The 57671-nt window shown below is 48.6% G+C and carries 46 protein-coding genes (2 of these 46 only partly in view); 28 read left to right on the forward strand and 18 right to left on the reverse strand.

Going from position 1 to position 57671, the window contains the following annotated elements; genetic code table 11:
• Positions 1 to 547: the final stretch of a hypothetical protein gene (locus LZG94_RS05225; protein WP_233790876.1), read on the forward strand. 1949 nt of this gene lie to the left of the window's left edge; only the last 547 of its 2496 coding nucleotides appear in the window; its start codon lies beyond the left edge, outside the window; the stop codon is at positions 545 to 547.
• Between the two features lie 53 nt (positions 548 to 600).
• Here LZG94_RS05225 and LZG94_RS05230 read toward each other — a convergent pair whose 3' ends face one another.
• A complete protein-coding gene (locus LZG94_RS05230; protein WP_233790877.1) occupies positions 601 to 774 on the reverse strand; it encodes a hypothetical protein in 174 nt (57 codons plus the stop codon).
• A 109-nt stretch (positions 775 to 883) separates the two neighbouring features.
• On the opposite strand from LZG94_RS05230, the gene LZG94_RS05235 reads away from it, so the two are divergent.
• Positions 884 to 3430, forward strand: coding sequence for an ABC transporter permease (locus tag LZG94_RS05235; protein WP_233790878.1), 2547 nt, complete (start codon positions 884 to 886; stop codon positions 3428 to 3430).
• 2 nt (positions 3431 to 3432) lie between these two features.
• On the opposite strand, the gene LZG94_RS05240 is transcribed toward LZG94_RS05235, so the two are convergent.
• Positions 3433 to 3897 (reverse strand): OsmC family protein, encoded by a 465-nt coding sequence (locus tag LZG94_RS05240; RefSeq protein ID WP_233790879.1) that lies wholly within the window; start codon positions 3895 to 3897, stop codon positions 3433 to 3435.
• A gap of 183 nt (positions 3898 to 4080) precedes the next feature.
• On the opposite strand from LZG94_RS05240, the gene LZG94_RS05245 reads away from it, so the two are divergent.
• The 3 genes from LZG94_RS05245 (at position 4081) to LZG94_RS05255 (ending at position 6182) form a co-directional block, all read left to right on the forward strand.
• Complete coding sequence (locus tag LZG94_RS05245; protein ID WP_215235465.1) at positions 4081 to 4479, forward strand: heme-binding protein; 399 nt, start codon at positions 4081 to 4083, stop codon at positions 4477 to 4479.
• A gap of 132 nt (positions 4480 to 4611) precedes the next feature.
• Positions 4612 to 4962, forward strand: a complete 351-nt coding sequence (locus tag LZG94_RS05250; RefSeq protein ID WP_215235464.1) for a YciI family protein — start codon at positions 4612 to 4614, stop codon at positions 4960 to 4962.
• Positions 4959 to 6182 carry an RNA polymerase sigma factor gene (locus LZG94_RS05255; RefSeq protein ID WP_233790880.1) on the forward strand — a complete coding sequence of 408 codons (1224 nt, stop codon included), beginning with the start codon at positions 4959 to 4961 and terminating at the stop codon, positions 6180 to 6182. Before LZG94_RS05250 ends, LZG94_RS05255 begins: the two co-directional genes overlap by 4 nt.
• On the opposite strand, the gene LZG94_RS05260 is transcribed toward LZG94_RS05255, so the two are convergent.
• Entirely contained in the window at positions 6183 to 6413 is a 231-nt protein-coding gene (locus LZG94_RS05260; protein ID WP_233790881.1) for a hypothetical protein, read from the reverse strand. It abuts the gene before it with no gap.
• Between the two features lie 38 nt (positions 6414 to 6451).
• Positions 6452 to 7960, reverse strand: coding sequence for a glycosyltransferase family 39 protein (locus tag LZG94_RS05265; RefSeq protein WP_233790882.1), 1509 nt, complete (start codon positions 7958 to 7960; stop codon positions 6452 to 6454).
• Between the two features lie 153 nt (positions 7961 to 8113).
• Here LZG94_RS05265 and LZG94_RS05270 point away from each other — a divergent pair, with 153 nt between their 5' ends.
• Positions 8114 to 8638, forward strand: a complete 525-nt coding sequence (locus LZG94_RS05270; protein ID WP_233790883.1) for an antibiotic biosynthesis monooxygenase — start codon at positions 8114 to 8116, stop codon at positions 8636 to 8638.
• Here the strand turns inward: LZG94_RS05270 and LZG94_RS05275 are convergent.
• Positions 8635 to 9126, reverse strand: a complete 492-nt coding sequence (locus LZG94_RS05275) for a virulence RhuM family protein (RefSeq protein ID WP_233790884.1) — start codon at positions 9124 to 9126, stop codon at positions 8635 to 8637. The genes LZG94_RS05270 and LZG94_RS05275 overlap by 4 nt on opposite strands.
• A 196-nt stretch (positions 9127 to 9322) precedes the next feature.
• On the opposite strand from LZG94_RS05275, the gene LZG94_RS05280 reads away from it, so the two are divergent.
• On the forward strand, positions 9323 to 9907 hold the full coding sequence (locus LZG94_RS05280) for a TetR/AcrR family transcriptional regulator (protein ID WP_233790885.1): 585 nt from the start codon (positions 9323 to 9325) through the stop codon (positions 9905 to 9907).
• Between the two features lie 65 nt (positions 9908 to 9972).
• Positions 9973 to 10389 (forward strand): OsmC family peroxiredoxin, encoded by a 417-nt coding sequence (locus tag LZG94_RS05285; RefSeq protein WP_233790886.1) that lies wholly within the window; start codon positions 9973 to 9975, stop codon positions 10387 to 10389.
• Between the two features lie 57 nt (positions 10390 to 10446).
• Here LZG94_RS05285 and LZG94_RS05290 read toward each other — a convergent pair whose 3' ends face one another.
• A complete protein-coding gene (locus LZG94_RS05290) occupies positions 10447 to 11250 on the reverse strand; it encodes an SDR family oxidoreductase (protein ID WP_233790887.1) in 804 nt (267 codons plus the stop codon).
• A gap of 115 nt (positions 11251 to 11365) precedes the next feature.
• On the opposite strand from LZG94_RS05290, the gene LZG94_RS05295 reads away from it, so the two are divergent.
• The 6 genes from LZG94_RS05295 (at position 11366) to LZG94_RS05320 (ending at position 15834) form a co-directional block, all read left to right on the forward strand.
• A complete protein-coding gene (locus LZG94_RS05295) occupies positions 11366 to 11968 on the forward strand; it encodes a hypothetical protein (RefSeq protein WP_233790888.1) in 603 nt (200 codons plus the stop codon).
• Between the two features lie 150 nt (positions 11969 to 12118).
• Positions 12119 to 13093 carry a sugar phosphate isomerase/epimerase gene (locus LZG94_RS05300; RefSeq protein ID WP_233790889.1) on the forward strand — a complete coding sequence of 325 codons (975 nt, stop codon included), beginning with the start codon at positions 12119 to 12121 and terminating at the stop codon, positions 13091 to 13093.
• Positions 13094 to 13196: 103 nt separating this feature from the next.
• Complete coding sequence (locus LZG94_RS05305; protein ID WP_233790890.1) at positions 13197 to 13655, forward strand: hypothetical protein; 459 nt, start codon at positions 13197 to 13199, stop codon at positions 13653 to 13655.
• A 10-nt stretch (positions 13656 to 13665) separates the two neighbouring features.
• On the forward strand, positions 13666 to 13971 hold the full coding sequence (locus LZG94_RS05310) for a hypothetical protein (RefSeq protein ID WP_233790891.1): 306 nt from the start codon (positions 13666 to 13668) through the stop codon (positions 13969 to 13971).
• A gap of 68 nt (positions 13972 to 14039) precedes the next feature.
• Entirely contained in the window at positions 14040 to 14384 is a 345-nt protein-coding gene (locus LZG94_RS05315) for a tRNA-dihydrouridine synthase (RefSeq protein WP_310589850.1), read from the forward strand.
• 61 nt (positions 14385 to 14445) lie between these two features.
• Positions 14446 to 15834, forward strand: a complete 1389-nt coding sequence (locus LZG94_RS05320; RefSeq protein WP_233790892.1) for a sulfatase — start codon at positions 14446 to 14448, stop codon at positions 15832 to 15834.
• A gap of 9 nt (positions 15835 to 15843) precedes the next feature.
• Here LZG94_RS05320 and LZG94_RS05325 read toward each other — a convergent pair whose 3' ends face one another.
• From LZG94_RS05325 to LZG94_RS05355, 7 genes are all read right to left on the reverse strand, one after another.
• A complete protein-coding gene (locus tag LZG94_RS05325; protein ID WP_233790893.1) occupies positions 15844 to 16308 on the reverse strand; it encodes a YdeI/OmpD-associated family protein in 465 nt (154 codons plus the stop codon).
• Between the two features lie 121 nt (positions 16309 to 16429).
• Entirely contained in the window at positions 16430 to 18352 is a 1923-nt protein-coding gene (locus tag LZG94_RS05330) for a heparinase II/III family protein (RefSeq protein WP_233790894.1), read from the reverse strand.
• Positions 18353 to 18453: 101 nt separating this feature from the next.
• On the reverse strand, positions 18454 to 19626 hold the full coding sequence (locus LZG94_RS05335) for an efflux RND transporter periplasmic adaptor subunit (protein ID WP_233790895.1): 1173 nt from the start codon (positions 19624 to 19626) through the stop codon (positions 18454 to 18456).
• Positions 19627 to 19646: 20 nt separating this feature from the next.
• Positions 19647 to 24029 (reverse strand): CusA/CzcA family heavy metal efflux RND transporter, encoded by a 4383-nt coding sequence (locus LZG94_RS05340; RefSeq protein WP_233790896.1) that lies wholly within the window; start codon positions 24027 to 24029, stop codon positions 19647 to 19649.
• A gap of 79 nt (positions 24030 to 24108) precedes the next feature.
• The gene (locus LZG94_RS05345; protein WP_233790897.1) at positions 24109 to 24429 is read right to left on the reverse strand and encodes a DUF6660 family protein; all 321 of its coding nucleotides are present in this window, start codon (positions 24427 to 24429) and stop codon (positions 24109 to 24111) included.
• Between the two features lie 73 nt (positions 24430 to 24502).
• A complete protein-coding gene (locus LZG94_RS05350) occupies positions 24503 to 25315 on the reverse strand; it encodes an MOSC domain-containing protein (RefSeq protein WP_233790898.1) in 813 nt (270 codons plus the stop codon).
• Complete coding sequence (locus tag LZG94_RS05355; RefSeq protein WP_233790899.1) at positions 25312 to 27036, reverse strand: FAD/NAD(P)-binding protein; 1725 nt, start codon at positions 27034 to 27036, stop codon at positions 25312 to 25314. Before LZG94_RS05355 ends, LZG94_RS05350 begins: the two co-directional genes overlap by 4 nt.
• Positions 27037 to 27277: 241 nt before the next feature.
• Between LZG94_RS05355 and LZG94_RS05360 the strand changes: the two genes are divergently transcribed.
• Positions 27278 to 29857 (forward strand): TonB-dependent receptor, encoded by a 2580-nt coding sequence (locus LZG94_RS05360; RefSeq protein ID WP_233791123.1) that lies wholly within the window; start codon positions 27278 to 27280, stop codon positions 29855 to 29857.
• A 57-nt stretch (positions 29858 to 29914) separates the two neighbouring features.
• Here LZG94_RS05360 and LZG94_RS05365 read toward each other — a convergent pair whose 3' ends face one another.
• On the reverse strand, positions 29915 to 30760 hold the full coding sequence (locus tag LZG94_RS05365) for a helix-turn-helix domain-containing protein (protein ID WP_233790900.1): 846 nt from the start codon (positions 30758 to 30760) through the stop codon (positions 29915 to 29917).
• Positions 30761 to 30858: 98 nt separating this feature from the next.
• On the opposite strand from LZG94_RS05365, the gene LZG94_RS05370 reads away from it, so the two are divergent.
• Positions 30859 to 31734 carry an SDR family oxidoreductase gene (locus LZG94_RS05370; RefSeq protein WP_233790901.1) on the forward strand — a complete coding sequence of 292 codons (876 nt, stop codon included), beginning with the start codon at positions 30859 to 30861 and terminating at the stop codon, positions 31732 to 31734.
• Positions 31735 to 31746: 12 nt separating this feature from the next.
• Here LZG94_RS05370 and LZG94_RS05375 read toward each other — a convergent pair whose 3' ends face one another.
• Positions 31747 to 33093, reverse strand: coding sequence for a hypothetical protein (locus LZG94_RS05375; RefSeq protein ID WP_233790902.1), 1347 nt, complete (start codon positions 33091 to 33093; stop codon positions 31747 to 31749).
• A 181-nt stretch (positions 33094 to 33274) separates the two neighbouring features.
• On the opposite strand from LZG94_RS05375, the gene LZG94_RS05380 reads away from it, so the two are divergent.
• The 5 genes from LZG94_RS05380 to LZG94_RS05400 all read left to right on the forward strand — a co-directional run bounded on the left by LZG94_RS05380 (position 33275) and on the right by LZG94_RS05400 (position 45476).
• Positions 33275 to 36337, forward strand: coding sequence for a TonB-dependent receptor (locus LZG94_RS05380; protein ID WP_233790903.1), 3063 nt, complete (start codon positions 33275 to 33277; stop codon positions 36335 to 36337).
• Positions 36338 to 36360: 23 nt separating this feature from the next.
• Positions 36361 to 38037, forward strand: coding sequence for a RagB/SusD family nutrient uptake outer membrane protein (locus LZG94_RS05385; protein ID WP_233790904.1), 1677 nt, complete (start codon positions 36361 to 36363; stop codon positions 38035 to 38037).
• A gap of 58 nt (positions 38038 to 38095) precedes the next feature.
• Positions 38096 to 40570 (forward strand): hypothetical protein, encoded by a 2475-nt coding sequence (locus LZG94_RS05390; protein ID WP_233790905.1) that lies wholly within the window; start codon positions 38096 to 38098, stop codon positions 40568 to 40570.
• 384 nt (positions 40571 to 40954) lie between these two features.
• The gene (locus LZG94_RS05395; RefSeq protein ID WP_233790906.1) at positions 40955 to 43969 is read left to right on the forward strand and encodes a SusC/RagA family TonB-linked outer membrane protein; all 3015 of its coding nucleotides are present in this window, start codon (positions 40955 to 40957) and stop codon (positions 43967 to 43969) included.
• A gap of 13 nt (positions 43970 to 43982) precedes the next feature.
• Positions 43983 to 45476 (forward strand): RagB/SusD family nutrient uptake outer membrane protein, encoded by a 1494-nt coding sequence (locus LZG94_RS05400; RefSeq protein ID WP_233790907.1) that lies wholly within the window; start codon positions 43983 to 43985, stop codon positions 45474 to 45476.
• Between the two features lie 78 nt (positions 45477 to 45554).
• Here LZG94_RS05400 and LZG94_RS05405 read toward each other — a convergent pair whose 3' ends face one another.
• Positions 45555 to 45941: a type II toxin-antitoxin system HigA family antitoxin gene (locus LZG94_RS05405; RefSeq protein WP_233790908.1), complete on the reverse strand. Its 387-nt coding sequence runs from the start codon at positions 45939 to 45941 to the stop codon at positions 45555 to 45557.
• Positions 45942 to 46147: 206 nt separating this feature from the next.
• Between LZG94_RS05405 and LZG94_RS05410 the strand changes: the two genes are divergently transcribed.
• From LZG94_RS05410 to LZG94_RS05420, 3 genes are all read left to right on the forward strand, one after another.
• Positions 46148 to 46600, forward strand: coding sequence for a carboxymuconolactone decarboxylase family protein (locus LZG94_RS05410; protein WP_233790909.1), 453 nt, complete (start codon positions 46148 to 46150; stop codon positions 46598 to 46600).
• A 61-nt stretch (positions 46601 to 46661) separates the two neighbouring features.
• Positions 46662 to 47003, forward strand: a complete 342-nt coding sequence (locus tag LZG94_RS05415) for a YciI family protein (RefSeq protein ID WP_233790910.1) — start codon at positions 46662 to 46664, stop codon at positions 47001 to 47003.
• 1 nt (position 47004) lies between these two features.
• Positions 47005 to 48234, forward strand: a complete 1230-nt coding sequence (locus LZG94_RS05420; RefSeq protein WP_233790911.1) for an RNA polymerase sigma factor — start codon at positions 47005 to 47007, stop codon at positions 48232 to 48234.
• Positions 48235 to 48268: 34 nt separating this feature from the next.
• Here the strand turns inward: LZG94_RS05420 and LZG94_RS05425 are convergent, their stop codons facing one another.
• Complete coding sequence (locus LZG94_RS05425) at positions 48269 to 49543, reverse strand: chloride channel protein (RefSeq protein WP_233790912.1); 1275 nt, start codon at positions 49541 to 49543, stop codon at positions 48269 to 48271.
• Positions 49544 to 49557: 14 nt separating this feature from the next.
• Positions 49558 to 50109: an HPP family protein gene (locus LZG94_RS05430; protein WP_215235587.1), complete on the reverse strand. Its 552-nt coding sequence runs from the start codon at positions 50107 to 50109 to the stop codon at positions 49558 to 49560.
• Positions 50110 to 50289: 180 nt separating this feature from the next.
• On the opposite strand from LZG94_RS05430, the gene LZG94_RS05435 reads away from it, so the two are divergent.
• The 4 genes from LZG94_RS05435 to LZG94_RS05450 form a co-directional block, all read left to right on the forward strand.
• Positions 50290 to 52809, forward strand: a complete 2520-nt coding sequence (locus LZG94_RS05435; protein WP_233790913.1) for a phosphocholine-specific phospholipase C — start codon at positions 50290 to 50292, stop codon at positions 52807 to 52809.
• A 1161-nt stretch (positions 52810 to 53970) separates the two neighbouring features.
• Positions 53971 to 54621, forward strand: a complete 651-nt coding sequence (locus LZG94_RS05440; protein ID WP_233790914.1) for a (2Fe-2S)-binding protein — start codon at positions 53971 to 53973, stop codon at positions 54619 to 54621.
• Entirely contained in the window at positions 54618 to 55616 is a 999-nt protein-coding gene (locus LZG94_RS05445) for a xanthine dehydrogenase family protein subunit M (protein ID WP_233790915.1), read from the forward strand. Before LZG94_RS05440 ends, LZG94_RS05445 begins: the two co-directional genes overlap by 4 nt.
• Positions 55617 to 55620: 4 nt before the next feature.
• On the forward strand, positions 55621 to 57671 hold the 5' portion of the coding sequence (locus LZG94_RS05450; protein WP_233790916.1) for a serine hydrolase. It continues 1756 nt past the right edge of the window; 2051 of the gene's 3807 nt are visible here — the first part of the coding sequence; the start codon lies at positions 55621 to 55623; the stop codon falls past the right edge of the window.

The following is a 57671-nucleotide window of genomic DNA, read 5'->3' on the forward strand; positions in this document are numbered from 1 at the left end:
GGAAAGTGGGAAAAGTGCGGAAGAACTCGTTGCGAAATTGGAACCGGTAGCTGTGACACTGCAAGACAAAAATGTAGAAATGTTCACTTTGGCGAAAGGAGAGCCACTTTTCTCAGACCGTGAATCGGCAATTACCGGCCTGGCCGCCGAGCTTTCAGTGCTGAAAGGGATACGCTTGAATGCAGGCGAATTGGCGGATAAGCAGACTTCGATTTCTTTTTCCAGCAAAACACCTGTGAAAGTGCTGGTAGGCTATTTTCAATCTAAGGATAAACCCTATCTCGCTGTGCCAAATCTGGAAACGGACGCAACTGGTAACGATTTCGGTCAGGCGGAAGCGAAAATTACCGCGGCGCTCACGGTAAAGGGACTTCCAAATATTAACGTGCATTCCTACACCTTCCCGGCCGGAAATAACACGCTGGTTCCTGGGAAAGGGATTTTTACAGTGCTTGGTTTTATCGACGGCGATACCGAGATCAAACCGTACGCTGCCGCAATGGGAAGTGATGGCGGAGCCAGGAATATCGACTGGTTATTTGAATAGGTCCGGCAGCAAAAATCAGGCTCTATTTTAACGCACTTTTAGGATCCCTTTCATCACGAATGAATGTCCCGGAAAGCTGCAAATAAATGAATAGTCTCCTGGTCAAGCTCGATCTCTGTGAATGGAAGGGAAGTGATCTGTGCTTCGGCAGCTGCATTCAGCAAGCAAAACACAGCAATGAACACGATTTGAAGGTATCTTGAATTAAATATCGCAACAGCTGACATAGTCTGAATTCCGGAATTAGTATTGCAATTGTAATATTATATTTTCAATTACTAACTTTTATTTTCCTTTATTTATTAATTCTTTGTTTTGTAAAATAGCGTTTCGGCCATGTCCACCGCCGGACGTAATTTGTCCGATTCTGGACAACCGATATTCTATGATATAGGATATCGTACTGATTATAAGCTGAAAGGCGGGTTTGCTGTCGCTGGCATGTCTATTTTCCTGATAGACCAAACGCATCGTCCGGAAACGGATTTCCTGTCAACTCATTTACTCAATGCGACCATGATCAGTAACTATTTCAAAATTGCCTGGCGTAACCTGTTGAAAAGCAAGTTTTACACGCTCATCAATGGAGCCGGGCTTACACTAGGGCTGGGAGTGGGGATATTGATCTTGCTTTGGGTACAGGATGAACTCAGTTTTGACCGTTTCCATAAAAATTCGGAAGCGATCTATAAGCTAGAAAATTTGGTCGGTACAGGTTCCAGCAAGCAGATCTGGACCAGTACTGTCGCACCAATCGCTGTTTTGGGGACGCGCGAACTGCCTGAGATCAAAGCGGCTGTGCGGATGTCGTATAACCAGTCCTACATTTTATTCCGGTACAAAGACAAGGTTTTCAACGAAGAGAAATCGATGTTTACAGACCCTGGCTTATTTTCAGTTTTTGATTTTAACCTCATAAAAGGAGATCCTGCGAAACCATTTATAGACGATAATTCGATCGTTCTGACCGAAACCACTGCCAGGAAATACTTTGGCGACGAGGATCCGATCGGGAAGGTAATGGGTGCAAACGATCGACGTAATTTCACAGTAACCGGGATAGTGCGGGATCTTCCCAAAAACTCCACGGTACAGGGTGAAATGTTTTTGCCTATCGGAAAGCTTTTTAAGGATATGTACAGCAGCCGGCCCGACGGCAGGAACAGGGACAATGATTTTCATCAATTCAACTACGATACTTATTTTCTGCTGCAACCAAACGTGCAAATTGCCAAGCTGGCCGTTAAGCTCCGGAACATCCATTTGCGCAATAAACCCGACGATACCGACCTTACCTACCTGCTGGTGCCGCTTGTGAAAAAGCACCTTTATCAATCCGACGGATCGAATGGCGGCATCGAAACCGTACGCATGTTTGTCGTGATTGCGCTGCTGATATTGGGCATTGCCTGCATTAACTACGTCAATCTGTCGACAGCGCGCGCGATGTTGCGGGCAAAAGAAGTGAGTATGCGCAAAATTGTCGGTGCGGCACGGCGACAGCTTTTTACGCAATTCATTGTAGAAACTGCACTAATTTTCGGGATTGCCTCCGCAGTTGCGGTATTGTTTATTTACTCATTACTACCCCTTTACAATCAGCTTTCGGGGAAAGACCTCACCTTTGACCTGACCAATATCCAGATCTGGAAAGTGATCGCGCTGACGCTTCTGGGCACATTAGCGGTATCAAGTATTTACCCGGCGGTATTATTATCGTCTTTCGATCCCCTCAGGGCTTTTAAAGGCAAGGCTTCGACGCAAATCAGCGACGTTGCATTGCGTAAGGTGCTCGTTATAACCCAATTTGCAGTTTCTGTGATCCTGATCATCGGCACATTTGTGATCAGCAGCCAGCTCAAATACATTCGTTCCAAAGCATTGGGTTACGACAAAGCGCATGTGCTTTCATTTAATATGCGGGAAATGGGCAAGCACTTCGAGGCGGTGAAAGCGGATCTGCTCAGCCAGCCGGGCATTACCAGTGTGACAAGGGCTAGTTCCTTCATTATCAGCATCGGTAGCCAAACGGGCAGCAACGACTGGGATGGAAAGGAAAAGGGTGAAACCATGATGATAAGGCCAATGGCGATCGAAAAGGATTTCCTGTCATTTTTTAAAATGCAGCTCGCATACGGAGCTGGATTTAAAGGTTCGGTTTCGGACAGCACCCATTTTATACTAAACGAAACAGCCGTGAAAGCAGCCCGGTTGACAGATCCTATCGGAAAGCGGTTTAAGCTCTGGGATAGGGAAGGTACTATTATTGGTGTGGTCAAAGATTTTCACGCTTCCTCGATGCGGCAAACGATAGACCCGGCGGTATTTTACTACGAGCCCGGCGATTCCTATCAGATTTACATTAAAACTACCGGCCAGAATGCGGAAAATGCAATCGCAGCCGCCGGCCTTTCGTGGAAAAAATATAATGGGGATTTCGAGTTCCACTACGCGTTTCTGGATCAGGCATTCAATGATCTTTACAGGTCCGAGCAGCAGAGCGGCACACTTTTCAATTTGTTTGCAGGTATTGCGATCCTGATATCCTGCCTTGGATTATTTGGTCTGGCCGCCTACACAGCGCAGGTGCGCAAGCGTGAAATCGGGGTCCGGAAGGTTTTGGGTTCCAGTGTGGCCGGTATTGTAGGTTTGCTCGCAAAGGATTTTATCCAGCTTATCCTGGTCGCCATCGTGATCGCGGTACCTGTTGCTTGGTATAGTATGAATAGCTGGTTGCAGGATTTTGCGTATAAAATCAGTCTTTCCTGGTGGATGTTCGCGGCTGCGGGAGGAATGGCGCTCGCTGTGGCTATGCTCACGATCAGCTATCAGAGCATTCGGGCGGCTTTGATGAATCCGGTGAAAAGTTTACGCAGCGAATAATCTTAAATTGTCGAAACTGGCTCGTGCCGGATCGGGAAGTTGCAGGAATTGGCGATAAAACAATATTCGTGTGCCTTATGGTGCAGTTCGTTCGCTTTTTGAAGCATACTTTCATCCGAAACTTTTACTACGGGATATAATATAATTTCCGTAAAACGGCCGCTGCCATTGTCAGTTTCTTCCATTGTTCCACTCGCCCGGTCCTGATATTCGAGCACTACCACGCCCGCTTCGGTGCACAAATGCAGGTACCAGAGCATGTGGCAGGAAGCGATCGAGGCTACAAACAATTCTTCCGGATTATGCCTGGTCCGGTCACCGCGGAAAGCTGGATCCGAGGAGAGATCGATCCCGGGCTTGCCTTCAATTTTTGCGATGTGACTTCTTTCATAGGCGCGGTAGTCGGCCGTACCCCGGCCGGTATTGCCGGTCCATTCAATGGTAGTTTTATAATGATGTTGCCGCATTTGCTTCTATTCGGGAAAAGTTTAGCCTGCTTTTTTAATGCAAAATAACCTTTGAAATTGAGAAAAGGAACTGTGTTTCAAAGTGAAACAGAGGATGCTCCCAGTTACGTTTAGTGTGTAGGGTATGGTCTTTTTAGGTTGAGGTAGAAAACTGATTTATCAAAAATTTAAACCGGGGAGATCATGAATATTACATTGGAACAGGCAGAAGCTATTATTGCCGCAGCAAAATCAAAAGCGACGGAAATCAATACAAAAATGAATATCAGCGTAGTAGATACGGGAGCAAATCTGGTAGCGTTCGCACGTATGGACGGAGCCTGGCTCGGATCGGTTGATATTTCGTTAAAAAAGGCGAAAACGGCCGTTTGGTTTACTATGGACACTGCCGCACTCAGCCCGCTGGTACAGCCTGGCGCACCGCTATATAACATTGAGCATTCGAATGGCGGACTTATTACGTTCCCCGGTGGTGTTGTGATTAAAAACTCAGGCGGAGAAATAATCGGCGCGATCGGTGTCAGTGGCAGTACCGTAGACGACGATCATGAAGTGGCTGAAGCCGGCGCGACTTCGCTATAATTGAAAGTCCCGGCCGCAAGATAGGCCGGGACTTTTGACCCCATTTGGTTAGATTGGCAACACGAAATAATTTTATTTCGAAAAACTTGTCCGGAAAACTGCCGTTCAGGTACTATACCAGAAAATCTGACTATGAAAAAATTCTTATTGCTTATCCGTGAAGACCTTGTGCGGCTTTCCGGGATGTCGGAAGAAGAAATGCAGCAGGATATTGCCGAGATGAATAGCTGGGTGGAAGAACTGATCAAGTTCGACAGCTTCATCGCGGGCGAACCGCTTGAAAACGAATCCAGGATCGTAGGAAAGCAGGTCGACACCGACGGATTGTTAATGGACGCGAAAGAAGGAATCAGCGGCTACCTGATCATTCAGGCGGAAACTTTACAGCAGGCCGCTGCGATCGCCGCGCAATGCCCGCAGATAATCCAGGACAAGATCAGCATTGAAGTGCGGCCGATCATGGATACGCAGCAAGAGCCGTGACGAAGAATATTTCGGACTTGATTTCTGAGCTTCACCGCCATCATTTCGGAAAAATGGTGGCGGTTTTGATGTATCATACCGGCATTGAAGAGATCGCGCTTTCGGAGGATATCGTGCAGGAAGCCTTTGCAATCGCCTCGGATAAATGGAGGGAAAATGTACCCGATCAGCCCGAAGCGTGGCTTTACGCTACGATCAGGAATATCGCATACAAGCATTTGAAAAAACAGAAACCTGCCCGATTGGAAACGGATGATTATGTGATTGTTGATGCTCGGTTTACCGATGATCAGGACTTGCTCCGCGTGCTTTTTGGTTGCCTGCAACCGGCTTTTCCTCCCAAGGTGCAGCTGGTGGTGGTATTGAAATATGTGTGCGGATTAAAGACAAAACAAATCGCGGCGCTCCTGGCTTCTGGAGAGGATACCATTCAAAAGATCATTTATCGCTGGCGTGCGGAACAGTCGCGTGATAATTTCTCCGCCGTAGATATGCCGGAAAACATCAGTGCGCAGAAGGTCAGAATGGCGTTGAAAGTGCTTTATGTGATGTTTACCGCAGGATATCAGCTTTCTGATTCCGGCCAATTGTCGGACGAACGGCTTTGCGAAGACGCGCTGAGCCTGTTACAGGAAATGATGAAAATGGGTATTGCTGGAAACGGGGAAGTGAAAGCTTTGTATGCGTTACTCTTGTACAACCTGGCGCGGGCGGAGTCAAGGACCAACCAGCCCGACGAACTGACCACGCTCGCTACACAGGACCGAAGCCGCTGGGATCAGGAAATGATCGCTTTGGCCAACCATTACCTCTTACTTTCTCAAAAGGAATCTGCATTCGCAAGCGCGTGGCAGCTGGAAGCGGCGATTGCCTACAAGCACACGCAGGCCCGCACGTTTGACGAAACCGACTGGCCCGGTATTGCAAAGCTTTACGGGAAACTTGTGTTACTCAATTCCTCTCCGTTCACGAAACTCGGTCAGGCAGCTGCCTTGTATTTCGGCGGAAACGAAGCTGGCGCTATCGAAATTTTAAAGCAACTCAATGCAAACCGCTTTTTTCAGAACTATCACCTCATCCATTGTTTCTGGGCAAAAATATATGCGGACAAAAACGAAATTTCCAACGCATTAGCCAGCTACAAAAAAGCACTAAGCTGCCCGGTCAATGCTTTTGAGAGAAAGTTTGTAGAGCGGGAAATTGGGAGGTTGGAGGTATAATCACTCCTCATCATCTTCAACCCCCTCAAAATAATTCACCACCGTCATTAACGGTAACGTGGTTGTATCCGCTGCATTGGACATTTGAATTACTGCGCGTTCGTTGTTTTTTTCATCAAAGCCCGCAAAGTAGCCTTCAATTACCTCGCCCGGCCGGACTTTGTAAGTAATCGTTTTATCAATGTATTTCGAAGCTCTTTTTTGAAGCCCCGTAAGTTCTAGTTCTGGCATAATATAGATAGCTTAATTGTCCCAAAAAATCAATTTTCTTACCAGCGCATTTCTTCTATTTCTTTGGCCAGTCTGCCATTAATGTCGGATTTAGCATTTAAAAACAAAAAAATAGCCGCGCCGCGCTCTCTGGCATACCGATAGGTGACCGAATCCGTAATTGCTCCGCTGGTAAAAAGCTGCCCTGTTTCCTTCATTTCCGCTTCCGTTTCCCACCCATTTTTGACGCGAACCAGGTGTTTGTATTTCTTGCTAAGGTCAAACCAATTGACATAATCCGCATTGAAAGTCACCGCACGGATTCCCTTTTTTGAATAGTAATTAATCGCGCCAGCCTGCCCGTAGTTGTCGCAGAGTACGAGTGTATTTTCTGGGTCAGGTGATTTGGTATAAGCGGCGTCAACCTTTTCTGCCAGCTCTTTCCAGCCGACCATATCAGCAAAGTCCTGCGGAATCTCATGGTCTTTTCCATCTTCCCAGCGAAGCAAACCGGCCCGTTTGAAACGTTGAGAGTTAGCAACGATTTTTTCAGGTGTCTGATTGGGGAAAGCCACCCGTGCGACCGGGATAAAAATAGTCGCGGGAATGATGATATATGCAGCACGGATCCACTTAGACTTAATTTTCGCCGAAACAAAAACTGCCCCGAAAGCCAGGTAAATGGGGTAAATGCCGATTGCATAATATCCTTTTGCTCTCAAAAAAACGAACACAGCCAGTGTGAAAATGATCGAGAAAAAAAATAGGCGGTATTTTTCAAACGGCTTATAAAAAAGAAGTGCGTACAGGCCGGGGACCAGCACGATTATCCCGCCAACGAAATATATAAATTGCTCTTTGAAAAAATCGGCGGGTGTAACATTTACCAGCTGTGTTTCGGCCAATATCTTCATGTGGTGAAACACTGGAAAATCGTTTTGATACTGCCAGATCAGGTTGGGTGAGATCAATACAAGGCTTATCAGTAATGCGAGAAAGAACGGGCGGGTAACCAGCAGCTGGCGGTGTTTGGTTAGTAAAATGGAAGGAAGTAACCCTATGATCAGAAACGCGACATTGTATTTATTGAGAAAACCGAATGCAAAAACGACTGCAAACCAGTACAGCCACTTTGGTTTGTTGGTTTGAATGTATTTGATCAAAAGAAAATACAGCGTTGCCCAGCAAAGCACGTCCACCGAATTGGGCTGAAAAAGCTGGTTCAATCTCATCAGCGCAGAAAATAAGGTACACGTAGCGGCAAGTGCGCAAGCATATAAGCCGCCTTTCAAAGTTTCGGTTGTTTTCCAGACGACCCAGATTGTCAGTGCGCCACACAGGGCAGGGAAGAACCGGACCCAGAAAACGCCATTTCCAAGCCATTTGATCAGGGTCGCGATCCAGGAAGTGACCGGCGGGACAGATAGGTAGCCCCAGGCTAGATGGTTCGCCTGGTCCAGATGCAGGTATTCATCGCGGTGCAGATCGTATTCAGGAATGATCAGTAAATATTGCAGTACAAACTTCAAAACAATAAAAACACATAAGAGCGTATTCGCTTTTGTCATGAATCCGGAATATTAAGGCTGGGCGCAGCTGGTTGTTTTGCGCAGATTTTAAAGTTAAAGCAGTATCTGGTCAAAAATCTAATTTTTGGAAGAAGAATATTTAACCCGTGTTATATTGTGATCTAAATCGAATCAGACAAAATTACACGAACTATGCCCATTCACGTCGCCATTACGCGCAAGGTTCTTCCGGGAAGAGAAGCGGAATTTAAAGAGGCGCTTCGCCGGTTTCTGGGCGAATCCTTTTTGCACGGGGGCGTGCAGGGCGCGGGTATGATCACGCCGCTGCCCGGAGACGACAGCGGGGAAATCGGTATTCTGCGGACATTCGCCGATGAATCCGAGCGCGATGCATTCTATCATTCACAATTGTTCAAAGACTGGGAAGCATTTGCGTCAACACTGACCGAGGAGCCGAATTACCGCCAGCTTACCGGCCTGGAAGCGTGGTTCCGTGCGCCTGTTCAGCCGCCGCGCTGGAAAATGGCCGTCGCTACCTTGTGCGGTGTTTATCCCACAAGTCTGTTTCTTCAATTTACCGTCGGGCCGCTTATTAAAGAGCTACCTTCGTCACTGCGGACATTGATAATCGCCGCCTGCATGGTAGGAATATTAACCTGGATCGTGATGCCCAACGTCACAAAACTGCTGAGGTCCTGGCTTCGTAGCGGCGACTAGTTCGGCGGTTGGTTTATAATGCTGAGTTTTTTCAGTTCCTGGTCAAAGTCACTTTCGAAGTTATGGTCTTGCCCAAAGTAATCTTTCCCAAATCGCTTACCCTGTTTAAGCCGCTCGTCGTCCAGCACGAATCCTTTGATAATAAATTCCCGTAGCGTCTTTGTAGCCCATATCCTGAATTGTGTAGCCTGGAAGCTACTTACACGGTAGCCCACAGCGATAATCGCGTCTAAATTATAGAATGATGTCAGGTAACGTTTACCGTCTGCGGCAGTTGTTTCCATTTTGGAAATAACTGCATCTTCCTCCAATTCGCCACTTTCGAATATATTTTTCAAGTGTTTGCTTATCGCCGGAACTTCCACAGCAAACAATTCTGCTAACCGTTTCTGGCTCAGCCAAAAAGTTTCGTCATTGAATATAACTTCAACTTTAACGTGGCCCGCGGGGGAGCTGTAAAAAATGATATCCGATTGCTGATTCTCCATAGTTGTTGTGACGTTATAATGTGTCTTAGTTTGATGAATAGCTGATTTTCCTATGCGGACAAGGTAAACTCTTTTCCGGAAAATAGCGATTGGAATGAACGAACGGGTTCCGTTGAGTTATCCTGGAAAATATTTTCAGAATAGTATTGTACTAATCGGTACAATATACTACCTTTGATTCATCAACGAAAAAGAAATGGCTGGCAGACCTAAAATATATGACGAATCGGAGGCGCTGGATCAGGCGGTGAAGGTGTTTTGGGAACGGGGGTATTCGAATGCTTCGGCGGATGAATTACTGAAAGCAATGGGTATCGGGAAAGGCAGTTTTTACCTGGCGTTTAAAGGGGGGAAGCAGGAGCTTTTTGAAAAAACAATGAAGCGTGTAGTCGACCAGAATTTCAGGGAATTCAGAAATGCAGTGGCGACTTGCGATAATCCGGTGCAGCTCGTGCGTGACTTTTTTATGTCACTGGCGGGTGCAGAGTCACCGATCGGTAATAAAGGCTGCTATTTCGGAAATGCATTGGTGCAGATCAGCGGGCAGGATTCAGGATTAAAGATCATGGCGGCAGAGAACCTGCAATTGCTGGAAACCATTTTTGAGGAAGCGATGCAGCGGGGAAAACAAATGGGATTACTCCGGACGGCAATATCCCCTCAAATGCTCGCCGCTTACCTGATCAACTTGTGGAACGGGTTCAACCTGACCAGAAGAATGGAAGACAACCCGGAGAAGCTGCTGAACCTGATCCGGCTGAACCTGGAAATAATTGAGTAAATATTTTTTTAGCCTAATTTGTACCGAACAGTACAGTATTAATTTTAACCATAAACAAAAAAACGATGAAACGTAACGCAACAGCGGTTTGGCAGGGAGACATTAAATCAGGCGCCGGACATTTAACCACGCAGAGCACAACCTTGAACCAAACACAATATTCATTCAACAGCCGTTTTGCGGATGGAGTAGGTACAAATCCCGAAGAATTGCTGGCCGCCGCCCACGCAGGTTGTTTTACAATGAAACTGGATCTGGACCTCACACAGGCCGGTTATAAGGTAGATACGCTGGAAACGAAGTCGGTGATTACGCTGGATAACGGTAAGATCACCCTTTCAGAATTGACCTTACAGGCGAAGGTACCCGGCATTAGTGAAGAGGAATTTCAGCGGATCGCGAAGGGAGCAGAGGAAACCTGCCCGGTAAGTGGTGCATTCAGTTTTGAGATCACTCTTAATGCAACTCTGGTTACTGAATAAGGAAGATCTTACTAAAAAAGTGAGGCTGATTTAATAAAATCAGCCTCACTTTTTTTGCTATAAATCGTCTTTATCGACGGGTTTTTGCTGCTCATTCATCTGTTTCGCAGCAATGCTGTCCGGCGTCACAGCAGACATTGCCATTTGCAGTTTGTTTTTCAGCCCCGAGATGACCTTATCATCGCCTGCCATTAATGCCTTGTAACCGTCCAGAGCCACGTCAGCGGGATCAGCTTTGGCGCTTTCGTCTTGGATCGCTTTGCTGTCCTGCATGTCCGCTTTGTTGAAAAAGTCGGTATCAGTAACGCCCGGCAACAATGCGGTGACCGTCACTCCGGTATCTTTTAATTCTTCGCGTATCCCTTCCGAAAAGGAAAGCACAAACGCTTTGGTACCGTGATAAACGGCCTGCCAAGGTCCCGGCACCTTACTTGCAATGGACGCCAGGTTCAGGATTTTACCCGAATTTCTCGCAACCATATCCGTCAGGAAGCATTTGGTAAGGATAACCAGTGAGCCGATATTCAGGTCGATGATCTGCAATTCACGGTCGATGTCGGTCTGGTCAAACTTTCCGTAAACTCCCTGGCCGGCATTATTGACCAGCACATCAATCTCAATATCACGCTGCTTGATTTCCGCATACAGTGAAAATGCCTGCTCGCGGTCGAAAAGGTCTTTTGGAATGATAACAATGTCAATACCCGGCTTTTGCAGTAGGCTCGCAGTTTCGTGCAGTTCCGTCAAATCCCTTGCAGTAATGACCAGATTGTATCCGTCTTTCACAAACAACTTCGCCAGTTCTAATCCAATGCCGCTTGTAGCGCCGGTGATAAGTGCGTATTTTCCTGTATTTTCCATAATTCTAAGGATAGTTTGTTGATCTGAAATGTGTGTTCGATCTAAAACCGTGCCAAAATCCGGCTGGCATATTTCTTTTCAGATCCGGCCAACTTCACAATAATAAATTTGAAAAATGGACGAGAAAAACTACACAGGCGCCGTGCCCGAAAATACAGACGGCAGCGTCGTCAACGCAGCGAGTAAAAAGGATCTGTCAACCATCGAAGAAGCGCGTAACCTTTATCAGGTTGCCAGAGAAAGGTTGCTGGACGTAAATAACTGGGACAAATCAGGTAGCGCCGGGGAGTTTGCATTGATGGACCGCGCCGGAAATCCGTTGCAGCAGAATGCGGAAGAAGGGTTACTGATCCGTATTGATATACCCGGCCCGGGCACGAAAGCGGCCGACGGTTTCGACTGGGTAAGGATCGAAAAGGTTAAGAATTTCGAGTCCGAGGACGTGCAAAGTCTGGCGATTCGCGTGCGTCCTGTGGCTGCGCCTACATCAGATGAAGAAGCACCTGCTCATTTCTATTCGGAGAAATCAACAAGTACATTTACGATAACAAGAGAATTTCAAACGGTTACCGCGGGCATTTACGACCGGAATCTGGAAGAAAATGTTGAGGCAGAAAATCTGATAGACAAGGTCAGGAACGCGGTGACAGGCTTTTTTGGGAAAGAAATATTCTCAAAAATACAGTGGCAGTCATTTGCCGAAGGCCTAATCCGATAGAAAATGGCATTTGGTGAAGGGGTTTTTGTATAAAAAAGGCAAGGGTAGGATGGGGTAGTGTCTTTGGAAATATGCTTTGTATATTAAGCTGTTTTGCAAGACCGCACATCGGTCAAAGCTATTCCATTCAACCACCATTTACCTTTTCTTATGAAAAATTTTGACGCATCTGAAAGCGCTGATTCACGACGTTCCTGGTTTAAGAAAACGGCTGTGCTGGGCTCTGCTCTATTAACTGGCTCACTTGCGGAAGCAGCCCCCGAAGCCAAACCGGCGGCCACAAGACGCTTGCCGATCGCCGTTTCAACCTATTCGTACTGGCCGCTTTCCGGCCCTAAGTACCCGATCAAAAATGTGATCGAAGATGCGGCCCGCCTCGGTTTCGACGGAGTGGAAATCCTGCACAGATCCATGGAAGAAGATACGGTGGCCTACCAGAACAAACTGAAGCGCATCGCCTTCGATAACGGCATGGCGCTCCCGCTGCTTTCTATCCACCAGAATTTCCTGCAACCCGACGTCGCCAAGCGGAAAGCGGATATCGAGCATACCTATAAATGCATTGATATGGCGTCGCAAATGGGCATTCCCTGCGTGCGGATGAATACGGGTTCCTGGGGTACGGTTAAAAATAAGCGGCAAACCGACTATTATACGCACGGCGTAGAACCGCCGATTGAAGGATATACAGACGAAGATGGTATCAAATGGACGATTGACGGAATGGGGGAATGTTTGCAATATGCTGAAAAGCAAGGTATTGTGCTCGCGCTGGAAAATCACTGGGGACTTTCTTCCAATATTGAATATCTGCTGAGAATGTACAATGCGCTAAAAAGCTCACCTTCCATGGGTCTGAACGTAGATACCGGCAATTTTGTAGGTGAACCTTACGCCGGGCTGGAAAAACTGGCCCCCTACGCCACGATCGTGCAGGCAAAAACGTATTTCGGCGGAGGTACATTTTATGATAAAGCAATGGATTACGACCGGATCGGGAAGATATTCCAGAAAGCGAATTATAAAGGTTTTGTTTCACTTGAAATGGAGGGCAAAGAAGACCCGAAAACGTCGGTCCCGAAAAGTCTCGAAATGCTGAGAAAAGCATTCACATTCACAGTTTGATATAAACTGTTCAGCGGCTGTCTCACGAATCTGAGGCAGCCGTTTTTTGTTGTATCGGTTACTATATTGCGCAGCAAATGAATCGTAAACCTTTCACTACGCTATGCTTGAAGCTCTCGTTGTTATCACGTTACTCGGTTATATCCTTTACCTGCGCAACTACGCCGATCTTCGCTCCAAATCAAAAAAAGAGCAGGCTGATATTCCGCAAAGCCGCCGGTCGCCCTTTTTCGACAAAAAACTGATCGCCGGTCTCGTGATGGTGGTTTTTACAAGTGTTCTGGTTGTGGCTGTGGTAAAACGGGCCGAAAGTGTGCATCTGCCTTATCTCGTCGCAGTTTGTGCGGCTATTGCAATTGGATTTGCGGAACCCAAAAAGGGTTGGTTTCTGGCATTGGTGCAGTCTGTGCTGGTAATAAGCGGCTACTTTTTGTTTACCAAACTACCTGAAACAACCAGTGCCACAGAGCTAGAAAATTTCAGTCTCTACGGATCGATTATCCTCACATTTGTAGCCAGTTTTTTGGGAGGATTTATGAAAAGGGCGCTCAGTATGAACTAGCAATTAGTCAATGCAAAACGACGATTTCAAAACCATTATCAATTATTTTCAGAAACGCATTCCGCTTATGCCGGAAGAGCAGGAATACGTGTGTTCGCTAATCAAAATCCGCCATTTATTACCACGACAATACCTGGTGCAGCTGGATAAAGTGTCCATTGAAATGCTCTACCGGCAGGTTCCGGTTTTCGAACGGTTCTGGCGGATTATGAATGAAAGCGCCTGTCTGGCCCAGGACGAGCGGATATTGAATGCGATTATGATGAGCGGAGCAGCGCGTTATGAGGCACTTTTAAGTAAATATCCCGGAAGGTAAATGACCTATCTTATCGCTGGGCCGGAAGTGCCGAAACTGCCCGTGAGATATTTAGGGAGGTAGCCAAAATCAACCCAGACTATATTCACATTGCCGCGGAAGGCGGAAAATGGGCGAGGGAATGCCAGTATCCCGACGGAAGCTCGTCCAACTCCATTGCCAGAGCGTTAACCGGCGTTCCTGTGATTGCAAATGGCGGCATGCACGATCAGGACCTCGCGCAAAAGTTGCTGTCAACCGGCCACGCCGATCTGATCTCAATCGGGCGCGCAGCTATCGCAAACCCGGATTTTCCAAACAAGATATTATACGGAAGGGAGACGCAAAGGTTTGTTCCTGAAATGATCAAGCCCGAACTGACTTTGACGAATACGATGGAATATTTTAACAAAAGTTTATTTTTCTCTACTTAACAAATAGATTTATAGCTGGCAGGCTTAATTTGCAGCCTTCAATTCTGAAAGATCGTTTAATATGAGAAAGGCTTTGATGATGAAGTATCTGGGTCTGTTTTTCCTGTCGGCGCTGTTGATCGCCCAAGGCCACGCCCAAACTGCCAAACCTAATATCATCATCATCATGGCTGATGATCTGGATAGCAGGCAGTTAAGTTGTTATGGTGGTAAAAATCTCAAAACGACACACATCGATGCCCTGGCGAAGGAAGGCTTGAAGTTCACGAACCTGATCGCATCGGAAGCGATGTGTGTACCCACGCGGGCGTCTCTTTTTACAGGGTTGTACCCGGTGAAACATGGTTCTTTTCAAAATCACAAGCCCGTTTATGATCACCTGAAAAGCGTTGGGCATTACCTGGGAGACTTGGGTTACAGGGTGGGATTAACCGGCAAAGACCACGTTACCAAGCCGAAAAGCGTATTTCCTTTCGATATCATAACCGGCTTCGAGCCGAATTGCGTCGCCCGGACGGACGAGTATCAATTGAGTGATATAAAAAAATACATTACCACTTCTGACAAACCGTATTGCCTTTTCATAATGAGCATTAACCCGCACACGCCCTGGACGGATGGGGATACTACGGAATTTAATGCAGCAAATTTGATCTTGCCAAAGGATTGGGTAGATACGCCGGTGACGCGCAGGCAGTATGTAAAGTACCTCGCAGAAATCAGGCGGCTCGACGATCAGGTGGGCGATATCAGGGGGCTGCTCAAAGAAACGGGTCAGGATCAGAATACGATCGTGATCTTTTTAGGAGAACAGGGCGCGCAAATTCCGGGGGCAAAATGGAATTTATACGATTCCGGCCAGCGAAGCTCGATGATCGTGAAGTGGCCCGGCAAGGTTAAGGCAGCTACTGTAACGGCGGCGATAGCTCAATATGAGGACATTACGCCGACGCTCGTTGATATTGCCGGCGGGAAAGTGATTTCAGAGCTGGATGGAAAAAGCTTTCTGCCTGTCGTTTTGGGAAAAAGTAGAGGTGACCGCAAATACGCATTTGGCATTCATAACAACATTCCCGAAGGCGATCCTTACCCGATCCGCAGCATTCGCGATAACCGCTATAAGCTGATTCTGAACCTGACAGCGGAAAAACCTTATTATAACAAGTTTATGATGAACCGCGAGCGTCAGGACCGAAATACCGTTTGGTTTTCGTGGGTTGCCGAAGCAGAGACGAACCCAGCTGCAAAAAAGCTGACAGACCGTTTCGAAAATCGTCCGCCCATTGAATTTTTTGATACAGAAAAAGATCCGTTTGAACTCAATAACCTCGCCGCTGATCCGACCTACCAGAAAAAGATCGCCGAGCTCAAAAACGAGCTGCAAAAATGGATGAAAGAGCAGGGAGACGCGGGCGCGGAGATTGACAAGGTTTATGCTAAAAAGCCTTGAATTGACTTACTACACCTTTTTTTGCTGTTCCAAATCCGCAATAGCCTTTTTAATTCGCTTATTTCTGGTCTCGTCGGTTTTAGCCTGTTCGATCGGGATTACGAAGCGTTTTTTGTTGCTGTTGGAAAGTGTTTGAAAAAATGCTTTTGCTGCCTGGTTTGCTTCCAATAACTGCTCGAAATCGGCTGGTAATGCAACCTCGCGAGGCTCAGTGTCAAGCTGCAAAGTCACTTCGATCGTTTCTCCGGCCTGCACTTTGGCTTTTTCGCGAACGTCGGCACTGACGGGCAGCATAAACACACCGTCCATCACCGCAATCGTGCTCGGATAAGTATAATCGTTAATCATTACCTTCACCGGCGGTTTCTTGCCAACGCCAAGTTTCTCGACAATTTCATCAGGTACCTGCACTCCGGTTGCTGTTTTCTTGGCCAGCAAAAGGGTTGTTTTAAATGTCAGTTTTTCGGCGCTCATGATTTTCTTGTTTTTACAAATATCGTTGGGCTCAAAGTTTTGTAACGGTGCTGTTTACGACATTATGAAGGTGTATTTGCGACGTTTTCTCGCGAGGTTGGCAGACAAAACGCGCTACCTATTATTTCGTATCAAACACCATCAAATACTTCCCTTTCTGTTTCAACTGCTTGCTGGCCAGTACAATGCGCGTGACCGGCCGGCTGTCCCATTTGGTTTTGAAACTTTCATATTCCATTCCGTCCGTCGATGGTTTCTCTGTTGAAACAGTCCATGCTTTTGGGTCGTAAGAAAGTGTCAGGTTCGTGTCTGCCGCGCCTTTTAGTTTGACTTTGCCCGGCTCGGAAGTATCCACGTCGCAGACAGTCATAAATATCTGCTGCACAGATTCTGGCTGGGTTTTGAGGTTGTAATCGTCTGAAACCTCCACCTGATTTTTAACCCTGTTGAGCCGCACCAGCCGGTTCCAGGAAGTAATGCCAGCCTCGGGCGGATACGCGGCCGCAATGTCCATTTGCAGACTTGCTTCCTTCGCATTCACAGTACTTTTGACCGATTTTGCTTCAAATTTCCGCCCCGCTTTTTGACCTATCCCATTCACAATCGGCAGATTATGGTATTCTGATTGCGTAAACCACAGCTCGTAACGTTTGTTCGAAAATGTCCGTGCAGTATAATTTCCCCGGCCCGCATCCACGATCATCGGTTGACCTTTCACATAAATAATAAAATCGCCCACATCGTTATGATTGTGACTTTCGGCATTGTGTCCGCCGTGGGTCGCCAGAAAAAGTCCGTTACCTGCGCGGGCCGTGAGCACCTGAATATCGCTGATCCACGCATCATGAACTGGTTTTAAAGTAACCTTTTCAGTGCTCATTTTATTGATTGTCAGCAAATTTTCGATTTTTCTCGGGCGATGGAATCCTTCTGGTGAAGTAGATACACCAGGAAAGTCCTGAAATGCCCACTGTCCCATTTCGACCAGCTTTTCGTCTTTTACAGCTTTTCCGAGCCGGTACAGCAGCAGCCCATCGGGCCGAAGTTTGGGGTCGGCGTCGGCGAAATTCACAAAGTAGTGACCGTCAATATGCGTTTTGTAAACGTAGGAGGCCATTTTCTTGATGATATCCTCCTGGTAAATATCGATTTTCGCATTCGTAGCACCAGCAAGCAGTTCAAGACAATCGTACACACTCGCACCAGCCGCAAACCAGTAGCTCGGACCTTCGTCGCAGCCGCCGTCTACACCGAGGCTATTAATATACCGATCCAAACCGACCATGGAACCGCGGAGCATTTCGGCCCGCCGTTTTTCGTCTTTTTCAAGCAACAGGGTAGCCGCGATCCAGTTGGACATAATCCATGGATTCCAGTTGTTCACCTCCTTCGTTTTGCTCATCCACGCGAATTCGTCGCCGTAGGTCAGCATTGGAATGAATATCCTTTTATTCGTTTCAAAATAAATACGTTTTCTGATGAGCGGGTTGATCTTGTCCAGCTTCCCGCCCGTAAAATGGTCTGCGTATCCCAAAACCGCCGCTGTTTCTGCTGCAAATAGGTCGACGATCGGCTTCTCCGGATCCGGCAAACCGGCTTTCCCGATATGCGCCGGCACGCCCCAAAAACTCTCTTCACAAATTGACCAGACCCCATTCATGATCGCCTCGGTAAACCTGCCTTTGTTCTCCATACTCTCTGCGAGGATCAGTTTCATCAGCACATTTCTTTTATCAAAAGAAATAGCAGAATGCCGCAGTCGGTCGCCGGAGCGCACAAAATCGAGGGAGATACTGGCAGAAACGGGTTCGAATTTATATTCAAGAAGCTTCTCTGCTTCGTTGATGATGCGCGTTAGTACCGAATCCGGAACCGCCGCTTTCCAGGCAGCCGGGTCGGTCGGGTAGGGTTTCCACTGGTCACGCGGCACGAGCATTTGCTGCACAAATTCAACTGAATAAGCCTTTTCCAGGATGTTGCGTGGGGTAACCTGCGCTGTGGCGCTCCATGCGCCCAGCAAGAGGAGGAACAGAATTTTCTTCATATTAAGAGTTTTAGGTTGGCGTCTGCACAAAGGCTTTCGGCAGACGCCCCTATAAGTCTTTTTCAGCGCCCGTTCTACTCCCGGTTTGCGCCGCCGGCCGCCTAGTGCGCGTGACCTTCTTCCTCCGAGTTTTTGAGTTTTGAAAGCAATGCGTAGGCTCCATCAATCACGATCGCGGCCTTTTGCATGTCTCGATTTTCGGGTGCTGTGATCTGTGTAAAGCCGTTTTCCGAAATACCTTTTGTTACTTCCGTCATCTCAAAATGCGTCTTGTTACCCTCTTTTTCTTTTTGGATAAAAACATAAGACTTACCTTCAAAATCGACGATTGCCTGATCGGGCAATGCGGGTAGCGGCCTGGCGCCAGTTTCAATCGTTGCTTTTACAAAATTTTGAGGTAAAAGGCCGGGATCATCTTTTTCAAGGTGACAATGCACGCGCACAGTGCGGTCTTCATTTATTTTCTGGTTGATCAGATACACCTTGGCCAGATGCTCTTTTTGCGGATTGTTGCTGACCGTAAACCGCACTAGCTGGCCTAGTTTCAGTCTGGGAATATCCTGCTCAAAAACAGACAGTTCCACGTGCAAATGGTCGGTATCGACGATCTCGAACATCACGTCGGTCGGGTTTACATACTTCCCTATATTCACGTTCACCGTCGTCACCGAGCCGCTGATCGGCGCGTAAATGGCCGCATGATTGGTGATCTTACCTTTTTCAAGCGCAGTCAGATCGATACCGGCTGTTTTCAATCGTTCGCGCAGACCAGCCAGTCTGGATTTCTGAATTTTTACTTCGGAAGCCGCCTGTTGCAGGATTTTTTGCGCATTGATATTCTCTTTACTTAACTCCGTCTGCCTCGCCAGATCCAGCTGTGCGTATTCCAGCTTGCTTTCCGTTTCAAGATAATCCTGTTGAATCTGAATAAAATCAGGATTTTCAATCGTCGCGATCAATTGTCCTTTTTTGACATTCATACCCTGCAAAAGATCCGTTTTACGAACAAAACCACCCAGCGGAGCCGAGATACTGACCAGGTTCTGGGGTGGAATATCGATCACACCATTTGCACTGATCACATCGCTGAGACTGCGCATACTGACCGCGCCTGTCCGGATTTTAGCGCTTTCGTATTGCGCCTGCGTCAGTTCTACCACATTGGTTTCTTCTTCATGGTGCTCGTGTTCAGCACTTTCGGGTTCTTTTTCTTCTTTTTTGGTACAAAAAGTTAGTGTTGCCAGCAGGCAGAAAAGCATTAATATATTTTTCATAAAAAAGTCATTTAGCGGATTCATTGTTTGTCGAGCAGGAACTCAATTTCGATCACGGACTGGTTCAGTGAGTTTATCAATTCCAGGTAGCTGGCCCTGATCTCAAATGCGCGCGAAAATGCCTGGGCATATTCCACATAACCGATTTCGCCGGCCTCGTAAGCTTTCGTCGCGCTGTTCTGGATTACAGCGGCAAGCGTCAGCGATTGCTGCTCATAGCGTTCCATGTTCTGTTGGTCAGTTGAATAGGAGTTAAATGCCTGCGCCAGCCTGCTTTCAAGCTGCAACCGGGCCACTTCCGCCTGGTTCCGTGCCAATTGTTCACTCAATGCGCCCGCCTTTATCTTCGCTTTGGAAGCTCTATTAAAAACCGGGATCGCAATACCGGCCTGAACACCCTGAAAGCGCCTTCCCGCTCCATAAAAAACGTCCCCGCCGCCTGTATTCTGAAAACCGATCAGCGATTGATTGAAATAGCCCAGTGAAAAATCGGGCAGCAAATTGGCGCGCTGTAATGCAGTTGATTTGTTCTCAATAATGATCTGCTGTCGCAAAAGACGCAGGTAAGGCGAGTTGCCCAGCGCCGCGGTGTCGGGAGAAGTGATCGTCAGGCTGCGTTTCGTCAGCGTATCGTCTGTTGCTTCAATGGGCTGGGCGCTATTAAGTAATTGTTGCAATTCCCTTTGCAGGTTTCGCAGTTCAGCCTCGTTTTGCATAACACGCATTTGGATTTCACCCTCGCTGCTTTTAGCCACCGCCTGTTCTAGCTGATTAGCCTCGCCGCTCTTGAACCGGAGCGCCGCTGCCTGGGCAAAACGCTCAGCGCGCCGACTTTCCTGAACAAGCAATTGTTGATTACTTTTTGTGAATAACTGCTGGTAATACACACTTTTAATGCGCCGGATCAGCTCTGCTTTCGTAATTTCCTGCCGCACCTGCGCCCCGTCTACCTGCGCCGAAAGCAGCTCCCGTCGCCTTTTTGCCACGCCCGGCGCGGGTAGCGACTGGGAAAGGGCGAAGTGATTATCGAACTTCCTGCTATTGTACTGCCCGCCCATCCACGATACCTCCGTTTTAGCAATTTCGGTCGCAGTACTTTGCAAAGCTTTTTGATATTCAATTAAATAAGTACCCGAGCGGATCTCCGGATTTTGGGAAGTACCCAGCTGAATAGCGTCGGCGAGTGAAAGTATTTTGGTATTTGTAACCTTATCCTGAGCACTAGCCTGGGTAAATGATGCGCCCGTGATGATCAGTGCTAAAATCAATGCATTACCAGTCCATTTTTTACTGAATCGCGTTTCGATCAACCAATATAAAACGGGTAAAACCAGCAATGTCAGCAACGTTGCCGAAACCAGCCCGCCGATCACGACAGTAGCAAGCGGCCGCTGCACTTCCGCGCCGGAACTGCCCGATAATGCCATTGGTAAAAACCCAAGTGAAGCCACCAGCGCCGTCATCAAAACCGGCCGCAGCCGCGTTTCGGTACCTTGGAAAATGATCGTTTTTAGGTCGGTAACCCCCTGTTTTCGAATAAAATTAAACTCCGCGATCAGTACGATTCCATTCAGAACCGCGACACCGAACAATGCGATAAAACCAATCCCAGCTGAAATACTGAAAGGCATTCCGCGCAGCCAGAGCGCAAAAACGCCGCCAATTGCTGAAAGGGGAATCGCCGACAGGATCAGGAAACTTTGCCGTAATGAATGGAAACTAAAATACAATAGCGCGAAAATTAGCAAAAGCGCGATTGGTACTGCGATCGCCAGCCGCGTATTCGCCTCTTTCAGATTCTCAAATTGTCCGCCGTAAGTAATGTAATAGCCCGCAGGCAGTTTAACCTGTTCGTCAATTTTGGATTGCAGCTCGGTTACCAAACTTTCCACATCGCGGCCGCGCACATTGAATGCAACTATAATCCGCCGCTTCGCATCCTCGCGCTGGATCTGGTTTGCGCCGGTTACCATTGCGATTTCGGCGATCTGTCCGAGGGGCACATGCTGCCCGTGGTTGGTTGTCACAAAAAGTCCCCGCACATTATCCAGCGTTTGCCTGCTCGCCTGATCGAGGCGCACCACCAGGTCAAACCGCTTCTCTCCCTCGTAAACCAAACCCGCGCTGCTGCCTGCAAATGCAGTATTAATGGTCCGGTTCGCGTCTTCAATGTCAATACCGAAAGTCGCCATTTTACTTCGATCGAAGTTAACCACAATCTGCGGCAGGCCGCTCACTGCCTCCACATACAGATCTTCTGCGCCTTCAACGGTACCAGCCAGTTTGCCAATCTTCTTAGCCTGCTCGGCAAGTATATTCAGATCTTCCCCGAAAATCTTAATAGCAACATCCTGTTTGACACCGGATATCAGCTCATTAAAACGCATTTGAATAGGTTGCTGAAAACCGAACGTGACGCCTGCGATCGATTGGGAAAGGTATTCCTGCATTTTCTCCGCCAGCTCCACGCGACCTTTCGCCTGCGTCCATTCCGATTTTTCCTTTAAAATTACCATCACATCTGCCGCTTCCACGGGCATCGGATCAGTAGGGATTTCGGAAGAGCCGATTTTTCCTACTACTTCAATTACTTCATCGGGAAATTGCTTTTTGAGCAGCCCGGCTGCTTTTTGGGTTGCTTCAACGGTTTCGGATAAAGAGCTGCCCGTCAACACGCGCATTTCAATAGCAAAATCGCCTTCGTCCAGCTGCGGGATAAATTCTCCTCCCATATTTAAAAATATGATCAGTCCGGCTGCAAAAAGCAAGATTGCACTAGCTACTACCACCAGTTTTTGACGCAATGCAAATGCAAGCGCGGGCAGGTACAGTCTGTGAAAAAAGGCGATGATCTTGTCGGAAATATTCGGCTTGTGCTCATTGAGTTTGCTCAAAAACAGCGCCGACGCCATTGGTACATAAGTAATGGATAAAATGAATGCACCGAGAATCGCAAAACCGACAGTCTGCGCCATCGGGCGGAACATTTTCCCTTCAATACCGACCAATGCAAGAATGGGGAGGTAAACGATCAGAATAATAATTTCACCAAAAGCGGCCGAATTGCGGATTTTGGAAGCTGATTCGTAAACCTCCGTGTCCATTTCCTGCTGTGAAAGCCGGTGGGTAAATTTCCTGCCCGCTATGTGATGCAAAGTTGCTTCCACGATAATTACTGCCCCGTCGACGATCAGCCCGAAATCAATCGCGCCGAGGCTCATCAGGTTGCCCGAAACGCCGAAGATATGCATCATCGTGACTGCAAAAAGCATCGATAGCGGGATTACAGAAGCTACGACCAGGCCCGCACGCAAATTTCCCAGCAACAAAATCAATACAAAAATAACAATCAGCGCGCCTTCGATCAGGTTGCGGGAAACGGTCGTAATTGCTTTGTCGACCAGTTTGGTCCGGTCCAGAAAAGGCTCGATCACCACACCTTCTGGCAGCGTTTTGCTGATCTGCGCGACCCGCTCCTTCACGTGGCCGATCACTTTGGAAGCATTGGCTCCTTTCAGCATCAATACAAGTCCGCCCACCACCTCGCCTTCATCATTACGCGTCATTGCGCCATATCTCACAGCGGACCCAAACTGCACTTTGGCAATATCTCTGATCAGTACCGGGAGTCCGTTTGCAGTTTCTTTCACCCGAATACTTTCAATATCCTTTATACTTCCTATTAAACCTTCGCTCCGGATCGAATAGGCATTCGGTTTTTTGTCAATGTAAGCGCCGCCGGTGTTCTGGTTGTTTTTTTCCAATGCAGAAAAAACCTCAGACATCGAAATCTGCGCACTTCTCAACTTAAATGGATCTATCGCAATCTCATATTGTTTCAAAAAGCCGCCAAAACTGCTCACATCGGCCACACCTTCTGTTCCAAGCAATTGCCTGCGCACGATCCAGTCCTGAATACTGCGCAGTTCCATCGGCGGATATTTGTTCTCAAATCCCTTTTTAGTATGCAGCACATATTGGTAAATCTCGCCCAACCCCGTAGTCACAGGCGCCAGTTCGGGAGTGCCTATTCCCGCAGGAATATGCTGTGTCACACCTTGCAGCCGCTCCGAAACCTGCTGACGCGCCCAGTAAACGTCGATTTGATCCTGAAAAACAATGGTAACAACCGACAATCCGAACCTGGAAATCGACCGGATTTCTTCGGTATAGGGAATTGTCGCCATCGCCGTCTCGACAGGGAAAGTGACCAGCCGCTCCACTTCCTGGGCCGCAAGCGACGGGCTGGTTGTAATGATCTGCACTTGGTTATTGGTAATATCCGGCACCGCATCAATCGGTAGTTGCGTAAAGGAATAAACTCCCCCGGCGATCAATGCGAGCGTAAACAAACCGATTATCAGCTTGTTATGTATTGAAAAATAAATGATTTTATCTAACATCTGCGTGTAGATTGCGTGTAAAATATGTTACAGCCGGCGAGAATTCCGGCAGTCAACAAACCCAAAAAAAGAGGATACACTATGCCCTGGGCGGTTGCCAGATCGCACTCAGATTTTCGCCTATACCCGGTGCCAGGTACGCGTAAGATCTGTCGTTAAAAAAAGGAGAAGAAGCAGCTTCGGGCAGCGAGGCCGGTACCTGCTGTAATGTAATGCCCGCACAGCAAGCGCAAATGCAGAATGGGGAACACAAATCAACAACTTCCTGGCCGTCGTCGTGCGTATTGCTGCTGACCGTTACAGACTGATTTTCATGAAGCGCCGCAATAGCCTCGTCCTGGCAGGGAATGCAGGAAAGCAGAACCGTGTAAAGTGCTAATATGTAATGCGCTAGCTTCATGTGGCGCAAATATAGTGTGAGAACTCATGCAACAGGGAGTCAAAACCTCTGCGAACTTGGATTAATGCGGCTGTCAGCTGATTATTTGCACCGCGTCGCCAACCCGTATTTGGCCGGTGTTGTGCGAAATGAGGTTTTGGCCGAAAAAGATATGTCTGTCTTGCCGGCGGTATTTGGAAAGTGTCCGGAGCGGCTCCAATCCTTTTCTCCCCGTTTCCTGGTCAATCGTAACAACAACGCAGCGTTCGCAGGGCGAGATCAGATCAAATCCGATGCCCGAAATTTGAATAGATTTCCATTGATCTTCTTCAAAGGTAGCGGCTCCGGCTATTACAAAATTAGGCCGGAAGCGGTTCATTGAAACAGGTTCCGGGAGGCGGCTATTCAGGTCGTCGAGTGAAGTTTCGGAAGTTAACAAAAAGGGAAAATCATCCGCGAAACTGACCAGTGTGCGGGCGTTTCCTGCAATTTCGGGCGATTTTCTTTCTGCATTTCCGGCTAGCTCTACAATGCGGACCTGCTTTTGGAGCTGGCCGCTCAACCAGGAATCGGCGGCTTTTGAAACCGTCCGCGCCGATACCATATCTTTCCAAATCCTGACCGTAAGTTCCGCTGACGAGTCTGGCGAAAAAGGCACGGTTACCGCATTCGTCTCATAAATCCGGTGCGACAGAACCAGATTATCTTCTCCGATCGCAACATCGATGAGCGCCATTTCCGGGTATGTTCTTTGCGTAATAAATTTGCCGTTTTCGTCCACGATCAGCCAGCGGCGATCATATTGCAACCCCCGTTCTTGTACCTGTGCCGATTCCAGCCTGACGCCACCTAGTGACTTGACAGGGTAGACCCAAATTTCAGATAAAACCGGCCGCTCTTCTATCATGAAACGTCCTCTTCAATTTTTTCAATAATAAACTGTGAAGCCTGCTCGCAAAAATCAAGCCCCGAATAATCCGGATTGTAGCCGCCAATGTAAGGAACCGCCATGATAAAAACGCGCTCGTTTGCAACACCATATTCATTCACGATCTGAAAACAATCGTTGATCGCCACGCCGGGTACTTTCAGAAAATATTTGCCGTGTGCATTGGTTGACACATTTTCGTTTCCTTCGTCCATCAACTTTTTACCTTCTTCACCAGACTTAAAGCGCAGGTAAGCCGGACTGACAGATTTTTTCATCATCAAACCTTTGAAAGGAAAGTCTTCAAAAGAAAAGTGGCGCTGGCCGGACGCGTCGATGTAGGTTTGGTAAGAGATATTGTGCTTTTTGCCCTCGTCGTTGGTGTATCGGTAAATAATGCCACCTTCCTTTTTCGGGTCGACCGTACTATCGTTTCCAACGGCCACAACTTCCAGTCTGCCTGCGTCGTGCAATGCAAAAAGTTCGTCGCAAGAGCTCTGCGGCACGAATGCGATCACAGTGGCGATCAGCGGCATCAGTAGTTTTGAAAGCCGCAGCATATCCTCTGCGGAAAGGTATTTGGCCGGGTAATTAATGGAAAAGCTCAGCTCTGCTATTATTTCTTTCCAGTAAACCGACTTGCGCTGTTCGATCGACTTTTGGGCTTCCACATATTCTTCTTTGAAAAGCTGAAAAGGCGGCTTGCCCTCGCGCATATCCATAACAGTCTGCACGAATTCTTCGATTTCCATATCCTTGATCCGGCGGTATAGTTTCGGGTCCCTGGTCTTGAATGCTTCTTTGAAGTTCTTTTCAAAAACATAATCCAGCGAAAGGAAACCGCCATTTTGCTTCATATTTTCGGCCACTTCCTTATCACTCATCAGCGACGCGCTTGTAATCCGCGGTTCGTCCAGGTGAAAACGGATCGCCGGAAGCAAACCGCTTCTTGAATGCAAAACGATCCTGAATTTGGGGCTGTCTTCATTTGGTATAAACTGCAACTTATCATCATCATTCCACTCAAAACGCCCATTCTGACGCGCAAGTGTCCGAATCGCATCGATGGCTGTGAGTGACGAACCCTTGATCGCCACGGGGTGATTGACCGCCAGCCGCAATTTGGAAGGCGGGTAGGGGGAGGCAAAATAGCCGGGCACTTCGCCTTCATATTTGTCGGGCCACTTGTGTCCGGTGCAAATAATCACTTTATCAAATTCCTCCACTTTTCCGCTCGCCACCGTTACCTGCACCAATCCGCTTTCGGGCTGATCCATTAAGTCGGTCACATCCGAATTGTAATGAACGCGAGTCACGATCCCGTTTTTCTCGCCCTCTTCTCTCAGCAATGCGAATTGCGCCGCCAGGTATTCGCCGAAAAGCAGTCTCGGAAAAACCTTGTACTGGGTATATTTATCGGGATCGATATTGAATTCTTTCCGCTTGTTTTCCGACAGTGTTTTGATCCATTGAATAATGGAGCTGGCCATTTTCGGGATCTCGTTGTGCGACACATTTGTGATGTGCTCGGTGTTTGCGCCCGCTTTACTATAAGGCATCCCGGCACCGAGCATATTGCCCTTTTCAAATATCTCAATGTCAAATTTAGCAGAGGAGCGGACAAGCCGCTTGTACACGAAAAGAGCACTTGGCCCACCTCCGATAATTGCAATGCGCCTTCGCGCGGGAATACTGCCCATAAATATGTTTACGTCACTGATAGTTGGATAGTGTGATAAATATAAAAACCACGCCAGACAGTTGTTGACCCCAAAACAAAAATTATACTTTTATTAGACTATCAATTTGGTAGATTAAATAGTTTTAATACATTTGCCTCCGGATAGAACGCAGGAATATTCACTTCAAGCGCAAATCTAATCTACAAAATCTATATAGTTTATCGAAAACAGTATTACTACCACCAGTTTATAATTTATGATGAAGCAATTCCTTACCTCGGTTTTCTCGGTCGTCGCTACGATGGTCGTCGCCACGATCTTCCCCTCCTTGTTACTGGCGCAGGACAACCCCGTTGTTAACTCTACATTTTCAGGAAAAGTACTTGATGGAAGCTCGGGCGAGCCGCTGGTTGGTGCTACTGTTTCTATCAAAGGAACTACCAACGGATCTACGACCGATGCTGCCGGTAACTTTTCATTGATTACCGGTCAGAGGCTGCCTTTTACACTGATTGTTACCTATGTCGGGTATATTAAAAAAGAAGTGAATGTGACCGCGACCAATGTGGAAATCACGCTGGACGCGAATACAAACCAGCTGGAAGATGTAATCATTTCTTCCCGCCGCCGCCAGGAATCGGCACAGGAAGTACCTATTCCGATTTCCATTATCCGTGGGTCAGCAGCCGAAGATGCGGGCGCGTTTAACGTGAACCGTCTGAAAGAACTCGTCCCGACCGTGCAGCTTTATGTATCCAATGCACGGAATACAACGCTGAATATTCGTGGTTTGGGATCGACTTATGGTTTGACAAACGATGGTATTGACCCGGGTGTTGGGTTTTATGTAGATGGTGTTTACTACGCCCGCCCTGCTGCCACTGCTTTGGATTTTATTGATATAGAAAGAATTGAAGTGCTGCGCGGACCGCAGGGAACATTGTTTGGAAAAAACACCACAGCCGGTGCATTCAACATTACTACCCGCGGCGCTAGCTTTGATCCGGGTGGCAGCTTTGAGCTGAGCTACGGTAATTTCGGATATGTGCAGGCAAAGGGATCATTTACCGGCCCGATCAGCAAGAAACTGGCTGCGCGCATTTCCTTCACAGGAACACAGCGGAACGGTTTGTTCTATAATGAACATACGCAGCTGCCAATCAACGATATTAACAACATTGGTGTACGCGGCCAATTCCTTTATACGCCGAACAGCAAAGTGAATATTACGGTGATCGGCGACGTTTCTGACCAGAAACCAAATGGCTACGGCTGGCCGGTGGCGGGCGTGGTACCCACCAAGCGCGCGGCCTACCGCCAGTTCGATGCGATTATCGCCGACTTGAATTATAAGTTGCCTTATGCAAGCGCATTTGAAAGAAAACTGGACCTGGATACGCCTTCCAAAGCAGATAACAGGCTGGGTGGTGTTTCGGTGAATGCAGATTTCAAGATCGGAAACGGAACGCTGACTTCTACTTCTGCGTGGCGCTACTGGAAATGGGTACCATTGAATGACCGTGATTACATTGGTCTGCCGGTATTTACGATTTCTTCGGGTAACTCGGTGCACGATCAGTGGTCCCAGGAGCTTCGTTACTCCGGAAAAATTTCTTCTAAACTGAGCGGGGTAATTGGTGTTTTCGGACTTTGGCAGGACCTGAAATCTGATCCGGTTCAAACAGAGGAAGCAGGCTCGGCACAATGGCGTTTTGCCCAGAGCTCTACCAGCGAGCTGTGGAAAACACCAGGATTGTTTGATAACTTCGGTATCCGTACTTCCAACCGCATTAAGAGCACTTCGCTCGCCGTTTTTGGTCAGGCCGACTGGTCGATCACCGACAAACTGCATGTATTGCCGGGTGTGCGTTACAACTACGACAAAAAGGTAGTGGATTATAAAAGAGAGGTTTACGGAGGTTTGCAGACCGACGACGCTGCCTTGCTGGCACTTAAAAGAGGCGTTTATTCAGACCAGGCATTTAATACAAACTACGATCAGGGTAACTTCTCAGGACAACTTTCTGTACAGTATCGCGCTTCAAGCCGGTTCAATGCATACGCAACTTACTCGATTGGTTATAAGCCTATTGGCGTAAACGTAGGCGGCTTGCCGACAGCAAATGGTGCAGTTTTGCTAGACCTCGCGAATGTGAAGCCCGAATATGTGGACCACAAGGAATTTGGTATCAAAACCAAACCAAGTGCCAACTCGATCCTGAACCTTACCTTCTACCGTTCCGATATCAGGGATTTCCAGACGCAGGTTCAGACCCCCGATCCGGGCGTAAACCGCGGCTACCTGGCCAATGCAGAAAAAGTGCGCGTGCAGGGTGCTGAGCTGGATGGAAATATTCGTTTCACACACTTCAACTTCAATGCGGCCGTGGCTTACACGGACGGTGAATATGTGAGTTTTAAAAATGCGCCGGTGCCCCTGGAAGAAGTAGGCGGCCCGCAGGCTTTCAAGGATATTTCGGGCGGTGTGCTGCCGGGTATTTCTAAATGGTCTGGTTCTGTGGGTGGCGAGGCGAATACAAAAGGTACGTTTCTGGGTTTAAAAGGAAATTACTTCCTGGGAATCGACGCATTTTACCGCTCGAAATTCTCATCCAGCCCGTCGCCTTCGCAGTACCTGAATATAGAAGGTTACTCGCTGACAAACGGACGCGCCGGTTTCAGAGCTTCAAACGGACTTTCATTCTTCGTTTGGGCAAGAAATATATTCAACAAAGACTACTACGAATTGCTGCTCGCTGCGCCGGGAAGCTACGGACAATATGCAGGTATCGTGGGAGATCAGCGCACGTACGGAGTGACAATGCGATATTCTTTCTGATGGTGGATTATGGGTTCAGAAAGGCTGCTGACTACTGGTCGGCAGCCTTTTTTTGGTTCAATGCGGATCACCTGATGGTTTGCTGACGCAAAATTCTTTCCCAAGAAAATCCTGCACAAATTTCCGCGGGGTAGTAGAGAGGTAATGTTTGAAGTCCTTGATCAAATGGCTCTGATCGTGGTAGCCGAATTCGGTGACGACCGCAAGCCAATCCACGGAATGCTCCTGTTTCTGGATAAAGTCGATAACCTGTTTGAAACGGACAAAGCGCGTGAGTTCTTTTGTGGTAAAACCGAGGTACTTCTGAAAACGCATTTGGATAGTCCGAGTGGAAAGGTCGGTCTCGACGGCAATCGCTTTCGAAGGCTGATTAAATGCATTTTCAAGATCCTGTATTCCTTCCAGCAGCGGCTGGCTGCCTGCATCTGCCTCTTTTATAAAAGCTTGCCCATATTCGATCAGCAAATTTGCCCGGCCTTGTTGTGCCGGCAGCGTTTTCAGCATTTCCCACAACTCTTTAAACCCCGAAATACCCAGCAGTGTGTCAGGATCGTGTACCGTTTCGTTTTGCATCCTGTCCACTGGAACCTGGAAAAGCCGGTAAAATCCATTTGGGTTGAATGCGACCACGATCATATCCGTGCCCGGTAGTACTTCATAGTTCAGCATTTTGCGCAGCGGACCGATCACGCCAACTTTTTCTATTGTTTTTTCTCCCAAATCCTGATCCCCAAACGATATACGGACTGGTAACCCGAAATTGAAAGCCAGCATTATTTCCAGGCTCGGCGACAAATGCTGCGTGATCGTTTCAAAATTCCCGGCTGTTTTGATACAATAAAAATGCTTGATCACCTCGCCGAGCGCGCCCGTTACTTCAATATGTTCTCCGATCTCTGGCATAGGTCTCTGGCGGCGGGCGTTTCGTTTTCTTACAATTTTCAGCCCGTGGCCGACTCTAATTTTGGTAAAAAATAAATCAAACCAAAACACTTACTAAAATGGAAAACGCACAATCATCCCGCATATTGATCACTGGAGCCACTGGAAATGTTGGTTCGGAAGTTGTTAAATATCTATCCGGGAAAGGAATACCGTTCCGCGCGATGGTACGCTCGCTGGATAAAGCCGCAAAACTACCAGGTGCGGAATATGTTACCGGCGATTTCAACGACCCGAACTCACTGGAAAAGGCGCTTACCGGGATCGACAAAGCATTCCTGCTGACCAATTCGTCGGAGCTTGCGGAGGAGCAGCAGCTGCGATTCGTCGATGCTGCCGTGGAATCGGGCGTGAAGCATATTGTAAAACTGTCGCAATGGGCCGCAAATGTGAATTCGCCCGTCCGGTTTTTAAGATACCACGCGGTGGTGGAGCAGGCGATCGAAAATTCGGGAATTGCATTTACCTTTCTGCGTCCTAACTTGTTTATGCAGGGATTGTTGGGTTTTAAAGATTCAATTATCGCGCAGGGACAGTTTTTCGGTGCGATCGGAGAGGCGAAAGTGAGCCTGATCGATAGCAGGGATATTGCCGCCGCCGCAGGAGAAGCATTGATTCAGTCGGGTCACGACAATAAAATTTATAACCTGACCGGCCCGGAAGCTTTGTCCCACGCGCAGCTCGCAGAAAAATTCTCAACCGCACTTGGCCGCCCGGTCCGGTTTGTAGACGTACCGCCAGCTGCATTGCGCGATATGCTTTTATATGTTGGTTTCCCTGAATGGCAGGCCGACGGGCTGATCGAGGATTATGCGCATTACGCGCTCGGCGAAGCGGCTGACGTTGCGCAGGGTTTTTATGAAGCTACCGGTTTGCAACCACGAAGCTTCGATGATTTCGGCCGGGATTATGCGGGATTTTTTAGTGGTAAATAGAATTTTGCATTTCTAAAAGTTACCGTCAAATGTCTTACCCGTTTTCAGGTCGGTCAAAGTAACACGCTCAATCGTACCTATTCCCGCGAACATCAATCCGAGACCATACACGCGGTTGAGCGCGTGGCGGTAGCTGGCCTCGTGCACCAGCTCGCCGTTAATGTACAGCTGGGCGTGCTTCTCTTTCACGCTCAGCCGGATCGTACCGCCCTCGCGGAGGTCGGCGCCGAGGAATTCGAGCCCATCGTTTCGCCCGCTTTTTTTGACTTCTGAGAATTGCAGTTTGCTCCAATGTACGCAGCCCGGCTTCATAATGTCGATCATATGCAGCGTCGACTCGCCAAAAACGGTCAGTTTCACCTGCGAGCAACGCACGCCGGCCCGGTCGTGGGAAGTCCGTACCCTTGCGACGAGATCAAAATTATCGCCGTCAATATCGGTCAGGTGGGTATTGATAAAATCAATAAAAAAAGTGCGGTTGGTATCTACGCCAGCACGCGCTACTTCTTCGGCGGTCACACTGTGTTTTCCGCCGGAAAGCAGGTTTGGGATTTCGATCGGATACACGCGGCTGGAATCGTACATCATGCGTGCTGTGGCAGTCCAGCCTGTCGATTTCAGGTAAATGGTCGCTGAATCGAGGACTTGCTGATCTTTTTTAAGCACAGCCAGGAACCGGCCCGGTACTTCATAATAGTGCGATACAACGCTGTCGGTTTCGGTGAGTTTCATATTGCGTCCGTCCCCGAATTCAATGTGGTAGTTTTCCGCGGCACCTGTTGTTCGGATTCCTTTTAATGCAAAAAAAGCAGAATGCGGGTTTCCTCCCTCGGGGTTTCTGCAAATCATTTCAGCAGTCACATCACCTTCGCCATTCACCGCTGCATAGTATTCCGCCACGCCGATCAGGGCGATCAGAATGATCAGTCCGGCCAGGATCTTCCAGGCGTACCTCCTCGAAACGGGCAATTTTCCGGATACTACCTGTCCGCCTCCCGGAGCTGCGACAGGTTCGGTTAAAGAACTGTCAGCCTCGTGAACAACCGGCTGCTGTAACGACGGCAAAGGCTTTGCAGTCGCGAAGCTATCCCAGTCGGGATACCCGATATAGTTGGCCAGCGCGTCCCTCGTGGCCTTTTGAGGGTAGTAACGCGCGTCGGTTTTTATTTTTCCAAATATGCGTTTCAGCGTGTTCGGACTGATCTGAACGCGCGTTTTCTTATACAGTATGTGGCTCAGCCGGATAAAGTCGCTGTTCGTCCATTCGGCAATATCAGGTTTGCCATAAATCTCACCGATCAGCTGACATCCGTAGTCCAGGTGGTCGATCTGCGTAGCCTGACCTTTTCCATTTTCCATTATAATTGCACTCTAATATCCTGATAGCTAAATAATTGGGTTGTCCATAATTTTGTACAGGCAGCTGGTTAACGTCTTTCTGTATTCTTCGTATTATGCAAATTTATATTTGGTAACTCAAATTTATTCCAAAGCGAAGTCGACGTTCCGATTTTGCACTAAACCTAAATATCTGAAAAATATGCGACAAAAAGCTCTACTGAGTTTTGTCCTGGTACTTCTCTGGCTTGTTCCCGCAATGGCGCAAACCCGTGAAATTACCGGCAAAGTTACTGACGAAGCCGCAACGGAACTTCCCGGCGTGAGCATCGTCATCAAAGGTACCCAGCGTGGTACCGTCACCGACGCCAACGGTGTATATAAGCTGGCTATTCCTGACCAGGGCCCGGTCACGATTACTTTTTCATTTGTAGGTTACCAGAGCCAGGAAGTTTCCCCCACGGGACAATCGACCCTGGACGTTTCCATGAAGTCCGAAGACAATGCATTGTCAGAGGTAGTCGTGGTCGGTTATGGTACGCAAAGGAAAAAGGATCTGACCGGGGCCATTTCTTCAATTGGTTCCAAAGAAGTCGCAGGCAGGCAGACTATCCAGGTTTCCGAAGCATTGCAGGGTAGTATTGCCGGCGTTTCGGTTACACGCAGCAGCGGCGCACCGGGAGCCAGCTCCAACATTCTGATCCGGGGTATCACAACAATTGGTACTAATAATCCGCTCGTGATCGTCGACGGCGTGCCCGTAAGCAGCATTGATAATGTGAATCCCGGCGACGTGGAAAATATCACGGTATTAAAAGATGCGGCATCGGCAGCGATTTATGGTTCGAGGGGAGCTGCGGGAGTAATTTTGGTTACTACAAAAAGGGCGAAAAGCGGGCAGGGAAGCCTGGAATACACTTATGAATACGGTGTGCAGCGCGCTACCGCCATGCCGGAGTATGTGGGTGTGCAGGATTATATGCGGTATTTCAATGAACAGACTACCAACGATGGCGCCAGTACCGGCCCCTTTGCGCAGCCATTTATAGATTCTTATCTGGAAAATAACCGCGCAAATCCAGACGAATTTCCGAATACCGACTGGCAAAAAGCACTGATCACGCGCAAAAATGCGCCCCGCCAGCGCCACGATCTGGTATTCACAATGGGTACTGACAAGATCAAAACCAAGGCTTCGCTGGGTTACTCTAAATCCGGGGCTTTTTACGATAACAGATCTTTCGACCGCTATTTGTTCCGGGTCAATAACGATTTGCAGGTAAGTAAGAAAATCGCTGTTAACCTGGATGTTTTTTACAAAAGGACAGCTAACAAAGGCAACGCAAACGAGCTGCCGAGCAATGATTTCAACCCGATCTACGAAGGCCGGGTAATGCCGCCTATTTATGATGATGTGTATTCCGACGGTCGTGTGGCATTTGGTAAAGACGGGCGAAATCCGCTGGCCAAGGTGCGCGACGGCGGATTTACCAGGTCACTCGAAAATCAGATCGGAGGGCGGGTTTCTTTTAACTACAAACCGGTGGACGGTCTGACGGTAACTGCATTGGTAGCCCCTGTTTTTGATCTTGATAAAAATAAATACTTCTCCAAACAAATACGCTACACGAACCCGGACGGAACACCGAGCACGGTCGTGAACCAGGCGCGGACTATTTTGACCGAAGGCCGAACGGAGGGTTTAAGCATGAACGGACAGCTGCTCGCCAATTATGTGAAAGAGCTGAACGGCGGGCATACCATTGATATTCTTGCCGGATTTGAAGAAAACTACCGCTCGTTGGAAAACCTGACCGCGTCAAGAAGCGGCTTTGCACTGACCGATTTTCCATACCTCAATTCCGGCTCCACCGAGCTGCGCGACAATTCGGGTTTGGCAAATGAATCGGGGCTGCATTCTTTTTTCGGGAGATTGCAATACAATTACAAGAGCAAATATTTCATCCAGGGAAACCTGCGCTCGGACCTCTCTTCTCGTTTTGCAGCGGCTTATCGCCGCGCTGTTTATCCTTCTTTATCAGCCGGGTGGACAATTTCGGAGGAAAGCTTTTTGAAAAATAATACCTGGCTCTCTTTCCTGAAAGTGAGGGGCTCGTGGGGGGCGGCCGGAAATGAGCGGCTGCTAAATAAAGACAACAATCCAGCCTATTATCCTTACCTGGCAACCGTCGATTTCACAACTGCGCTATTTTACCAGAATGGAAGCGTGATACCACTTACCGGCGGCGGACAGCAGGTTTATGCGGTTGAAAACATTTCCTGGGAAACCAGCCAGACGCTCGATTTCGGGCTCGACGCCGCTTTCTTGAACGATCGCCTGACAGTTGCCGCAGATTATTACAAGAAAAATACGACCGATATTCTCCTCCCGCTCGACATTCCATTATACCTCGGTTACGACAAGCCCAACCAGAATGCAGGTACGCTCAATGTGCACGGCTGGGAGTTTGAAGCTTCTTGGCGCGACAAGATCAACAAGCTGGGCTATTCGGTGGCGGCTAATTTGTCCGACGCCAAATCCACAGTCGGCGACCTGCGCGGTACCGAATTCCGCGGCGACCAGATCATCCGGAACGGCAGCGAATACAACGAATGGTTCGGGTATTTGTCAAATGGTCTTTTTCAAAGCCAGGACGAGATTACCGGCGCCCCCGTGCTGAATGTAACTACCAAACCCGGCGACGTTCGGTACGTGGACGTGAACAAAGACGGCAAGATCACGACCGACGATAAAGTGCTGCTGGGCGGCGCGCTGCCGCGTTATCTGTACGGCGGTAACCTGCGCCTGGATTACGAAGGTTTCGATTTCGGGATCTCATTTCAGGGTGTTGGCAAGAAGCTTTCGCGGCTCAACAGTGATATTACCCAGCCTTTTGCAGAAGCATTTGGCAATATGCCTTCCGAAATGGTGGGTAAGTTTTGGAGTTTGAATAACGATGCTGCGCAAAATCTGCGGGCGACTTATCCACGTCTTTCACGGACTTCCAATGCAGCCAACTATGCGCTTTCGGATTACTGGCTGCTCAATGGCGGATATTTCCGGGTGAAAAATCTGACGTTGGGTTACACGTTGCCCCAAACTTTGTTGAAGCGGGCTGGCGTGCAGGGATTACGGCTTTACGTGTCTGCCAACGATGTGCTTTCATTCAGCAAATTCCCGAAATACGTCGATCCTGAATCGTCTACAAGCTACGCGTACCCGATCGTGACCACGCTGATGGCGGGCGCAACCATCCGATTTTAATTAACAGGAAAGCACTTATTCTCATGAAAAAAATAGCATTGACTTTTCTCGTGGCGGTGGGACTTTCAGCCTGCCACACGCTCGACCTTAACCCTTTGTCGGAAGCTTCGACCGGTACTTTTTACTCCAATCAAACTGAACTGGAATTGGCCGTGAACGACCTGTACCGCGCTACTTTCTGGTCGAACGACAACGAGCTTTTCAGCGACAATGAATGGCACCGCGGCCAGCTGACGAATGCAGTGATCGGCGGCACGATGAACGCGGACGACGCCGCTGTGCAGACTTTCTGGCTGAATGCATACAAAGCAATTGCCCGCGCCAATTCATTTCTGGCCAATAAAGACCGCGCGGCAGCTACTACGCCTGCGTCGATCATGACCCGGCTGGAAGCTGAAATGCGTCTGATCCGTGCCTACCAGTATTCCCGGCTGATCACCCATTTTGGCGACGTTCCGTTGCTCACCGAGCCGCTGGCGCTCGAAGCTTCCTATTCGGTACAGCGCACAGGGCGGGATGAAATTTTCACATTCGTGTTGGCCGAGCTGGATTTTGCAGCTACCAATTTACCCGAAAGCTACGCCGCCGCGGAAACGAAACGGTTGACGAAAGGGGCTGCTTTGGCGATCAAGGCGCGTACTGCTTTGTATCTGGGTAAATGGGATATTGCCCGCGACGCTTCGAAAGCCATCATGGAATCGGCAGCCGGATATAAGCTGCATCCAGGCTATTCGCAGCTTTTTACAAAAGCGGGAGAATCCAGCAGCGAACTGATCATCAGCATTCCCCGGGACGAGAGTCAGCAGGTTTTCGGTGCGGCGGCTTATGTGCAGGATAATATTTCAAGAAATGCAGGCGGCTTTGGCGCGCAGCTTCCTACGCGTGAGCTGATGGATGCTTACGAATGCATTGACGGAAAACCCATTGACGAATCGCCGCTTTACAATCCGCTGGCTCCGTTTAAAAACCGGGACCCACGGCTGACTGCCAGTATCGTCGAGTTCAATACGCAATGGCTTGGCTACAATTATACGCCTCATCCGGATTCCTTACTGGTATTTAGCGCAAAGGAAAACAGGAAGGTACAGAACAAGGATACCCGTGCAGTAGCTGCGTTCGCGAGTTTCACCGGGTTGTTATGGAAAAAAGGCATCGACCAGACCTGGGCCGACCGGCGCGTGGAAGACAACGATCTGATCATCGTGCGCTACGCCGAAATCCTGCTCACCTACGCGGAAGCGAAGATCGAGCTCAGTGAAATTGATGCTAGCGTGGCAGATGCGATCAACCAGGTTCGCGCGCGGGCTTATGGCGTGAGTGCGGCGGAAACAAAGTCTTACCCTGCCGTAACAGGTACCAATGCAAATGCATTGCGGCAGCTATTGCGGAGAGAAAGGCGCGTGGAGTTCCCACGTGAAGGCTTGCGCTACATGGACCTGATCCGCTGGCAGCTGGCTGAAAAGGTACTCACAAAACCAGTGATCGGCCTGCCTGATCCCGCCGCTCAAAATCGTGCGAAATGGCCATTTCCGGGCGTAACGCCGCTTGATGCTGACGGCATTCCTGATTATTCAGGATTCGGTACCGACGTGAAAGTGCTCGCGCAGCGGAGCTTTGACAAAAGCAGACAATACCTCTGGCCAATACCCGCTGTGGAGCGGCGCGTGAATACCAATGTGACGCAGAATCCAGGCTACTAATTTATTTTTCCTATTACCAATATTCCTTTTTTTTTAAGGGCTTAACAATCGTTTTTTAATGAAAAAGTATTCGCTTCTGACCCTGCTGGGGTGGCTGGTCCTGTGTGGCCAATTTGCAAAAGCGCAAACCCCAAACAAATCGTCTTTCAGTGGCATTTATCCTCATTTGGCCATGTACAACAAGGAGGGCGAATGCGGCACGGGCGCGGTGGTACCCTGGGCGGGAAAGCTTTGGGTGATTACTTACGGCCCGCATTTACCGTTTGGTTCTTCGGATAAATTGTATGAGGTGAGTGCAGATCTGAAACAAACTGTATTCCCGGGCAGTATCGGAGGTACCCCGGCCAACCGGATGATCCACTCGGAAAGCAAGCAGCTTTTTATCGGGCCTTACGCTATAGATGACAAATCGAAAGTGCGCGTGATCCCGTACAAAGCAATGCCCGGCAGGCACACCGGCAATGCGAGACATTTGACAGATCCAACCAAAAAAATCCTTTACGGGACAATGGAGGAGGGTTTTTATGAAGTTGATGTAGCCACGCTGAAACCGACCATGCTGTACGAAGATGGGAACATTGACCGTGCCAAAGCAGCGGACAAATCTACCTATCAGTTCAAAGGGTTGCTGCCCGGAACGCACGGAAAAGGGTTTTATTCCGGGCAGGGCGTGGCGGTTTATTCCAATAACGGCGAGCCCGGAAAGCGGGCGGAAATCGATTTTGATATTGAATCGGGTGTGCTCGCGGAATGGGACGGGAAAGACTGGAAAGTAGTTCGTCGCAACCAATTCGTGGAAGTAACGGGGCCCGGCGGCATTTACGGAAATAAAAATCCTGAAACCGACCCGATCTGGGCTACGGGCTGGGATCATAAGTCGGTGCTTTTGGGAGTTAGGGACAATAATAAATGGACTTTTTACCGCCTTCCAAAAGCCAGTCACTCGTACGACGGCGCACACGGCTGGAACACAGAGTGGCCGCGCATCCGCGACGTAGGTACTGCTGCCAAGTCCGATTACCTGATGACGATGCACGGAATGTTCTGGCAGTTTCCTGGAAAGTTTACTTCAAAAAATTCGGCAGGAATCCGTCCGCGCTCGTCGTACCTGAAAGTGATCGGCGATTATACGCGCTGGAATGACCAGCTGGTGTTTGGTTGTGATGATTCGGCACAACGCGAATTTTTGAACAAAAGAAAAGCAAAAGGCGTGATTGAAGGTCCCGGACAATCGAATTCAAATTTGTGGTTCACTTCACTAAATCTGCCCGATCAGCTTGGCCCGAATACGGCCGAGGGATCTGTGTGGCTGAAAGAATCTGTGAATGCGGGCGACGTTTCGGACCCTATGCTATTCGCCGGCTGGCCGCACAGGTCGGTTTGGATCCAGAATAACGGGGATACCGAGGTGAGTTTTGCATTGGAAGCTGATCGGCAGGGAAATGGTAGCTGGTCTGCATTAAAATCGGTTTCTATTAAGCCCAAATCTTCACAGCGTATTGATTTTACAAATGCCGAAAAAGGGGAGTGGGTGCGCATTAAGTCGGGCAAAGCGACAAATGTGTCGGCGCACTTTTACTATTCTACCGACGACAAACGTACCACCAGCCCGGATGCAATTTTCAATGGTTTAACACAGGCGACTACCGGCAAATCGACCGCCGGGCTTATTTACGGACTTGGCGACGACCGCCGCGCATTGGCGCTGGCTGCCAGAGACTATGAAGGCGGCAAGGCCAGAGAAGTAGGTTATTACGAGTTGGACGCGGATATGAAACTGGTTCGGAAAGAGGATCAGAAGACACTGGATTTTGTAAAAACGAAATTCGCTATCCCGCAGAAAGTGGTGACAGTGGATGCATCTTCGGTATTGGTTGTAGATGACAAAGGTCGCCGGTGGCGGCTACCCCTTGGAAACGAAGCCTTTACAGGGCTTACCGACCAGGCTGCATTGCGCATTTGCCGCGAAGTAGCGACCGAGCGCGACCTGTTCAATTGCCACGGTACCTTTTATGAACTGCCTGCTGAAAATGCAGACGGTTATGCCAAGATCAGGCCGGTTTCTTCTCATAATTTCCGGATCAACGATTATGCTTCCTACCGCGGGCTGCTCGTGATGACCGGACTTGACGCGGATAAAGCTGCTGCTAATAAGCACATTATCGTTTCAAATGATAAAAAAGCGGCGGTTTGGGCCGGAGCGATCGATGATCTCTGGAAACTGGGCAAACCTACCGGTCACGGCGGTCCGTGGAAAAACGCGAAGGTGAATGCAAACGAAGCCTCAGACCCGTACCTGATCGGATTTTATGATAAGAAGAAAATGACTTTGTCGCATAATGCAACTTCGGCAGTCACTTTCACGCTGGAAGCAGACCCGGTTGGAAATGGTCCCTGGATGGAATACAAGACTTTCACCGTAGAGCCGGGAAAATCGCTTGACTTTGAATTTCCAGCGGCTTTTGCAGCGAGATGGATCCGGTTCAAAACAGACAAGTCCTGCGAAGCGACCACTGAGCTGGTTTATCGTTAATTTTCCTTTTTGTGATCTTTAATTAACACCATATCTGAGGATGAAACTGAGTTGATATAATCAAATTTTAAATAGCGCCCGGTCGGGCAGGTAAAAAGTGTGCACGTGCACACTTTTTGTATTTTACGTAACTGCTATGTGAATAATAAAAGAACCTTTTAAGTGAATGTTAAAATAATATTCTTTAAAAGTTAAGTTTTAGAAAATTTTATTACTATTACCACCGGTTACACAAGAGATATCGCAATATAAAATAGCTATTCATGTAAAAATCAAAACTTCATCAGGGACAAGTTCGCGCGGGAGGGCCGGCATGTTCAAAAAGCAGCATGCATGATTTACTTATTCTAAACTCTTACACGATTTTTAGTTAACAGCACAATAATGTCAACTATGCGAAATCAATACAAATTTTTAATCAGGCTTTCCCTTTTTGCGACGCTTTCGCTGGCAAACGGATTGGAAAGCGCTGTCGCCTTTTCACCCGATCACAATGTGAGAAAACGGGCCGGATTGGCAGAATATACGGTTACGGGGAAAGTCGTTTCCAGTGAAAATGAAGCTTTGCCGGGGGTTAGTATTGTAGAAAAGGGGACCAACAAAGGAACCACGACAGATATTGACGGCGCATTCACCATTAACCTGACAAATCCGGGCACCACGCTCATTTTCAGCTTTATCGGATATGCAACCAAAGAAGTGGTTGTGGACACCGCCACCAATCTGGATATCGTCCTCGAATCGGATGCAAAAGGTTTGGACGAGGTGGTGGTAGTGGGGTATTCGGCCAAAAAGGCGCGGTACCTGTCTAGTTCGGTTTCGACGATCAGCAGCCAGAAGCTGCGCGATGTGACTTCCAACGAACTGCCCAACCTGTTGCAGGGTAAGGCACCGGGGGTTGTGGTTTCCACGAATTCGGGAGATCCTACCAGTCCGGCCAGGGTCGTGATCCGCGGATCCGGTACGATTTCAGCAAACAGCTCGCCGCTTTACGTGGTCGACGGTAATATTGATGGTAGTTATAATCCGGTCGACGTGGAAAGCGTAACGGTACTGAAAGATGTGGCAGCGACCGGTTTGTACGGTTCACGCGCGGCAAACGGCGTTATTATCGTCAATACCAAAATGGGTAAGGCGGGTAAAACGGAGATCAATTTCAACAATACATTCGGCTGGGCCAAGGCGACAACTGGTAATTTTCGCCTGATGGATTCCCAGGAACTGTTTGATTTTCACAGCACTTTCAATCCGAGGAACGAATCCGTGTTGCGGACCAATACCAACTGGTGGAACGAAGCTTTCCGTACCGCATTTGTGAACAACCACAACGTTTCTATCTCTGGTGGTTCGGACAAAACGACCTTCTACGTTTCGGGTAACTACTACAAAGAGCAGGGAACGGTGGTTGAGAACGATAAAACCGGCTTCAACTTCCGCACCAACCTGAAATCGCAGCTGACCAACAAACTGGCGGCGGCGGTACTTTTCAATGCGCAATACACGAGGGATAACTATCAGAACAGTAATACTTTGTACGATGCTTATACCAACCTTCCGTATGATCCGGCTTATGATAACGGCGTACCTACCGACGGTCGCTCTTATCCAAACTGGCTCGGCCGCGACCGTGAGAACTTTCTGCATTCGATCCAGTACAATTTCGCGAATGCAAGAAGCTTGAGAACCAGCCTGGATGTGAACCTTGATTACGACCTCACGGACAAGATCACGCTTTCCAGCTATAACAGGGCCAATTTCGGAAACGGATCGGGCGCTACTTATTATGACCGCCGGACCAAGCAGGGCGGGGCAAATGGTGGAGAACTTTACAATAACAATAACAATAATTACCGCCTGCTGACTTCCAACCGGATCCGGTATTCAGAGGAATTCGGTAAGCACAGCCTGACTTTGCTGAGCGTTGCGGAAGCAGAAACTTCTTTCAACGAATTCAATACAACTTCAGGTAAAGGGTTACCGGCTGGGCAGGACGTTTTGTCGGTTGCGACAGATATTCTCGTTTCGCCGACCAGCTACAATGAGCAGGTTGCATTCCGCAAATTCCTCGGCCAGGCTGACTACAATTATGACAACCGGTACTTCCTGGTCGGTTCGCTCGTGAATGAATTTTCTTCTTTGTTCGGGAAAAATAATTCGACGGCCAACTTCTTCCAGCTGGGTGCTTCCTGGGTATTGAGTAATGAGGAATTTTTGAAAAACAATAAGGTATTGACTTTTGCAAAATTACGTTTGAGTCACGGAACAGTAGGAAATGCCGCTATTCCGAATTTCGCGTCACTGGGCTTGTACACGATTTCACAGTCGGCCAGTTATGCAGGTGTGCCGGGTGCGCAGCCTTTTCAGAAAGGAAATCCTGACCTGACGTGGGAAAAGATCCGCGCTTCGAACCTTGGATTTGATATCAGTTTGTGGAACCGGGTCGATCTGGCCGTGGATATCTACAACAAAAAATCGGAAGATCTGCTTTACCAGCGACCATTGACGGCGACTACGGGTTACAGTTATGTTTGGGTAAATGCAGGTTCTGTCCGCAACCGCGGGGTTGAATTCAGCCTTACTTCGAATAATATCACAGGAAAGCAGCTGACGTGGGAGACCAATTTCAATATGGCCTTCAACCGCAACAAGATCCTTGAACTCAGCGGCGGCGCAGCCACTTTCCGTCCTGGTAACCGCCTGCCGCTTGCAGCCGGCCACGATATGGGTGAATTCAATATGCCGGTCTGGGCAGGTGTGAATCCTGAAAACGGCGATCCGCAGTGGGAAAAGCTCGTGACTGATGCAAATGGAAATGTGACCAAGGAGCTCACAAATGCTTACAGCACAGTTCAAACCGCACAGTCCCGGCAGTTTACAGGTAAATCTACCAACCCTGATTTTACAGGTGGATTGACCAACACGTTGGGTTACAAAGGGTTTACACTCTCTGCATTCTTCAATTTCGTGTCTGGTAACTGGGTTTACAATGAAAGCCGCGTTTATTTTGATAACGACGGTTTGTACGAAAGCTACAACCAGATGGTACTGCCGAGTCAATATTCCCGCTGGGAGAAGCCGGGCGATATTGCCACGCACCCGAAGCCGATCGTGGGCGGTAACAAGGATTCCAACCAGTCTTCGACGCGGTACCTGGAAAACGGAAGTTACATCCGCCTTCGTAACGTGCGCCTGGGCTATAATATCCCGGTGAATACCATCAAGCGCATTGGATTTGCACGCGCCAATATCTTCGTGAGTGCGGATAACCTTTGGACAGGAACCAAGTTCACAGGTCCGGATCCGGAGGCTTCTTTCTCATTTGAGGATACCCCGGGTGCTTCGAGTATCAAATATCCGATCAGCAGAAAATTGCTTTTTGGTGTCAATTTCACATTGTAATAGCTCAGCCACTATGAAATTCATAAAATCAAAACTGGTATTGGCACTTGGATTGGTGTCGATGCTGTCCTGCGAACAATATTTCGATCCTACTACCAATATCGATGAAACGACTGCGCTCGCGAGCGAGTCGGACGTGCAGACTGTGACGATCGGGACCTACGCGTTTCTGAACAAATCACCTTATGTGTACACGGGCCACATTATGATGGAGTACCCGAGCGATGAGATCGCCCAGGGGCAGATATCGGGTAATGATTTCACGCGGATTTACAGATATACCCACATCAATACTTCATCCCATGCGACAGCCTATTGGAGCCAGTGCTACAAGATCATCGCGGCGACGAATAAGGTGATTAGTTTTGTTGCAAATGACGCTTCTGCCGAGTTGAAACAACTGAAAGGGGAGAACCTATACCTGCGTGCGATGGCGCATTTCAATATGGTGCGGATGTTTGGCAGGCCTTACCCTCAGAATGAAGGTAACAACCCGGGTGTGCCGATTCTGCGCGACGGACTGAGCGACAGTGAAGCGACTGCATTGCCGCGTTCGTCGGTGAAGGAAGTTTACGATTTCGTGATCGCCGACCTGCTCGCCGCAGCCGACCTCATGACAGTGAAAAAGACGAATATCTACGCTTCCAAAGAAGTGGCTTATGCGCTGCTGGCGAAGGTGTATTTGTTTAAAGGTGATAATCAGAATGCATTGAAATACGCAAACCTGGTGATCGATAGCGGCAGATATACGCTGCTTTCTTCTTCCAACTACCCTAACTATTTCAAGCTGGTACCGGAAAACAATACAGAAACGATATTCGCTGTTCGCCACACGAGTGTGCAGATTGCGGAGATCAGCAGTATGTACATCAGTTCTGATCGTTCGGGTGCGCCACTTGCGCAGGGTGTGAGCGGCTGGGCGGAATTGTATGCTTCGCAAAAGTATATCGACTTCCTGGGCAAGCACCCGGAAGACCTGCGGAAATCGTTTGTGACACCTTATGTACTAAACGGAGAGTTGCAGACGAACAAAAAGCTGACACCTGCTACGCCGATGTATTATATCAACAAATACACTTTGCAGGATAATGTAATCAATGCCTCGTCGCCGGTGTACCTGCGCCTTGCCGATATGTACCTGGTACGTGCGGAGGCAAATGCAAAACTGAACAATACCGCCGCCGCCCTGGCCGACGTGAACCTGATCCGTACCCGCGCCGGGCTGACCGGAGCTGCGTTATATACTGCTGGAAATCTGGCTGGAAAAACGGTACTGGACGTGGTGCTGGAAGAGCGTTTCCTGGAACTTGCGTTTGAAGGTCACCGCATTTACGACCTCTTCCGCAACAACCGCCCGATGGTACGAAACTATCCCGGCACGCATTCGCAAAACAATACACCGACCACGAATGTGAACCAGACGATATTGCCGACCGACCCGCGGGTAGTGTTCTTTATCCCTCAAAACGAAGTGGACCAGAACAAAAACCTGGTGCAAAACCCATAATATATTCGGTTTAAGTTGATCGGACAGCAGGTAGGGTTTTTCCTATCTGCTGTTTTGTTTTTGGGATAAATTGCTGCCTTACTGTATGGCAGGCATTTTCTCATTGATAAAGATTTCCAGCGGTAACCCTAGGTGTTTGTGAAGGTTATGAATTTGCTGTAAGGTAAAGTACCGCTTCCGGTTAAGTATCTCAGACACGCGTGACTTTGGACCTATGTACTGTTCCAGATCTTTATTTTTCCAGCCATTTTCTTCCATCAGATATTTAATTGCGTCAATCGGATCCGGATATAGTATGGCATGGTGCGTTTGTTCATAGGCATGCACCAATGTGCTCAAAACATCCAGCTCATCATCCAGTTCAGAAAAAGGAGGAGGATTTAGGATAAGTAATGCGTCGATGCGATTAAGGGCATTCCGGTAGTCTAATGCAGTTTTTAAGGGGGTTACTGGTACAGTGCTCATGAATGCTAAATTTTTGGTTGGTTGGAAGAATAGCGTGATTTACACGCTCAGGGCGTTTTACTGTCATATTCCGAATATATACCGATCTATATTTAGCAACGAATTTTAATTTTCAAAGTAAAAAATATCCGAATTTTTCCCCAGACTTTGTCTAATCCCGGATTTCCGGTTGTCATTGGTTTTTAAACGTTAAAATCTAATACAAAATGGAAGCAAGATTGAATCTTCAGGAAAAAGGAAAAAATGCATTGAAAGCGCTTTTCGGTATGGGAGGCTATCTTCACAAATCTGCGATCGAGCTGCCTTTGCGCGAGCTGGTCGTATTTCGGGTGTCGCAGATCAACCAGTGCGCATACTGTCTTGATATGCATTACAAAGATTCCCGCGCAAAAGGGGAGACTGAACAGCGCCTGTACGGCCTGAGCGCGTGGCGCGAGGCACCGTATTACACCGACCGCGAAAGAGCCGCATTTGCGTGGGCGGAAGCAGTGACTAAATGCGAGGTGCCGGATGCGGTTTACCAACAAGTAAAGCAGCAGTTTTCAGACGAGGAACTGATCGATCTGACGATGGTAGTAACGAATATCAATACCTGGAACCGCCTGAATATTTCGTTTCCGGGAGAAGTTGGTAGTTATCAGGTAGGTCAGTTTGGTTGATATTGCAGATAGCGCAACTATTAGAAAAGTCAATTTATTTAAATACTATAATCACAAGAAGATGAACGAATTCCTGATAGCGATCCATCGTGACCTGAAAAGCAAAGACGCAAGTCCGTCGCCCGAACAAATGCAGGCTTCTATCAAACCTTTCCAGGACTGGATCGGCAGCATCGCAGCTCAAAACAAGCTGGTAGCCCCACCAAAGCGCTGGGACCTCGACGGTAGGGTTGTGAAAAAAGACAATACCGTGCTGAACGGACCTTTCGCAGAGATTAAAGAATCGATCGGCGGCCTGTTCTTCATTCGCGCCGAAAACTACGATGACGCCGTAGAAATTGCCAAAGGCTGCCCGGTATTAGAGTGGGGCGCGTCGGTAGAGGTTAGAATGGTGGTGGGTTAACATGCTCCTCCCGCACCTTTTCCGCACAGAGTACCGCAACATTGTTGGGGTGCTCTGTTATTTGTTTGGTATCGAGCATGTTGAGGTCGCCGAAGATATTGTTAGTGACACTTTTTTGTCGGCTACCGAGCATTGGGGAATGAATGGGGTTCCAGAAAATCCGGTTGCCTGGCTGTATACGGTAGCGAAGAACAAGACAAAAAATCACCTGAAACGCAATTCGCTTTTTGAGAAAAAACTGGCTGCGGAGATCAGGTATACTGCTGAAACTTTTGAGGAGATCGAGATTGATCTGTCGACCAAGAATATTGCGGATAGTCAGCTGGCGATGATCTTTGCGGTTTGTAATCCGGCTATTTCTGCGGAATCTCAGATTTCGCTTGCATTGAACTTGCTTTGCGGATTCGGTGTGCAGGAGATTGCCGATGCGTTTTTGACGAACAAAACGGTCGTTTATAAAAGACTTGAACGCGCCAAACAAAAGCTGAAAGAAGCGAATATCCGCATCGAGCAGCCGACACTTTCGGAGATCAACAGCAGGCTGGAAACGGTACTCACGACTTTGTACCTGCTTTTTTCCGAAGGTTATTATTCCCAAAGTCAGAATACAACTTTGCGGAAAGACCTCTGCGCTGAGGCAATGCGGCTCACTTCCCTGCTACTTGACAATCCCACTACCAATACGCCTGCCGCGAATGCATTGCTTTCGCTCATGTGCTTTCACTCCTCGCGTTTCGACGCCCGGCTGGATGAAAGCGGCGAGATTGTTTTGTATGAAGATCAGGACGAAACCCGCTGGAATCAGGAGCTGATCGTGCTCGGGAAGGATTTTCTGATCAAAGCTTCCACCGGAAGTGAAGTGTCAAAATATCACCTGGAAGCTGGAATCGCATTTTGGCACACTCAAAAAGAAGATACGCAGCATAAATGGGAAAGTATTCTCCAACTATACAACAACCTGCTAATCCTCGAATATTCACCGATCGCCGCATTGAACCGGACATTTGCGGTAAGCAAAAGTCGGGGGAAGGAACAGGCGATTACGGAGGCGGAAAAACTGCAACTGACAGATAATCATTTCTATTTTTCACTGCTCGGGCATTTGTATTCCGGACTGGATAATGAAAGAGCGTTGCAGCATTTTGAATCAGCGCTCGCTCTGGCGGCTACCGACTCTGAGAAGTCACTGATCCGGAGAAATATGGAGCGGGTTAGCGCACCGCCCATCTGATCAAACTATTAAAGTATATGTTAAAGGCTTAAAATCAGGGTAACGGCCGCACCGCTGGCTGGTAACTGTATACCGAATAGGGTAGGATCAGACCTGCAACCCATCTTGAAATAAGGCAGGCTACTACGATCGGTACAAAAAGCACGTAGCTGTCGGCGATGGCGCAGGCCAGAAAAATAGCTGTAAACGGGGCGTGAATGCTTCCGCTCAATACAGCTGCCATTCCAATCACTACAAAATTGATCGGGATCAGTCCCAGGTGAAAGTACATGTTGAGAATGTGGCTTACAATCAGGCCCAGAAATGCACCTATAAAAAGGCTGGGCGCAAAAACGCCGCCATCACCGCCCGCGCCGAGCGTCACCGAAGTAGCGACGGGTTTGAGTAACATCACGATCAGCAGCGGGAGTATTAGGGTGAGCGAAGTGAGATTAGTGGTCGCAATTGCCGTTTTGATTCCCGCATACCCTTCTCCATACAATCCGGGAAACATAAAAACGAGCGCCGAGATTGACAGCGAGCCTACTGCAATTTTGACCATATCATTTTTAAAAGAACCGAAAAGCTTCTTGAAGAACAATACACATTTGGTAAGGTACACCGCATTCAATCCCGCCAGAACAGCAAGCAAAACCATATAAGGAAGCGCCTGAATATGCCAGGCTTTGATATTGAACTGGAATAGGGGTTTGTAAAATAAAAAGTGCGTGATCAGCCAGGAAGTGACGATTGCAGTGACTACACTGACGTGGTGCAGCTTACTCCGGCGTTTCGTGAAAACCTCAAATGCGAACAGGAAACCGGCAAGCGGTGCATTGAAAAGTGCGGTAAGTCCGGCTGCGAGGCCCGAGCAGATCAGGTCCGTGCGGTACTTTTTCAAGAAGCTCGCCTTCCGCGACGACAAGGCGCCGATCGCCGCTGTGGAAACGACCGTGGATACTTCAATGCCCGTGGAACCTCCAAAAACAACAGTTAGCAAACCATTGAAATAATGCGACGGAATTTTGTAAGCCGGCAGCATGTGCGCGTCTTTGTTGATCGTGTCCATCACTTCTTTGATCCCTTTGTTGGCTTTATTCCGGAACAAAAAGTGCCTCAGCACGTAAATTGTTGCCAGACCGATAAAAGGAAGTATGAAAATCAGGTAAGGTCTGTGGTGAATGCTTTCGATAAAAAGCTCTTCGTAGTGTTCAGTGGCGACTTTTAGCGTGTCGGCGATCAGTGCAGATAATACGCCCGTGATGGAAGCGGCAAAGAGAACGGCTGCGACGCGCCGCGATTTTTTGATCTGGTAAGAATGTAAAGTCATGATTAATTAACTGGCTACCGGTAGCGACGGTTCCAGATCTTGTACCAGTTTTTGTTTTTTGGGTAGTGGCGGTTCGTCGCCAGGTTATTGACAAGCAGCGCCACAAGCAGTAAAATCAGCACGCCCGTGAGTACCGGGCTGAGTACATATTCATATCCCAAACTTTTGATTTTGTCTGAACCAATATTGGCGATCAGGGCAGTTGCGCCTCCCGGCGGGTGCAGCGTGCGGGTGATCTGCATCAATACAATAGATATGGAAACGGCGAATGCAGAAGCCAGCCAGATATTCCCGGGAACGAGCTTATGCACGGTCACACCCACGATAGCACACACAAGATGGCCGCCGATCAGGTTGCGCGGCTGTGCAAGCGGGCTGTTCACAATCCCATAAATAAGTACCGAAGAAGCGCCGAACGAGCCGATCAGGAATACGCTGTCGGAGGCTGAAAACATGTTGTTATTGACGAAACCGATCAGCGCAATGCCTGCAAAAGATCCTAAAAATGTCCAGAAATGGTCTTTGTAATCGACCAGCGTTTCCTTATAAATCACATAACGCGCCATGCGCATGTGCCTTCTGATTCTCTTTCTCAATGTATGCTGAATTGAACCGCAAATTAACAACTTTTTACGAGCGGCAGAATGCGGCAGTCGGGATTCGCGTGGTATTATCTTATCATTAACACTAAGTATCGAACCTGAAAAACGTGCTTTCTTTGGTAGTCCATAACCAAAACCACTGACATGGATTCAAGAAGAGAGTTTTTGAAAAAAGCCGCTTTGTTGTCCGGCAGCGCAGGTATGATGGCGTTTCTGCCAGAGTCTGTTCAGCGCGCAATGGCGATCAGTCCCGACCCCGGCACTACTTATCTAGATGCCGAGCATGTGGTGATATTGATGCAGGAAAACCGTTCATTCGACCACACTTATGGGCGGTTGCAGGGTGTAAGGGGGTTTAACGATCCGCGTGCGATTTCGTTGCCGAACAAGAATAAGGTGTGGCTGCAAACGGATAACAAAGGGGATACTTATGCTCCTTTTCACCTCGATATCAAGAACACGAAAGCTACCTGGATGCACGATCTGCCGCATTCCCGGGAGTCGCAGGTGGATGCTTACAATGGGGGTAAATATGATAAATGGCTGGCATCGAAGCGGTCGAGCCACAAGGAATACTCGGATATGCCGCTCACACTCGGCTATTATGACCGGGAAGATCTGCCTTTTTATTACGCATTAGCCGATGCCTTCACCATCTGCGACCAGAATTTCTGTTCTTCAATGACGCCTACACACCCCAATCGCTATTATTTGTGGTCGGGTACTATCAGAGAAGAACCCAGTATTGACTCGCTGGCGGTGGTTCGTAACAGTTATTTTTCTATTAACAAACCCGTGAAATGGAAAACGTTTCCCGAGCGGATGGAGGAAGCCGGTGTACCGTGGAAATTTTATCAGAATGAGGTTGGTGCAATTATGCAGTTTCACCCGGGGCTGGGCTCGTGGCTTAGTAATTTCGGTTGCAATCCGCTGGAAAGATATGCGCAATACCACGTAAAATCATCGGCAGACTATATCCGCTACGCAAAGGCGGAAGTGGAGAAGCTGAAAGGTGAAATGCCGGGAATGAAAGAAAAGCTGGCGGCTGCAACAGGAGATGAAAAAACGAATCTTACCAAGAGCTTTGACAACAAAGTCGCATTGGTAGAAAAGTACGAAGCGGACCTGGCGCAATACAGTGAGGAAAACCTTAAAAAGCTGTCGGTTACCGACCGCAGCCTGCACGAGCGCGCATTCGTATCGAACCGGAATGATCCCGATTATCTCAAACTCAGCACGGTTACTTATGAGGAAAACGGAGAGAAAAAGACTGTCCAGGTTCCGAAAAGCGATATTTTCTATCAGTTCAGAAAAGATGTAAATGAAGGGAAACTGCCGGCGGTATCTTATCTGGCCGCGCCGCAAAACTTCTCGGATCATCCGTCTGCGCCCTGGTATGGTGCGTGGTACGTGTCGGAAACGCTAGATATCCTGACCAAAAATCCGGAGGTCTGGAAGAAGACGATCTTTATTTTGTGTTATGATGAAAATGATGGCTACTACGACCATATTCCGCCATTTTCCATTCCCAATCCATTCAAACCCGATTCAGGAAAAGTGTCCGAAGGCATTGATATCAAGGCCGAATACGTGACGCTCGACCAGGATCTTTCGCAGGTACCGAAAGGCAATGCGCGGGAAGGCGCGATTGGGTTGGGTTTCCGCGTTCCGCTGGTAGTAGCATCGCCATGGTCGCGCGGGGGCAAGGTTTGTTCCCAGGTTTTTGACCACACTTCCATTATTCAGTTTCTGGAAGAATTCACGAGCCACAAGTCGAAAAAGACGGTGAAGGAAACCAATATTTCGGAATGGAGGCGGACGATCTGCGGCAATATCAGTTCTGTTTTCCAGCCTTTCGATGCATCTGCTTACAAGAAACCGAAGCCTGTCAACCGTGATGAATTCGTGACTTCCATCCACCAGGCGCAGTTCCGCAATGCACCTTCCAATTTCAAGGCGCTGTCTGCGAGTGAAGTCAGCGACATTAATAAAAACGCACTGCAATCGGCGCATTTGCCTAAACAGGAACCCGGTACGCGCCGCTCCTGCGCGATTCCCTACGAGTTGTATGCCGAAGGTAGTTTTTCAAAAGATAAAACCGCATTCGAGATCAGTCTGAACGCTGGAAAGAAAGCATTTGGTGAAAAATCAGCCGGCGCGCCATTTATTATTTATGCAATGAATACTTACCAGGGTGAAGCGTTGCGCGTCTGGAATTTTGCTGTGAGAGCGGGGGATACTTTGACACAAAGTTTTAAAATCGCCGATTTTGACGGTGGAAAATATCATTTGCGCGTGTACGGACCAAATGGGTTCTACCGCGAATTTGCAGGCGATAAAGGCGAGGATATCGATATTGCCTGCACCTATATCAATGACAAGTCAGGAAAGCCAAATGGCGACCTGCAATTTACGGTCTACAACCGTAGCGCAAATGCATTGCAGGTTTCGGTCGTCGATCACGCGTACGGCGACCAGCCCCTGGAACTGAAAGTTTCGGCGGGCGGAAAGTCGGTTGCTGTCAAAACTTTGCGAAAAAGTCACAATTGGTACGATCTGAGCATTAGAACCGGTAAATCAGATAGCATTAAACGATACGCCGGGCACGTCGAGAACGGGAAAGAAAGCAGCACGGATCCGTTAATGGGCGGAGGGAGTGTCTGAAAGCTTGGCTAATTTTCCAGGTTGGGTACGTCGGATTATATAGTGCCGCTACGGGGTCTCCTAAATAATTAGACATCGACCATTTTAATACAGGGGGCTCCGCTGGAGCCACATTTATTTCTGGATAACATAATTCTAGAAACAGGGGGCTCCGCCGGAGCCACGTTTATTTCTGGATAACATAATTCTAGAAACAGGAGGCTCCGCCGGAGCCACGTTTATCTCGCGAAACGTATTTCTAGAAATAGGGGGCTCCGCTGGAGCCACGTTAACCTTGCGAAACGTATTTCTAGAAACGGGGGCTCCGCTGGAGCCGCGTTTATCTTGCGAAACGTATTTCTAGAAACAGGGGGCTCCTCAGGAGCCACATTTATCTCGGGATAACGTATTTCTAGAAACAGGGGGGCTCCACTGGAGCCGAGTTTATCTCTGGATAACATATTTCTAGAAATAGAGGGCTCCGCCGGAGCCACGTTTATCTGGGGATAACATATTTCTAGAAACAGGAGGCTCCGCTGGAGCCACGTTAACCTTGCGAAACGTATTTGTAGAAACGGGGGCTCCGCTGGAGCCGCGTTTATCTTGCGAAACGTATTTCTAGAAACAGGAGGCTCCGCCGGAGCCACGTTTATCTTGCGAAACATATCTAGAAACAGGAGGCTCCGCTGGAGCCAAATTTAACTCGCGAAACATATTTCTAGAAACAGGGGGCTCCGCCGGAGCCACGTTTATCTCGGGATAACATATTTCTAGAAACAGGGGGCTCCGCCGGAGCCACGTTTATCTTGCGAAACGTATTTCTAGAAATAGGGGGCTCCGCTGGAGCGAAATTTAACTCGCGAAACATATTTCTAGAAACGGCGGGCTGCGCCGGCGCTTTTCCAAATAGCTGCAAAGCCGCAGAGCGGCTCCCTGTTTCTAGGTAAACACGTCGCATCCATATGGGCCCCTGCGGGGCCTCCTGTTTATTCTGATGAATGGAAGAGGCCGGAAGACTCAGACGCAGATTACGAAAAAGTATACCCCTAAAAGGCAGTTAAGTTTTTCGGAACTAAGCAGGATAAGGCACTAGCTGGAAAAGCAATAAATAAACTCCCGCATTGGAGTAATCCGGAAACCGGGCGGCCTTTACTTTTTGGAAAAGCCTAAACTCTGGTTTGAATGAAAGATGAAAAAATTCCGGCAGGCGAGGAACTGGTATGTGGCGTTGAAAACCGCTTTGATGAAGACCGTCGCTATTTTTTAAAACAATCCGTCACCATTGCCGGACTTGCATTTGCACCCGCCTCATTGATCTCAGGCGAAGACAACGCGCTGCCTGAATCTTTCGGAGATACTGAAAACGTAAAGCTCAGTATTGCGATCAATGGAAAAAAACACCAGCTGAATATCGACCCAAGAACTACTTTACTGGACCTGCTGCGTGAACAACTTGGATTGACAGGGACCAAAAAAGGCTGCGATCTGGGTCAATGCGGCGCTTGTACTGTGCATATCAACGGGCAGCGCACATTGTCGTGCCTCACTTTCGCGGTGATGCAAAACGGCAACAAAGTGACGACGATCGAAGGCATCGGCACGCCGGAAAAACTTCACCCGTTACAGGCAGCATTCATCAGGCACGACGGTTTTCAATGCGGGTATTGCACGCCGGGACAGATCATGTCGGGGGTAAGCTGCATTCGAGAAGGAAATGCAGGCTCCGAGGCTGAAGTTCGGAAATATATGAGCGGAAACCTCTGTCGCTGTGGAGCTTATCCGAATATCGTAAATGCGATATTAGAAGTAAAAAACAGCGGGGAAAAGGTATGAAGCCATTTCAATACCTCCGCCCGTCGAAATTGAAAGCTGCAATCGAAATGGTCTCCGGTGATCCGCAGGCGCGCTATATTGCCGGGGGTACCAACCTCATAGACCTCATGAAAAGGGGAATCGTTACGCCTGAGAAGCTGGTCGATATCAATCATTTGCCCCTCAAAAAAATTGAATACAAATCCGGCGTGCTGCGGATCGGCGCATTGGCTTTAAATAGTGAGGTAGCTGCGCATGAAACCGTTTTGCAAAAGCATCCGCTACTGGCGCAGGCGCTCGACTCCGGAGCTTCCGGGCAATTGCGGAATATGGCCACAGTGGGTGGAAATATCCTGCAAAAAACGCGTTGTACCTACTTTTACGACACTGCATTACCATGCAACAAACGCGACCCGGAAAGCGGTTGCAGCGCATTGGAGGGAATAAACAGGCTGCACGCGATTTTCGGAACTGAGACTGAAAATCCTGCAAAAACCTGCATTGCGGTACATCCGAGCGATATGTGCGTGGCGCTGTCCGCATTGGATGCCGATGTATTGCTGAGCGGGCCGGGCGGCGAGAGGCGAATGAAAATAGCGGATCTGCACCGCTTATCCGGCGATACTCCCGAAGTGGATACAACCCTCGAACGCGGCGAGCTGATCACGGCTGTGGAGATCCCGGACAATGCATTTGCACGCAATTCACATTACCTCAAACTCCGTGACCGCGCTTCGTATGCATTTGCGATCGTATCAGTGGCGGCTGCGCTGGATATTGATAATGGTAAGATACGAACGGCGCGGCTGGCAATGGGCGGCGTGGCGCACAAGCCTTGGAGATTAATAGCAGCCGAAAAGTCGCTGGAAGGCCAGCCGGTGACCGAAAGCAGTTTTAGAAAAGCTGCGGAAGTGGCGATGGTTGGTGCCAGGGGTTTTGGACAAAATGATTTCAAACTAAAATTGGCCCCAAACGCAATCGTTCAGGCATTACTGACCGCCGCCGGCATTGAATAATGGTATGATGGAAAAAGTAACTGTGGAAGAAAAAGAATCGCTGGACAGGGTTGACGGGGCAGTTAAGGTGGCCGGTGTTGCAGCCTATTCGGCAGAATATCAGCTAAGTAACCTCGCCCACGCAGTACTCGTCACCAGCACTATTGCAAAAGGCACTATAACCGGAATAGCCACGCAGCAAGCCGAAACTGCAAAGGGTGTACTCGCGGTGATCAGCCATTTGAATTCCCCATTGATACCCGGTTACCCCGAAAAAAAGCAACCTGCCGAGCGCGTGCCGATTGGCACTGCATTCCGCATTTTTTACGATCACTACATTTATTTCGACGGACAGCCAGTCGCAATGGTTGTTGCGGAAACGCTGGAACAGGCGAAGCACGCGGCGTCGCTCATCACAATATCCTATGAAAAAGAAGCGCATAGTACTGATTTCGAGGCGAATGCAGTGAGTGCGGTAGTGCCGCAAAGTGTACAGCGAAGCCAGAATTCTCCATTTAAAGATTACGAAAGGGGAGATACCGGCGCGATCGACCGGGCGGAAGTGAAAATTGAAAACACATACACCATTCCCACGCAGCACCACCAGCCGCTCGAACCGCACGCGATTATCGCGGTTTGGGAGGCGGAAGATAGGCTGACGGTTTATGATAAAAATCAGGGCGTAAAGTCTGCCCAGGGTAATCTGGCGCAGACTTTCAAACTGCCGCGGCCTAATGTCAAAGTGATCTCGCCTTTTATCGGCGGCGCTTTCGGGTCGGGGATCCGCGTGTGGCCGCATACGATCGCTGCGGTACTCGCCGCGAAGCATTTAAAACGGCCGGTCAAGCTTGTTCTGGGTCGGGAGCAAATGTTCACTTCGGTGGGTTACCGGCCTTATACGGTGCAAAAAGTGGCGATCGGAGCGAATAGGGAGGGTAAACTGACCGCGATCGTGCACGAAGGTACCGGGCAGACTTCGCAGTATGAGGAGCATTTGGAACGTACGATCCTTGCCGGAAGGTCGCTTTACGCCTGTCTAAATGTGGTGACCAAATACCGGCTTCTCAACCTCGACGTAAACACTCCGACGTGGATGCGAGGCCCCGGCGACGCAACCGGCATGTTTGCGCTGGAATCGGCGCTCGACGAGCTCAGTTATGCTTTGAAAGTTGATCCGCTAGAACTCCGTTTGCGCAATTATGCCGAAACGGATCCTGAAAGAAATCTGCCTTTTTCCGCCAAGTCCCTGCGGCAATGTTACGAAAAAGGCGCAGCCGCTTTTGGCTGGAAAAACAGGCAGCCTGAACCGGGTTCGATGAAAAATAAAGGGTTGCTGGTGGGTTATGGAATGGCATCTAGCTTGTACGGTTTTCACCGGCATCCGTCTCTTGCCAGGGCAGTTATGATGGCGAATGGTACGCTGGTCGTGCAAAGTGCGACGATGGATATTGGTCCTGGTACCGGCACTGCGATAACGCGTATTGCTTCGGAAGTAATGAATATCAGCCCCCGCAATATCCGCTTTGACCTCGGCGACTCGTCGCTGCCCGACGCGCCGGGACAAAATGGTTCTTCCACGATCCCGAGTGTAGGTTCGGCTGTGCATGCGGCTTGTGAATCTTTAAAAAACAAACTGGCAAAACTCGCTGCTGAAATGCCCGGCGGCAATAGCGCTTCCTATCAGGATATATTGAAATTCCATAAACTCACGGAGTTGGAAGCGCAGGAAGAATCGAAGTCGGGACCGGAGCGCGATCAGTACTCGATGTATTCGTTTGGCTGTCATTTTATAGAGGTTAACGTAAATCCGCTCACCATGGAAGTGAAAGTTACAAAAGCAGTGACCTGCGCTGACGTAGGCAAGATCATCAACCACAAAACTGCCCGCAGCCAGTCCATCGGCGGTTTAGTGGGCGGCATCGGCATGGCGCTGATGGAAGCTTCCGTGATGGACCATCGTTTTGGGAGGTACGTTACCAGCGATTTTGCCAGCTACCACATTCCTGTTCACAGCGATATTCCGCAAATGGAGGTACTGTTTATCGACGAACCAGATACGCGCGTGAACCCGATCGG

This window comes from Dyadobacter sp. CY343 (assembly GCF_021390335.1).
In the GTDB taxonomy this organism is placed as follows: domain Bacteria; phylum Bacteroidota; class Bacteroidia; order Cytophagales; family Spirosomataceae; genus Dyadobacter.

What these genes read in the sequence shown, in the direction of transcription:
- LZG94_RS05400 (WP_233790907.1), top strand. Translation starts at nt 43,983, where the DNA reads ATGAAATTCATAAAATCAAAACTGGTATTGGCACTTGGATTGGTGTCG.
- LZG94_RS05275 (WP_233790884.1), bottom strand. Translation starts at nt 9,126, where the DNA reads ATGGAGAATCAGCAATCGGATATCATTTTTTACAGCTCCCCCGCGGGC.
- LZG94_RS05355 (WP_233790899.1), bottom strand. Translation starts at nt 27,036, where the DNA reads ATGGGCAGTATTCCCGCGCGAAGGCGCATTGCAATTATCGGAGGTGGG.
- LZG94_RS05230 (WP_233790877.1), bottom strand. Translation starts at nt 774, where the DNA reads ATGTCAGCTGTTGCGATATTTAATTCAAGATACCTTCAAATCGTGTTC.
- LZG94_RS05405 (WP_233790908.1), bottom strand. Translation starts at nt 45,941, where the DNA reads ATGAGCACTGTACCAGTAACCCCCTTAAAAACTGCATTAGACTACCGG.
- LZG94_RS05320 (WP_233790892.1), top strand. Translation starts at nt 14,446, where the DNA reads ATGAGAAAGGCTTTGATGATGAAGTATCTGGGTCTGTTTTTCCTGTCG.
- LZG94_RS05250 (WP_215235464.1), top strand. Translation starts at nt 4,612, where the DNA reads ATGAAAAAATTCTTATTGCTTATCCGTGAAGACCTTGTGCGGCTTTCC.
- LZG94_RS05365 (WP_233790900.1), bottom strand. Translation starts at nt 30,760, where the DNA reads ATGCCAGAGATCGGAGAACATATTGAAGTAACGGGCGCGCTCGGCGAG.
- LZG94_RS05410 (WP_233790909.1), top strand. Translation starts at nt 46,148, where the DNA reads ATGGAAGCAAGATTGAATCTTCAGGAAAAAGGAAAAAATGCATTGAAA.
- LZG94_RS05265 (WP_233790882.1), bottom strand. Translation starts at nt 7,960, where the DNA reads ATGACAAAAGCGAATACGCTCTTATGTGTTTTTATTGTTTTGAAGTTT.
- LZG94_RS05415 (WP_233790910.1), top strand. Translation starts at nt 46,662, where the DNA reads ATGAACGAATTCCTGATAGCGATCCATCGTGACCTGAAAAGCAAAGAC.
- LZG94_RS05300 (WP_233790889.1), top strand. Translation starts at nt 12,119, where the DNA reads ATGAAAAATTTTGACGCATCTGAAAGCGCTGATTCACGACGTTCCTGG.
- LZG94_RS05260 (WP_233790881.1), bottom strand. Translation starts at nt 6,413, where the DNA reads ATGCCAGAACTAGAACTTACGGGGCTTCAAAAAAGAGCTTCGAAATAC.
- LZG94_RS05420 (WP_233790911.1), top strand. Translation starts at nt 47,005, where the DNA reads ATGCTCCTCCCGCACCTTTTCCGCACAGAGTACCGCAACATTGTTGGG.
- LZG94_RS05310 (WP_233790891.1), top strand. Translation starts at nt 13,666, where the DNA reads ATGCAAAACGACGATTTCAAAACCATTATCAATTATTTTCAGAAACGC.
- LZG94_RS05425 (WP_233790912.1), bottom strand. Translation starts at nt 49,543, where the DNA reads ATGACTTTACATTCTTACCAGATCAAAAAATCGCGGCGCGTCGCAGCC.
- LZG94_RS05330 (WP_233790894.1), bottom strand. Translation starts at nt 18,352, where the DNA reads ATGAAGAAAATTCTGTTCCTCCTCTTGCTGGGCGCATGGAGCGCCACA.
- LZG94_RS05295 (WP_233790888.1), top strand. Translation starts at nt 11,366, where the DNA reads ATGGACGAGAAAAACTACACAGGCGCCGTGCCCGAAAATACAGACGGC.
- LZG94_RS05430 (WP_215235587.1), bottom strand. Translation starts at nt 50,109, where the DNA reads ATGGCGCGTTATGTGATTTATAAGGAAACGCTGGTCGATTACAAAGAC.
- LZG94_RS05290 (WP_233790887.1), bottom strand. Translation starts at nt 11,250, where the DNA reads ATGGAAAATACAGGAAAATACGCACTTATCACCGGCGCTACAAGCGGC.
- LZG94_RS05285 (WP_233790886.1), top strand. Translation starts at nt 9,973, where the DNA reads ATGAAACGTAACGCAACAGCGGTTTGGCAGGGAGACATTAAATCAGGC.
- LZG94_RS05240 (WP_233790879.1), bottom strand. Translation starts at nt 3,897, where the DNA reads ATGCGGCAACATCATTATAAAACTACCATTGAATGGACCGGCAATACC.
- LZG94_RS05235 (WP_233790878.1), top strand. Translation starts at nt 884, where the DNA reads ATGTCCACCGCCGGACGTAATTTGTCCGATTCTGGACAACCGATATTC.
- LZG94_RS05360 (WP_233791123.1), top strand. Translation starts at nt 27,278, where the DNA reads ATGAAGCAATTCCTTACCTCGGTTTTCTCGGTCGTCGCTACGATGGTC.
- LZG94_RS05335 (WP_233790895.1), bottom strand. Translation starts at nt 19,626, where the DNA reads ATGAAAAATATATTAATGCTTTTCTGCCTGCTGGCAACACTAACTTTT.
- LZG94_RS05325 (WP_233790893.1), bottom strand. Translation starts at nt 16,308, where the DNA reads ATGAGCGCCGAAAAACTGACATTTAAAACAACCCTTTTGCTGGCCAAG.
- LZG94_RS05305 (WP_233790890.1), top strand. Translation starts at nt 13,197, where the DNA reads ATGCTTGAAGCTCTCGTTGTTATCACGTTACTCGGTTATATCCTTTAC.
- LZG94_RS05245 (WP_215235465.1), top strand. Translation starts at nt 4,081, where the DNA reads ATGAATATTACATTGGAACAGGCAGAAGCTATTATTGCCGCAGCAAAA.
- LZG94_RS05390 (WP_233790905.1), top strand. Translation starts at nt 38,096, where the DNA reads ATGAAAAAGTATTCGCTTCTGACCCTGCTGGGGTGGCTGGTCCTGTGT.
- LZG94_RS05340 (WP_233790896.1), bottom strand. Translation starts at nt 24,029, where the DNA reads ATGTTAGATAAAATCATTTATTTTTCAATACATAACAAGCTGATAATC.
- LZG94_RS05385 (WP_233790904.1), top strand. Translation starts at nt 36,361, where the DNA reads ATGAAAAAAATAGCATTGACTTTTCTCGTGGCGGTGGGACTTTCAGCC.
- LZG94_RS05380 (WP_233790903.1), top strand. Translation starts at nt 33,275, where the DNA reads ATGCGACAAAAAGCTCTACTGAGTTTTGTCCTGGTACTTCTCTGGCTT.
- LZG94_RS05435 (WP_233790913.1), top strand. Translation starts at nt 50,290, where the DNA reads ATGGATTCAAGAAGAGAGTTTTTGAAAAAAGCCGCTTTGTTGTCCGGC.
- LZG94_RS05445 (WP_233790915.1), top strand. Translation starts at nt 54,618, where the DNA reads ATGAAGCCATTTCAATACCTCCGCCCGTCGAAATTGAAAGCTGCAATC.
- LZG94_RS05440 (WP_233790914.1), top strand. Translation starts at nt 53,971, where the DNA reads ATGAAAGATGAAAAAATTCCGGCAGGCGAGGAACTGGTATGTGGCGTT.
- LZG94_RS05395 (WP_233790906.1), top strand. Translation starts at nt 40,955, where the DNA reads ATGTCAACTATGCGAAATCAATACAAATTTTTAATCAGGCTTTCCCTT.
- LZG94_RS05345 (WP_233790897.1), bottom strand. Translation starts at nt 24,429, where the DNA reads ATGAAGCTAGCGCATTACATATTAGCACTTTACACGGTTCTGCTTTCC.
- LZG94_RS05350 (WP_233790898.1), bottom strand. Translation starts at nt 25,315, where the DNA reads ATGATAGAAGAGCGGCCGGTTTTATCTGAAATTTGGGTCTACCCTGTC.
- LZG94_RS05270 (WP_233790883.1), top strand. Translation starts at nt 8,114, where the DNA reads ATGCCCATTCACGTCGCCATTACGCGCAAGGTTCTTCCGGGAAGAGAA.
- LZG94_RS05370 (WP_233790901.1), top strand. Translation starts at nt 30,859, where the DNA reads ATGGAAAACGCACAATCATCCCGCATATTGATCACTGGAGCCACTGGA.
- LZG94_RS05280 (WP_233790885.1), top strand. Translation starts at nt 9,323, where the DNA reads ATGGCTGGCAGACCTAAAATATATGACGAATCGGAGGCGCTGGATCAG.
- LZG94_RS05375 (WP_233790902.1), bottom strand. Translation starts at nt 33,093, where the DNA reads ATGGAAAATGGAAAAGGTCAGGCTACGCAGATCGACCACCTGGACTAC.